The sequence below is a fragment of the Flavobacterium aestuarii genome (assembly GCF_040049115.1).
GTDB classification, from domain to species: domain Bacteria; phylum Bacteroidota; class Bacteroidia; order Flavobacteriales; family Flavobacteriaceae; genus Flavobacterium; species Flavobacterium aestuarii.
Window position 1 is genome coordinate 57,672 of sequence record NZ_JBDLZZ010000005.1, and the last position, 57,671, is coordinate 115,342.

A 57,671-nucleotide genomic window follows, 5' to 3' on the forward strand; every position below is an offset into this window, starting at 1 on the left:
CTCCTTCCATTTTATTCTCAATTGAAAAGGCTTTGAGACGCTCTGGAGTATCCACCTTGGGATCGATGCTTATCAAGACCAGCTTAACATTGTCTTTTACGTTTTCTGGCAGACGCGATTCAATATTCCGCATATCGGCCACCAGGCGAGGACAGGCAGCTTTGCAGGAAGTATAAATCATGACCATGACCAGTACTTTCCCCCTCAGATCTTTCATTTCTATATTCTGACCATTTTGATTGGTCCATTTCGAAGGAAGGTTATAAATAGATAAATCGGAAATAGGTTTTTCGCTGTCGGCAGTTTCTTTTTTATTACAGCTTTCAAAAACAAATAAAAATGTAAAAATGAACAAAAGAGGCAAAATGAATTTCCCTTTAAAGATTCCTTTCTGCACTTGGGTTGAAATTGATTTCATATTGTATAGTTTTGGCTGGAAATCGATGACTGATATCAATCTTTGGCGCATCGAAAACCTAAATTTTTGGTAGTATAATTTGCTTTAATACTTCCTCTAAAAGCATATCGCATAAAAGCGGCATAATTCATCAGATCGGTTGCATTTACTGATCCGCTTCCGCAAAAGAGATTCTTATCGGTGTCTTTATCTTTTCTGGATTCGCCCGAAAGAAAAATACTGTTGAAGTCCGAAGTCCATTCCCAGACCAATCCATGCATATCATAAACTCCCCAGTAATTTTTGAAAGTTTTCCCTACTGGATTTAAATAGGTTTTGGGTTTTTCGTACCAGGACAAAATGTACTTATTGAATTCCTCTTTGGTACGTGCATCAGAGCGTTTTTCATCTGCCATTGCGACAAATTCCCATTCGTCCATTGTTGGCAGGCGCTTGCCTTGGCATTCACAATATTTTTTGGCGGCAAACCAGGAAACATTGGTTACAGGAGCATTGCTCAAATTATCTGTTCCGTAATTAAAATCACTTGCCCATTGGTGCAGATAACTTTTATCGGCAAACAATCCTTTTATTTTTGAACGGCTGTATGCTGGATATTTTTTTACAAAAGCAAGGTATTGTGCATTGGTAACTGGATAAACATCTAGCTGAAATGGTTCAATTTTGACCGGTCTTTTGCTGACAGAACCATAAAGGGGAACAAAAGTTCCCCCATTTATAGCTGCTGTTTTAACCTCTTGAGCATAAAGAGTAATGCTTATGAACAATAAAAAGAAAATTGATATTTTTTTTTGTGTAAACATTGCTGCTCTTTTTGCTTAAGTATTTATTATTTTCTTTGGGCTTTCACCATTGCTACAGTCACCACTTTTTTGTTATTTCCCCAATTTGCATATACGTAAGTTAACACGTCAGCAATCTGTTGATCACTTAAAGCCTGTGGAGGCATTGGAGTGGTGTATTTTTTCCCGTTTACGGTTATTGGAGCATTAGACCCTTTGATTACCTGTTTGATGGCGCGGTTTACATCGGCATTCAAGTAATCTGATTTTGCCAAAGGTGGAAAAGCTCCTGGAACTCCAGCACCTGTCGCTTGATGGCAAGCGATACAGGTTTTTGTGTAAACCCCTTTCCCTTTATTTACATCTTGGCTAAAGCCTTTTAAACCCAATCCCATCATTGCGATGCAAAGAATATACTTTTTCATTATTGTATTAATTAATTATTGATTATTATTTATTGTTTATTATAATTAATGACCTGATGCTGCTTTTGGAGCTGGTTTTGCTCTAACTGCTTTTACCATTGCTGGTGTTACTACAGTCTTGTTATTACCCCAGCTGTTATAAACATAGGTCAAGACATCAGCAACTTCGTCATCTGTTAAATTCTGACTAGTCATTACGTTGTTAAATTTCTTTCCGTTTACGGTAATTTCACCGCTTAACCCATGTAATACGGCACCGATTGCTCTATCAGGATTCGCATTTAGGAAATCTGACTTGGCCAATGGAGGAAACGCATTTGGAACTCCTTGCCCTTCTGATTGGTGACAGGCAAAACAGGTTCTTCCAAATAATTCTTTACCTGATTTAATCTGTTCTGGAACTGTTTTAGCCGCCACTGCTTTCTTGGCACCGCCATTTTCATTTGGCATATTTTGTATTGTTCCTCCCTCAGGCAAATAAATTCCTTCCTGAGTTGTTCCTGAATATACTTTTTTATTTTCTTCCCCTTCAACTTTTAACATTCCCAAAGCTCCTTTGTTGAATGCTCTAAAGATAGAGTGATCCACCAGAATGAATGTTCCAGGAACATCAACTTTGAACTCTACTATAGCAGAACCTCCTGCTGGGATAAGAGTTGTCTGTACATTTTTATTAATTACATCGCCTCCTTCAATATGCACCTTATCAAATATCTCTCCAATTACGTGGAATGAAGATACCAGATTAGGACCGCCGTTACCCATATAAATACGCACTGTTTCGCCTACCTTGGCCGTAATAGCCTTGTCTCCTGCTACAGAACCTACTTTACCATTAAACACCACATAATCTGGCTGTTCCTTGATAGCTTTATTCATATCAAATGGCTGAGAACCTTGCTCTCCATAAGCACCTTTGGTATAAAAATCTCCTTGCATGATGTAATATTCTTTGTCAACTGGAGGCAAACCACCTTCTGGTTCAACCAGAATAAGCCCGTACATACCATTTGCAATGTGCATTCCCACAGGTGCGGTAGCGCAATGGTACACATACAAGCCTGGATTAAGAGTTTTAAAATTAAATACTTTTTCATGTCCAGGGGCTACCAAAGATGATGTTGCACCCCCGCCTGGTCCAGTAACGGCGTGCAAATCAATATTGTGAGGCATTTTGTTATCTGGATGATTTTTCAAATGAAATTCCACTTCATCACCTACTCTTGTTCTAATGAAACTTCCAGGCACTGAACCTCCAAATGTCCAATATGTATATTTTACTCCATCTGCCATTTCGCCTTCCTGTTCCTTGATTTCCATATTAACTACCAAACGCATTGCTGGTCTATCTGCTACAGGTTTTGGCACAAAAGGGGGCGCAGTCAATTCGGCTTCTTTTTGTCCTTCGACTTTTATTTTCTGATAATAATCTGCATTTTTTTCTTCCTCTTTTTTATTGCAGGAAAAAAAACTGACAGCAACAAATGTAAAGGCAATCGCCTTCAATAGCTTGCTAAAATGGAATGGTTTTTTCATAATTTTTTAGTTTTAAAAAGGTATTTCTATATAAAGGATAATATTGTCTTTTATTTATACTGTAAAATTAAAAATCGAATTCCAAAAAAAGGATGACAAATATCATGTTCTTAACTTTTTTTTAAGACATTTATTTGAGGCTGACAATCAGAATTACCAGCAATCCCAAAGTAATTAACAAACTCATTTTCCAGAACGTATGTGCCTTCTTTAACTCCATAAACTGAAATGCAACTAATAGGAATTTAATAGATGACAATAAAACTAGAAATGGCACGGCGAAACCTGACAAAACACTCCATTCAGAGACATAAGCTGTTGCTATGGTGAGTATTATCAACAGAATCAGGACTAAATTTAATAAATTTTTCATTACTAAAAAAATAAATATATTACAGGAAACAACAATAACCAGATCAGATCGCACATATGCCAAAAGGCAGCACAAGCCTCTACATCTTCAACGGCGGTATCCGAATTTTTCTTTCTCATTCCATAATTTGTCCAGGCCAGAATAACTAATCCCATAATTACATGAATCATGTGGAATCCTGTGAGCAGCCAATAAAATGTATAAAACATATTCGTTTCCAATGAAATACCGCTTTCTATTTTATGATAATATTCTACGCTTTTGAGTCCCAGAAATAAAAATCCTCCGAGCATTGCCAGCTTAAAGAATAGTGATGATTTTCGAATATTATTCTCCTTGAATTGATGCACTGCATTGGCCATAAAATAACCGCTTGTCAATAAAAAGACAGTATTTATTGTTCCAAATACCGTGTTCAGTTCCATTCTTGATTCATGAAAAACCGTTGCATTTTCACTCCCGTAATAGACAAAAGCGACTAATGCCATTCCGAAAGTGATGAGTTCCAGAAAAATGATGATCCACATCAGGATTCCTCCTGGCGGATAATAAATGTTTTTGTAGTTTATTTTTAAGGTTTCCATTTGATTTTAGATTTATGATTTTGTGGTAAAACGATAGAGGAATGATAAATGATTTTAGATATTGAAAAAAGAAGTCAATTATTTCAGCTTTTTCTGTTGTAGATAATGGTAAAAAACCAAATCTTTCTGCACCAAAATCAGAAATCTTTTCATTCCCAATCCAATAATCTTTTTTCTCCTTCAATTTTCTTGATGTCGGTAATATCCTGAGACATTTCGATTACGCCTTTGTAATTTTTATTGGCATCTCTTACTGCAAAATAGCGAATGTAAATCAGGCGGTCTTTGTAGTTAATCCAGAACGAAGATTCATTTTGAGTTCCCTTTCTGAATTCATCCAGAATTTTGAGAACCGTTCCCACACTTTTTGGCGGATGGCAAAACTTTACTTCACGCCCGATGATGCCGGCACTTCTTGGAAAAACGCGTTCTTCGCCCCGGTTATAAAAAATAACTTTATCATTTTCGTCCACATACGTCAAGTCCAATGGCATCGTTCTCAAAAGCAGATTAACCTGCTCAACGGTCATATATCCTTCATCATAATGGGAAGTGTTTTCTAATGAAAAAGACAAATCTCTCTGTGTGAAATCCTGACTTGGATGTATGTATTCGACTTTTGGAAAAGCAGGTGGCGTTTCTGCTAGCATCCAGCCAATTTCATCTTCGCCTTTGCGCATTTCTATCCAATCCTCTTCCTTTAATATATCTAATGAGTTTGGAAACAGAACATTTTCTTCAACGCCCAGCAAACGGTAAATTCCATCTGCCAGGAAAGTGGTATTTGTTACTATTTTCTCTGGATTATTCGTTTTGATATAATACTGAATCAATCGAAACTGTTCACGCAGATTATCATGAAACGACCACATTCCCTGCGAAGGTCCCACCCAGCCTTTCTTTTCCAAAAAAGGAAATAACTGATTTTCTTTTCGGGCAAAACGCTTTTCAATCGTGAACAATTGATTGAAAACATTTGTATATTTTGGTAAATCATCAGAAGGGTTTGTGGTTTTTATTTCTTCCAAAAGAGACTCAATTAATTCTTTTTCCTGAAAATAAATCCAAACTGGATGTCCTTCGGGCAATATTGGGGTGTCTGTTATTTCTTTCATTTTAATTACATTTTTAAAACATATAAATCACATAAGTTTTCATACATCAAGCTTTAAAGATTTTATATGGCTTATATGTTTAATTTTATTTTTGATGCTTTATCTTTTCATATAATTTCACTAGCGACTGCAAAAGCTCTACGGGCGTGGTGAGAATCTGATAGTGATTTTGCCCAAACATTTGAGGCAGATAATACTTAGCTTCGGCTTCGATGGCCAATGCATAGGAATTAATGTTCTTGGAATTGAGTTCACGAAGTGCCTGTTTTACATCGTTAATACCGTACTTCCCTTCGTATTTATCATAATCATTTGGTTTTCCATCCGAAATCAGGATAACCCATTTATTCTTAGTGCTTCTTTTATCGAGACGGACTCCGGCGTGACGCAGAGCTGAGCCAATACGGGTGTAACCGCTGGGTTCTATGGCACCGACTTTGTGTCTGGCAGCAATCCAGCTTTCGTCAAAATCCTTAACCGTTAAATAAGTCGAATAATTTCGGGTTTTGGAATAAAAGCTGTCAATAGAAAAATCGATATTGAACTCGTTTAAAATCTCTCCAAAAAGAATGGACACTTCTTTCTCTACATCAATAACACGATTACCCGAAGCGTATCCATCGCTGGAAAGACTGATATCGAGCAGAATCAGAATCGATAGATCTTTTTCTTTTTTTCGATTGGAAACATAAATTTTCTCCGAAGGTGTTCTTCTCGAATGCACATCAACGTACAGATCTGTAAGAGCGTCGATATCAAATTCATCGCCTTGTGTCTGCCTTTGCTGCTGTTGCATTTTGTTGTTGACATTTGTCAGCATTTTGCGCAAGCCCATCAAGGTAGAAGCGTTTTTGGTTATGGTGTTTTTATAATAATTGCTGTCTGTTTTCAGCTGTGTTTTTGGATATACTTTACAAAAATTTTCCTTGTAACTGTTTTTACTGAAATCCCACTCATCATACACATGATGAAAACCTTTTGCATCTACCGAAGCACTTTCGGAAATCGTGGTGTTTTCCATAAAATCAGCCTGATATACGGAATGCGAAGTGTCATCTACCCGAACAGTGTATTTCATATTCAGCTCTTCCAAGGCATCCTGATGCTCTTCCAATTCGTCCGATCCATCAAAATCACGCCAATTGCCGTTGAATTCTTCGGCAGTTTCCACTTTTTCAAAATTGTGGAGCATCACATAATCTTCCTGCTGTTTTTTGTCGAGTTCAACTGTGACAACTTCTTCAACTGCTTGTGCTTTTAATGTTGTTAAAGGCTGGCTTTCATTTGGCTTTTTGGCTGCATCCGAGAAGTTCTGCAATACCTCATCATTGTCAGTTGTTATTTCATTTTTCATCCATTTGCCAAAAATCCACGAAAAATCCGGTTCGCTTTTGGCAGATGATTGATTAATAAAATGATTTTTGGCATTCGCCAAAAACTGCCTGTCGATGGAGAATTCTTCAAATAAAACAGTTAGAATTTCTTCGGATGTTTCCAACGCTTTTTGCTGTGAAAGCTCCAATGATGGTTCTTTGTCTTGGAAATTCCAATTCAGGTTCAAGCGTTGCTGTACACACAGGAACAAAATCCTAAAATGATAAAACCTGAGGTTTTCTTCCAGCGTTGGGAATTCGGCAAACGAAATGGGGAGAAAAAAGTTATTGTTCTTGTAGCCTCCTTCCCTTTCGGCTGGAAATATTTCGATTGGATTTCCAGTCAGGGCACGAGCCATGATGGTCAATCGGGATTTGATCTCGGAGAGCTTAACCGTTCTGGCTTCTATTTCGGGATTAGTTTTTTTTCGGCTTTTTAAATGCTTGAAAAACTTCCCAACTAAATATTCATCTATCTCGAAACCCATTTTTTTATCTTTTTGTGTACGGACAGCTCGCGAGCTGTCCCTACGTAATCATATCATCAAATTGCACAAATCCTTTAATGCTTCCAATGTTTGTAAATCATCTGTCAATGGCTCAACAACTGCAACATGAACAGCCAATCGTTTTGGCAGTCCGCTGTGGATAATTTTGGCTGCATCAACCAGAAGGCGTGTTGAAACCGTTTCGGTTAATCCCAATTCGGTTAAATTTCTAATTTTATTTCCAATGGCTACCAGTTTTCTGGCTGTATCATGATCGATATTCGTTTCGTTGACCAGAATTTCAGCTTCGATTTTCGGTTCTGGATAATCAAAAGAAACAGCAATGAAACGTTGTCTGGTAGAGGGTTTTAGCTCCTTGAAACCTCTTTGATAACCAGGATTGAAAGAGGCTACTAGCATAAAATCGTTGTGCGCTTTTATGGTTTCTCCTAGTTTGTCTATAAAAAGCACGCGTCTATGATCGGTCAGAGAGTGAATTGCTACAATCACATCGGGACGGGCTTCGGCAACCTCATCCAGATAAATGATGGCTCCTTCTTTTACGGCAGTGGTCAAGGGGCCATCCAGCCAAACCGTTTCGGATCCTTTGATGATAAAACGTCCAATCAGATCGGTAGAGGAAGTCTCCTCATGACAGCTGATCGTAATAAGTTTTTTGCCCAACTGATGCGCCATAAACTCCACAAATCGTGATTTTCCTGTTCCTGTCGGGCCTTTGAGCAAAAAAGGAATTTTGTTTTTATAGGAATGCTCAAAGACTTCTACCTCTTTGCCCACAGCGTGGTAATAAGGTATCTCTAATAAAGTATCTGCTAACATATTTTTTATTTTTTTGAAAAAAGCCGAAACGTTAAACAATTGTTTTTGAGGAAATGGAAGCTTAAAACTTCTGTTTAAACGTTCCGGCTGGAAAAAAAGGCAGGTTAGTTATTTTGTTTTTCCTGTATCCTAACAGGTTTTCAAAGAACAAAATGATCCTGAAAACCACCAAACCCGCGTGAGTGATAGAAGCCAATGTCATTAAGTTAAGCTTTATTTCACTCTCGCAAAGACGCAGAGGCGCAAAGTTAAAATCGGATTCCTTTGCGTCTTAGCGTCTCTGCGAGAATTATATTTAGACAAACTTTAATAAGAAATCCTTAACTTAATGACATTGGGATAGAAGCTGGCTACCGAAGTAGCGCGGATAGCCCGACCCACGGAAGAAAGGGGCTCTATAAGCGTTCCTGAATTTTAGCCCCTTTTTTCTGCGGGGTCACGCCCACACGAGCTTTAGCAAACTGACGCAGTAAATGATTATTTGGTTTCTAAAGCTTCATCGGTTGGTCGTCCGTATTTGAAGAAATCGAATATGAACATTCCGATTCCTGTGGCAAACATGGTTGCGCAGATCAGTAATACTACGAAGTGAATACTGATTTCGTTTTGTACGGTCATAAATTCCATTTTCATTTTTCTCTCTAAATACACTTGGGCAACACCAGCAACACCAAAGGCAACGGTCATTCCCAGCATCCCTACATTGGACAGCCAAAAAGCAGTCATTCCTGTTGTGCTTTGGTATCTTTTACGGCCAGTCAGATTAGGCAAAGCATAACTGATAATGGACAAAACAATCATCGCATAAGCTCCCCAGAAAGCATAGTGACCATGCATAGCGGTTACCAAAGTTCCGTGTGTATACAAGTTGGTTTGTGGCAAGGTATGAGCAAAACCCAGCAATCCAGCACCTACGAATGAAACAATTGAAGAACCTATTGTCCAGAATAAAGCGATTTTGTTAGGATGGCTTTTTTCGCCTTTGCGGTACATATTGACAGCGAATAATGCCATTGCCAGGAAAGCTAAAGGCTCCAATGCTGAGAAAATACCACCAACGATTAGCCAGATTTTATTCACTCCAATGTAATAGTAATGGTGTCCTGTTCCTAAAACTCCTGAAAGGAATGTTAGTCCAACGATTACGTACAGCCATTTTTCGATAACTTCCCTGTCAACACCGGTTAATTTGATTAACAAATACGAAAGAATACCTCCCATGATTAGTTCCCAAACACCTTCAACCCATAGGTGAACCACCCACCAGCGGAAGAAGGAATCCATTACCTGGCTGTCAAACCAGATCATTCCAGGCAGATACAATAAGGCGGCAAACAGCAGACCCATTGTCAATACCAAAGCGGTTGTAGTTTTGCGTTTTCCTTTCCATAAAGTTCCTAAAATCAATCCTAAGAACAGCAGTACATTGATAACTACTAAGAAATCCAGCTCTCTCGGAATTTCAAGAAATTTTCTTCCTTCCCAATGGTTGAAGTGAAAACCCACTAAGGCGATAACTCCCACAACTGCCAATGAAATCAGCTGAACGTAAGCCCATTTTACGCTAATCAATTCGCGCTGTGCTTCTTCGGGAATAATATAATAAGCGGCACCCATAAATCCGGTTAACAACCAGACAACCAGTAAATTGGTATGTACTGCCCGGGCAACGTTAAAAGGGATAACATCATGCAATACCTGAATTCCTATACGGTCAAAGCCCATGATAAAGCCATAAACTATTTGCAGTGAGAACAATAGCATGCACAGTGCAAAAAACCAATAGGCAACTTTTTGTGATTTATATTTCATAATATATCTTATTTAATTATTCATCTTTAGATAATGGCGAGACTACACGGTCAAACCCATTCAAATCAATTTTTCCTATCCACTTGAAATAGGCTACCATAGCATCGGCATCTTTTTCGTTCATGTGATAAACCACCATTTTTCGGCCGTTTGGCGCCCAAGGCACAGGTGACATCAATACCGCTTTGACATAGCCTTCGCCCCTGCGGTCGATAACTTTTGTCAGCTCGGGTGCATAATAGCCTCCCTCGCCCATAATAGTATGACAGCCCATACAATTGTTGTGTTCCCAAATTTCTTTTCCTCTTACTACTTGTTTGTCAATCGCCTTGTAATTGGTTTGATCATTTCTGGGCATAAACGAATAAATAGTCAATCCGATAAAGATTAAAAATGTGACTAATGTCCCTCCCAGAAAAAATGCCCGTGCTTGTGATTTTGAAAGCATAATAATCTGTTTTTGTTAGTTAATAATTTTTGAATTCCGAATAAAGGATATTTTTGTCTTTTATTCTTTTGCAAATATAAAAGATATTTTTGTCTTTTATTCAAAAAAAGCATTTTTTTTACTCAAAATATTTTATTTTTTCTGATGAGCTATTATATATAGGTAAAACTTCATAAGCCGAAAAATTTTTAAGTTTTCAACATACGAATGTTCTTAAGTTGTACCTAAAATATGATAAAAATCATGTTCCTAATTTTTAATAAATTGTAAAATTACATAGTCAAAAAAAGGGAACAACACTTTTCTCATTGTTTTCACATTCAATATTTTACATCAATTTTAAAATAATAAATTTAATTTCGGATAAACTTGTCTTTTATTCAAAAAAATCATTATTTTTGTAAAATAATTTTAATCATAAAATACAACAATATGGAAACTTTAGAAAAAATTACAATTGGTGAATATGTAGCAAAAGACTTTAGAACAGCAGCTTTATTTTCAAAATATGGCATTGATTTCTGCTGTAATGGCAACCGAAGCATTGAAGAAGCATGTGAAAAAAAATCTGTAAATTCTGATGATTTATTGAAAGAAATTGAAGCTGTTTTGAATACAAAAGGAGATACTGGTATTGATTATAATTCCTGGCCAATTGATTTATTAGCCGATTATATTGAAAAAACCCATCACCGTTATGTTTCAGAAAAAACGCCAACATTACTTCAGTTTTTAGACAAATTGAGCAGAGTACACGGAGCTAATCATCCTGAGCTGTTACAAATCAACGAGCTTTTCAAAGGGTGTGCGGGAGAATTGGCACAACACATGAAAAAAGAGGAACTTATTTTATTTCCTTTCATAAAAAAAATGGTTCAAGCCACCATTTCTGATGAATTGATTGCGCAGCCACACTTTGGAACTGTAGAAAACCCAATCGCTATGATGATGCACGAACACGATGCCGAAGGAGAACGTTTTAGAAAAATTGCGCAATTAAGCAACGATTATACTCCGCCAGCAGATGCCTGCAATACCTATAAAGTAACTTTTGCAATGCTGCAGGAATTCGAACAGGATTTACACAAACATATTCACTTAGAAAACAATATTCTGTTTCCAAAAGCGACTAAGCTCGAAAAAGATTTTTCGGCACAATCATAATTAATTAATCACTTAAAATCAACAACTATGGGGAACTACGTTATCAAGAGAAATGGGAAATACAAGCCATTTGAAAGTTATAAAATCAAAGATGCTATTGAAAAAAGTTTCAACAGTGTCTCCATAGTCGTTGATGAAAGTATTTTTCAGGACATCATTATTCAGCTTGAAAATGAAGAAGTCTGGGCAGTCGAAGAGATCCAGGACATGATTGAAAAGAAACTTTACGAAAAAAAATACTTTGACGTAATGCGTTCTTTCATGCTCTTTCGCCACACCCGAAAACTGCAGCGTGAACATATTGAAGGATTAAATGACGACACTACCTATGTTGACAGCACACAAACCATCGAAGAATACATCAAGCAGACTGATTGGCGAATCAATGCCAATGCCAATACTTCCTACTCAAATGCAGGATTGGTAAACAATGTTGCAGGAAAAATTATTGCCAACTACTGGCTGGACAAAGTGTACTCTAAAGAGGAAGGCTATGCACACCGCAATGGCGATATTCATATTCATGACCTGGATTGCCTCACGGGTTATTGTGCCGGCTGGAGTCTGCGCGTATTGCTGAACGAAGGTTTCAATGGAGTTCGAGGACGTGTAGAGAGCAAACCGCCATCTCATTTTAGGGAAGCTTTGGGGCAAATGGCTAATTTCCTTGGAATCCTGCAGAGCGAATGGGCAGGAGCGCAGGCTTTTAGTTCGTTTGACACCTATCTGGCTCCGTATGTTTTTAAGGATAATCTAGGTTTTGATGATGTTTTAAAGGCTGTAAGAGGATTTGTGTACAACTTGAATGTTCCAGCGCGCTGGGGACAATCGCCTTTTACCAATATTACTTTGGACTGGATTGTTCCTGATGATTTAAAAACTCAGATTCCGACAAAAAATGACCGTCATTTTTTGGAAGACAGCATCACATCCGATTTATTAATCAGAGCTAAAAAAAGAGGCGTTTCTAAAGTCACAGACTTGAGATATGAGCATTTTCAAAAAGAAATGAACCTCATCAACAAGGCTTATTATACGGTAATGACCGAGGGTGATGCCAATGGACAGCCTTTCACCTTCCCTATTCCAACGGTAAATATCACTGAAGCCTTTGACTGGGATGGAGAAAATACCGATCTGCTTTTTGAAAATACGGCCAAGATTGGTTCTTCGTATTTCCAGAATTTCATCGGAAGCCAATATGTTCTGGACGAAAACGGAAACCAGGTTGAAAACGAGAACGCCTATAAACCGAATGCTGTACGCAGTATGTGCTGCCGTTTGCAGCTCGATTTACGTGAACTGCTTAAACGTGGAAACGGCCTTTTTGGAAGTGCCGAAATGACTGGAAGTATTGGTGTGGTAACTATAAATATGGCACGCTTGGGTTATCTGAACAAAGGAAATAAGGATAAATTATACCAGCAGCTGGATGAGCTTTTATACTTATCCAAATCGACATTGGAGAAAAAAAGAGTATTCGTCCAGGAAATGTATGACCGTGGATTGTATCCGTACACCAAACGATATCTGCAGCATCTGAGAAATCACTTTTCGACTATCGGGGTGAACGGAATGAACGAAATGATACAAAATTTCACCAATAACGAAGACACTATCACTTCGGATACAGGTATCGAATTTGCCGCAGAGATTCTGGAACACATTCGCAACAGGATGAAAGAATTCCAGGAAGAAACCGGTAATCTTTATAATCTGGAAGCAACTCCTGCAGAGGGAACGACTTACCGCTTAGCCAAAGAAGACAAAAAACGCTATGAAGATATTATTCAGGCAGGACAAGGCGAAAATATTTATTATACGAACAGTTCACAGATTCCGGTAGATTTTACTCAGGATCCTTTTGAAGCTCTGTTATTGCAGGATCAGCTGCAATGCAAATATACTGGAGGAACGGTTCTTCACTTGTATATGAGCGAAAAAATCAGTTCATCCGAAGCCTGCAAACAATTTGTCAAGAAAGTGATCAGTAATTTCAGATTGCCTTACATCACGGTCACTCCTGTTTTTAGCGTATGTCCTGTACATGGCTATTTAAACGGAGAACACGAATATTGTCCGAAATGTGATGAAGCCATCATTGAGGAAAAAACGAAATATATTGAAGCTTAAATTGATTTCAAAATGTTTTAAACCGCAAGCTATTCCTCGATTTTGTCATTAACAATATTAGGCGATAAACTGCGAAAACAACATGAAACAGTTTTAAACTCTTAAACCACTATAAAACTATTAAAATATGAAACAGCCAACCAACCCGATTTTAGAACAAAATCAAGAATTGCGCACCAAATGTTTGGTGTACACAAGAGTAATGGGCTACCACAGACCCGTAGAAAGCTTTAACATAGGAAAAAAAGGTGAACACAAACAACGAACTCATTTCACAGAAGGAAAGTGCTGCTAAGCCCATTTATAGTGTAACCCCTTTTACCCTATTGGATTATCCCCATAAATCAGCCTGTATTCTTTGGTTTGCAGGCTGTAATATGCGGTGTTTGTATTGTTATAATCCCGAAATTGTTTTTGGCAAAGGAATCATCTCTTTCCAAAATGTACTTGGGTTCCTGAGAGGAAGAACGCAATTGCTAGACGCCGTTGTATTTAGCGGAGGCGAATGTCTGCTGCACAAAAAATCCATCTCATTTATTGCCGAAGTCAAAAAAATGGGTTTTCTGGTAAAAATTGACACAAATGGCTCACAGCCCAAAGTACTGGAAGAACTTATCCAAAAAGAACTTATTGATTATGTGGCACTCGATTTTAAAGCGATGCCTGCCCAATTTGAAAAGATAACACAATCAAAACTTTTCATACCTTTCGAAAAGTCATTACATTTATTGCTGGAAAGCAAAATCACGTTTGAAGTCCGCACCACCGTACATTCTGATTTATTAAAGAAAAAGGATATTCAGGAAATGGTTTCTTATCTGGAAAACACCGGGTATACAGGAAATTATTATATTCAGCATTTTGTAAATGGATCCGAAACAATAGAAAAATTAGGGCATTCATTTAAAGAATTAGAAAACGGGAACCTTTCTACAGATAAAATAAAAGTGCATTTTAGAGGATAAGTTTATCGCTGCGAATGCACGAATGAATACTTTTGCTTAATGCATTAGAGTATTGCACGAATTTTTATAATTTTAAAAATTATAAAATTAGTAGTCACTTTTCATATTGAATAACATAGTGAGCTTTAACAAAATACTCAAATTCCAAACCTATGAATCATCATCTTTTATTAATCATTCATCTTTTGAGCGCCACAATTTGGGTTGGAGGGCATCTCTTGCTCTGTTTTGCTTATTTGCCAAAAGCACTGAAGGAAAAAAATCAGCATATCATTTTAGATTACGAAAAAAAATATGAGCCTGTTGGAATGTCTGCTTTGGCTTTGCTAATTATTACAGGGATTTTAATGGCATACAAATACGGTGTAACGGCAGAATATTGGTTTCAGTTTGAAACACCTATTGAAAAAACCGTTTCTTCAAAACTGGTTCTGTTATTACTCACATTGGCTTTTGCACTGAGTGCGCAGTTTCGGGTTCTGCCAAAACTGAAAAATGATTCGAGCAAATTGCCCGAAATGACTTTTCATATAATATCAGTTACTATTATTGGGGTTTTGATGGTTATTTTTGGTTCATTTGTGCGTTTCGGTGGTTTTTAAAATTCTAACCATTATGAAAACAAAAATGCTTGCTTTTTTTGCCCCTGATTACACAGATTAAAAACTTACAAAGTTTGCCATTCTGCCGGAATCCTAGCAATTGACAAGATTGTGGAGAAACATTGTCAATGACAATATTAAGTTTATGCAACCATACTTATATGAACTTCTAAGCTTTGTTCGGCCAACAAAAAAACTTAAATGCCTTAAATGGTTAAAAAATATTTTGTCTGAATTATTATGAAAAAATCTTGGATATTAACTTGTTTCATTAACTTTTTTATTGCTTCATTGATGGGCTTGCTGCTCCGTATGATGTATGTTGCGCCTATTGAAGGAATTAATTTTCAGTTTTTGATGCATGGACATTCGCACGTAGCGATGCTGGGCTGGGTCTATTTGATGCTGTACTGCCTGATCATTCATTTTTTTGTATCAAAAGAAGACCAGCAAAAACCCATATACAATCGATTATTCTGGGTAACCCAATTTGCAGTGGCTGGAATGATGATTGATTTTCCAGCGGAGGGATATGCTTTTGCTTCGATCTTATTTTCAACATTGCATATTTTCTGCAGTTATTATTTCGTTCATTTGATCTGGAAAGATGCAAAACCAAGCACCTTCCCCGAAAAAAAAATGCTGCGGACGGCTTTGTTTTTTATGGTTTTTTCGACGCTTGGCGTTTGGTGCCTGGGCCCAGCGGTGGGATTGCTTGGAAAGGCAAGTGCCTTTTACCAGATTGCGATTCAGTTTTTCCTTCATTTTCAATTTAACGGCTGGTTTTTATTTGCGGTGTTAGCTTTGTTTTTTAAGCAGTCTAAAATAAATATTGAAGAGAAAAAATTCCAGTTGTTTTATAATTTATTCGTTACGGCAACGGTATTAACATTGGCTTTGCCTGTGAGCTGGTATTTGTCCAGCCCAGTTTTTCATTGGATAAATGCTGTTGGAATTTCAATTCAGTTAATTTCGTTAGTTCTTTTTGCACAGCTTATCCAAACGCAATTCCAAGGATTCTTTGCAACTCTTTCTTCATTAGAAAAAATAGTTTACCGATTTGCATTGTGCTCATTGGCATTAAAAATCTTTATTCAATTAGCAGTTCTGGTTCCCGAATTAGCCCACGTATCGCATCAGATAAGAGATTTTGTTGTTGGATACATCCATTTAACGATGTTAGGAATTATAACTGGCTTTCTGTTTGCATTTGCGCTGCAGAATGGTTTTTTAAATGTGCAGCATAAAATCCAGAAATGGGGAGTCAAGATTTTTCTATTGGGATTTGTGGCAACCGAACTTCTTTTGTTCCTCCAAGGCACGTGGTTATTCCTGAACAATGTGTCATTTCCTGATTATTATTTCAATTTATTTATTGCCAGCATTCCATTGCCTTTAGGGCTTTTATTACTAACAGGAAGCCTGCTGATTAACAGTAAAAAAACACCAATTTAGACACTCAAAACTATGGTATTTACTACTCAAAATAAAACTAATTTCTTAAATTTGTAAAAAACCGATTATGTTTTCCAAAACCTGCGAATACGGCATTCGTGCCACGATTTTCATAGCCTCAGAATCTTATCAGAACAAAAGAGTTGGGCTAAAAGACATTGCCAAAAAAATTGATTCCCCCGAGGCTTTTACAGCCAAAATCCTTCAGATTCTTTCCAAAGACAACCTCATAAATTCCATAAAAGGAGTTGGTGGCGGTTTCGAGATTCCTAGGGAAACGATGAGAGAAATTAAATTGGCACAAATAGTAAATGCCTTAGAAGGCGACCGTGTTTTTACCGGCTGCGGATTGGGTCTGGCCCATTGCTCCGAAGATCACCCCTGCCCCATGCATGAAAAATTCAAATCCATACGGAGCGAACTGGCCTACATGCTAGAGAATACCAATCTAGAGGAATTAGCTTTAGGAATAAAGACCGGAGATACTTTTTTAAGATATTAAAAAGTAATCTTATATTTACATGATATTTAAATAACTGAATTATCATGTCCCGATCTAATCCCTCTGATTTAAATTCCATTTTAAAAGTAGATTACAAAAACGACAACACCATTTGGCTTACCAATAGTTTAACACTCCGAAAGCTGATTGGTGTTTTGGGGATGGCATTGCCCCTATTATTATTTGGGTTCCTTTATCTTGACAATGGGCTTGAATATCCTCTGGAATCCATCAGCCATTATTATTACACTAGAGTCAGCAGTATTTTTGTAATTATCCTAAGTCTTCTTGCTTTTTTCCTGATTGTTTATAAAGGCAAAGAGCCAGCTGATTTTTACATTTCCTCATCTGCTGGAATTTTTGCATTGCTGGCTGTTTTATTTCCCACAAGTAATATTACGGAAATATGCTGTGATCCTGCCAAAAAGTATGCTGTAACGCTATTGCCTGCAAGCGATTTCCGAATGTATTTTCATTATGCTGTTTCGGGATTATTTTTCCTCTGCTTATCTTATATGTGCTTTTTTCTTTTTACGAAATCAAATAAGACGCCAAGTAAAAGAGGAAGTAAAAAAATTCTGCGAAACAGAATTTACAGGACTTGTGCCATATTGATGTTTTTGGCAATTCTGGTACCATTTGCAGGATTTCTTAAAATCATTCCTCAAGAATGCTTTAAAACATTTCCGCTGACTTTCTGGATGGAAACATTAGCAGTAGAAAGCTTTGGTTTTGCATGGTTGGTAAAAGGCGAAACTTTGTTCAAGGATTATACTGAATAAAATATCGTGACTGCTAAAACAAAAAAAGGCTTGATTTTCATCAAGCCTTTTCATGATTAAACTGCGACCAGTTCGGGGATACAAAGTTCAAGCAGTTCACTCTTATAGTGTTTCAATTGATTCTCGATGTTTTGTTTGCTTTTCTCAAACCAATTATTTGATGCTAATAATGACTGGTAATATTCAATTCCTTCATTCAGATTACTCTTGAAAGCCTTCAGTTTTTTTACCTGAGGTGCTGTTATCTGCTCTGAAAATTCATTGATTTCTTTTTTCAGATAATCCATGTACATTTTCAATTCATTGATAATTACATTTGGACGTTCACCATTCCCAAGTACTGAAGCATTTCCATAAATGTGTTTCACCATATCCGAAAGCGAAACTTCCTTGTCAAAATAAGCCAGATTTGGTCCTGGACAAATCACAACTCCTTGAGACTGACCTTTTATTTTAATGTTGTTTTCCAGATAAGCAGTGTTGGCCAATCCTACACACAGACATGATTTTTCAGTAATACTGTTCTTCTTTTTATCAAAATCCAATTGAGATAATGAATCTTTCACAGCTTCTAATTCTTCCAATTTTAAATCCTGATAACTTTTTGAAGCAGGACACATTCCTTTTGGTCCATACTCTTTACTCAAAGCCAGGAATTTTTTTGGACAAGAGCTTCCAGCTTTATTTTCATTAATACGTTTTTGCTTGAAAAACTCATTCGTTGTACCTTTCACGGCATTGAACGGAATTCCCAATGGTGAAATATGGCTCAGATAAAAATCGTCTTCTTTGGCTTTTTCCAACAATCTTCTTGTGTCTGCATCAACAGAAGTCGCTTCGGGAACCAATAAAAACGGTGAACCCCAGCCCACTGAATCTACTTGGTATTTTTCTAACAAAAATTCATGTTCTTCGGCAGTACCTACACCACCCTGAACGGTAATTTTTAATTCTAAAGGTGTCTCTGGAACAGGCATGCCTTTTATTTCCAAAGCTTTCACCATCAGCTCATGAGCAGATTGAATCAATTGCTCTTTCTTTTGCATGAACTCTTCCAAAATTGGCCCTAATAAATAACCATCAGTAGCAAAGGCGTGACCACCGCAATTCAGACCAGATTCAATACGGTATTCAGAAACCCAAAGTCCTTTTTTGGCCAGGAAATTTCCTTGAATCATTGCCGAACGGAAATCGCTTACTTTCAGGATAATCTTCTTTTGCAGCTTATTATTGGCATCTGGATAAAAAACAGGAAAGTTTTCAAAATACGCATACAATCTCGGGTTCATCCCTGCCGAAAGTACTACTGAAGAAGACAAATTACTATTAGCAAAACCTCGCAGCGAAGCATGTGCATCATTGAATTCTACTGGCAATTGCTCGTCCTTGATAAAATTATCCTTATCAACTTTGGTCATGATATTCACGTCGATTTCACCAGCCGAAAGATTTTCTTCAAGATAATTTTTGATGGTTTCCTTAAAAGCAATTCCGTCATCGATTAAATTTTGAAGCCCTTTTTTGATTTCCGATTTATTAGGCAGCATTGCAATATAATTCTCCAGAGCCTGTTTGCTTTCGGCTAATTCTGCTTTGAATTTTTCGAATTTATCTTTTACGATAGTATCCATCAGATTCAAATAAGAAGTAACACGTTCAGCACGATAATCATGGATTTTTTCGGTAATTTCCTGATATGGGATTTTAAATTTTTCGCTGTAAAAAGCGTTCATTTTTTCGATTAAATCGTCATCTATAATCGATACAACAGATGAGATTCCATATTGCGCCACACGTATCGGACTATCAATTGTATAGGCCAATCCCATCACCGGAATATGGAAAGTATGTAATGGTTTTTTAGTTGTCATATGTGTAAATTGGTTTATTAAACATTTTGCAAATATCACCATACTAATTTGCTTAAAAACTGATAAATGTCATACGAACGTCAAACATATTCCAATAGATTTGCGGGTTGCAAAAACCACAGCGAGAATTTTTTAACAAAAACATTTTTTTTGAACGGTTTAGAAAGCTTGCGGCAACGTGCAGCTTCAAAGTTTTACCTTATATTTGCATAGAATTAATCTCAATTAAAAAAACACCATTAAAGTTTTTAAAAATGAAAAGTCTTAAAGAACGTATATTGGAATTAAAAAAAGAAAAAAATGCGGTAATACTAGCGCATTATTATCAAGAATCCGATATCCAGGATGTAGCTGACTATGTGGGAGACAGCTTGGGATTATCTCAGGAAGCAATGAAAGTAGATGCCGATATTATTCTTTTTGCAGGAGTTCATTTTATGGCTGAAACTGCCAAGATATTAAACCCGACCAAAAAAGTAATCTTACCAGATTTAAAAGCAGGCTGTTCCCTGGCCGAATCGTGTCCTCCAGAGGATTTCAAAAAATTTACCGAGGCACATCCCGATCATATAGTTATCACTTACGTAAACTGTTCTGCCGAAGTTAAGGCATTGACAGACATTGTGGTTACCTCATCCAATGCTGTAAAAATTGTAGAATCTATCCCTAAAGACAAACCAATTATTTTTGCTCCAGATAAAAATTTAGGAAAATATGTAATGGAACAAACGGGCAGAAAAATGCTGCTTTGGGACGGTTCCTGTATTGTTCACGAAGCATTTTCACTAGACAAACTGGTGGCTTTGTACAAACAAAATCCAGATGCTCAAATCATTGCGCACCCAGAATCGGAAACGCATATCCTGAAAACTGCAAACTATATTGGATCTACCGCAGGGATGATTAATTATGTAAAAACCAATCCAAGCAGCAAATTTATTGTAGCTACCGAAGCGGGTATTCTGCATAAAATGAAACAGGAAGTGCCTGACAAGATCCTGATTCCAGCTCCTTCAAACGAAGACAATACTTGTGCCTGCAGTGAATGTGGGTATATGAAAATGAATACTTTGCAAAAAGTGTACGATTGTTTATTGAATGAAACTCCCGAAGTGAATGTTCCCGATAACATTAGAGAAAAAGCATTAATCCCTATCGAACGTATGCTCGAACTATCTTAAGAATGATTACAACCAATTATTTAATTATAGGTTCAGGAGTAGCTGGCTTGACATTTGCTCTTAAAATGGCCAATCGTTTTCCTGACCGGAACATTACCATTGTAACCAAAGCCAATGCTGACGAGTCCAACACCAAATATGCTCAGGGCGGCATTGCCATTGTTACTGACAAAACCGAGGATTCGTATCAGAAACACATCGAAGACACGCTGATCTGCGGTGACGGATTATGTGACGAAGAAGTAGTAAAAATGGTTGTAACCGAAGGCCCTAAACGATTAAAGGAATTAATCGAATGGGGAGCTCAGTTTGATAAAAACACCAAAGGAACTTTTGATTTAGGCAAAGAAGGCGGACATTCTGAAAACAGGGTCGTTCATCACAAAGACCAGACGGGTTACGAAATTCAGCGTGCCATTTTAGAACAGGTAATGCAGAAAGAAAACATTACGGTTCTGGATCATCATTTTGCATTAGAATTAATTACGCAGGATAATCGCTGCGTTGGTGCCTATGCGCTTGACGAAAAAACCAACGAAATACTCACTTACCAATCCGATTTTACTTTACTGGCAACTGGCGGTATCGGGCATTTATACGGACATACTACCAATCCTGTTATAGCAACCGGCGATGGAATCGCAATGGCGTACCGGGCCAATGCTGTGATTCAGGACATGGAATTTATACAATTTCACCCAACGGCTCTGTATGATAAAGGGAGTGGTTCTAAATTTTTAATATCCGAGGCAGTGCGCGGTTTTGGTGCCCGTTTGAGAACCAAAAAGGGTGATTTGTTTATGGAGAATTACGACCCGAGAGGTGATCTGGCTTCGAGAGATATTGTTTCTCAAAGCATTGATCTGGAACTCAAAAAATCGGGTGATGAATGTGTTTATCTGGATTGTACCCATTTGAACATGGAAGGATTCAAAAAACATTTTCCGATGATTTATAACCATTGCAAAAAAATGGGTATCGCCTTGGAAAAAGAATGGATTCCTGTTGTTCCTGCCCAGCATTATCTTTGTGGCGGAATTGTGGTAGACCGTAACGGAAAAACTTCTATAGAAAATTTATTTGCCTGTGGCGAATGTTCCCGAACAGGCTTGCATGGTGCAAACAGGCTGGCTTCAAACTCACTTTTAGAAGCTTTGGTATATTCAGACAAAGTGTACCATTACTTGGCAGAAAATCCATTTATCGCTCCAAAAACAGTTGATAAAATTCCAGTCTGGCCAAACCAGTCTAAGGAGAAAACTGCTCCAGAATATATCGCACAGACAAAAGCAAAACTTCAATTATTGATGCGTCAGAATGCAGGAATTGTACGGTTTGATCTGGATTTACTAAAAGCCAGCGAAACGCTCAGAAACCTGCAGAACGAAATTGATGAAAAAATTAAATCCCATAGTGCCAGCAAAGATTTATACGAACTGAATAATATGACTGATATTGGAAGCCTTATCGTTCAGCAGTCTATTGATCGCAACGGCAATTGCGGGGGGTTTATTAAATATGCTTCGAAAGATATTTAACCAGCATAACTTTTTTGTTCCTAAAAAAGTTATGCTGGAATTTCAAATATTATCAGAGTGATAGGTTTAAAAAAATTACTCATAATTCTTTTCACTGTCTATTTCCTGCTTGATTCTTTTCCTTACATCTATTTTGGCTCCTTTTAAAACATAAATAGTAATTTCGGACTCTCTTGCGTATTTATTCATGCGCTTTGCAGCAACATAAATCGTGTCAAAAAATGGTTTTTCAACTTTCCGTTCTGGGTCTTCGTCATTCTTTTCTTTTATCAAAACCACGTCTTTAATTTCTTTATCCAAAGAAATCCAATTGACATAATCAGCATTGAAGGAATTAGCGGTTACTCTTTTATTTTTAGAATAATAATTGATTGCCCCCGCTTGCCCGTAATTATCGCAGAGAATTATTGTATGCTCCAGATCCGGTAATGTTTCAGCAACCGAATCTACTTTTACTGCCAATTCTTTCCAGCCCAGCATATCGGCAAAATCTTGAGGCAATGAATGATTCTTGCCATCTTCCCAGCGCAGCAATCCAAGATCCTGATATGGTTTTGAGTGAGCCACAATATATTCCGGGCTTTTGTTTGGAAAAAAAGCAGTGTACATTGGAATAAAGAAAAGTATGGGCATCACAATCAAAACTGGCTGTAAATACCTTTTCCAGCCTTCTTTTAATTGATTTTCTAAATAAACAGATCCGAAAGCAATATAGATTGGATAAAGTCCAATAGCATAATAATCTTTGGCTTTGAAATACATAAAAATGGCCAGAGTAAAAACTATAGACCAAAAGAAAAACCTGTATTTTTTAAATGGCTTATAAAATAATAACGATAACAATCCTGAAACTATGACTAATAATGAGCCAATAAAAAACAGCAATTGCGATTTTAAGAAACCCAATCTATCTACATAAACCAGCTGTGTATCGGCTAATTCTTTTAAATGATGAATCACGGGGAAATTATTCCTGTATTGCCACAAAAGATTAGGCAAAATAAGCAATAGCCCGAAGGCAAAAGCCAGATATAATTTTGGCTGTGCAAAAATTTTTCGCTGTTGTGTTACTGCAATTGCTGGAACGAGACCAATAAATAAAAACGCAATATTGTACTTATTAAGGAAACCAAAAACAAAAACGATTGCTGACACATATAGCCATTTTGCGTTTTCGGAATTGATGTATTTGATTAAGATAAAATAAAAAGCCGTCCAGCAAAGCACATCAAAAGAATTGGGCTGATACAAAGTATTTAACCTCAAAAGTGCAGAAAAGAATACGCAGACAGCACCCAAAATTAAAGCAAATAAATTTCCTTTTAGCTCTTCAATGGCTTTCCATACCACGACAATAGTCAAAGCGCCAAACAAAGCTGGAAAAAATTTTACCCAAAAAATCGAGTTTCCCAGCAGTAAAATCAGAGACGAAATCCAGGAAGTAAATGGAGGAACGGACAAATATCCCCACGCCAGATGATGCGCTTGATCTAAATGTAAATATTCGTCCCGCTGCAAGTCATAATCGGAACTGATTAATGAATATTGCAATATAAATTTTAATAAGATGAAGCCGAGTAATAGAAGCGTTTTTTTGGACATTGGGGGATGTGTTTAAGACTTTACTGATTTTATTTACAATTATTCAAACACCTCAAATGTATTTAATATTTACCTAACTATTAACCTGTTATTTAAAAAAGTCTCCATTAATTCCCACGAATACTGGTGAGTATTCAATTATTAATAGGATCAAGCCAAGGAGCCTTTTCTACGGGAAGCCATACCTAAATCATTTTCTAAAAAAAATCCCAGTCGTTAGACTAGGATTGTAATGAACTGATTTTTTTTAATAGCTATTTCTGCTGTGGTTTATTCCCAGATGGCAAATAATACAGCCAGCTGAAACCTATTAAAAACAAAATTAAAGAAGCCACAAAGGCCGGTATTAAAATTTCTTTATTATTATCTAAAGCGTTGTTCAAAGAGGCATACAACAGCCAGATCTGAATGGTGACATTCAAAATCAATATGAATATCAAAGTCGAAAGAATGTTGTTCAGCTTGTTGGGATTCGCTTGATTCTGGCTGGTTCTAAAAGTACTCATAGTATTTTATTTTAGTTTTAAACTGCGTGTTCTTCCTGATGGGAAGCTTTTACATAAACATCATTTTCTTTGAAAAAAACTTCCAGGCTTGGCAATGCTCTTGGTGGCGGTCCGCCCAAAACATCTCCTGTTTTAGCATCAAATGAACCTTCATGACACGGACAATGAATAATTCCGGTGCCTGGTTTGTAAAATACAGAACACGACAAATGGGTGCATTTTTGCTCATACGCTTTGAAGTCACCATTTTCCAGATGAATCAGTATATAAGGTATGGTACTTCCTTCAATTACGAAACCTCTCGTACCGCCCACTGGAACTTCATCTTTTTTGCATACAAAATGCTCTCCCTCAACTTCTTCTTTGGGAAGCAGATAGGCTTTGGCGGCAACGAGTCCGCTGCCTACCATCAGTCCACCCGAAACCAGGGTCAGGAACTTGGCAAAATCACGACGGCTTACATTGGTCGCTTGTTGTTTGAGGACCGGAAAATCTTTCTTCCAGTTTTTATTTAAATTATCTTCTTTTGACATTTTATTATGTTGTAAAAAGTTTTGTTTCAGTTTTTCTTCAGAAGCCATCTGCATTCTAATTATTTATTGTCCCAAGTCTTAATACTTAATACTTGCTACTTAATACCTAATATATAATCAGCTCCGAACTTCCTTTCGGCATCATGATATTGACTTTGGTATTGACAATTTCCTTCCCAAAAATAAAAGTATTAACCGGCGTGCTGTTCGGGCGCATTTCCTCGATTTCGGTTCTTGTACCAAAAAACAAAGCACCACTTGGACAAACCGTCGCACACATTGGTTTTTTGCCAATGCTGGTTCTGTCGTAACACATCGTACATTTCATCATCAGGTCGTAGGATTCTTCTTTTTTCGGCACGCCAAACGGACAGGCCAACACACAGTTTGAACAACCGATACATCTTTCGGTATTGGCGGTATGCACGATTCCGTTTTCGTCCTTGGAAATCGCATCCGCGGGACATACATTGGCACATACCGGATCGTCGCAGTGCATACACACCTGAACAGTGGTTTGCACAGTCGAAGCCCGATCGACATAATTGACGCTGATTAAGGATTCCTGACCGTTGGTTTCACATTCGGCGCAGGCCATTTCACAAGCTTTGCAGCCAATGCAGCGCTGCATATCTACAAAAAATTCCTCGTTTTTATTGAAACTCGTATAATTCATTTTTCCTTTTTATAGATTAAACACTTGCATACGCTTTTGATTCTTTAGATGGAGGCGCAATTTCCTTAAGCGGTTCCAAGTGACAGGCACAAACTTTGAACTCCGGTATTTTGGAAATAGGATCCAACGTTCCTGGCGTTAACTGATTGGCCGACTTTTTACCTGACCAGTGGTAAGGTATAAAAACGGTATCCTCCCGAATGGTCTCAACTATATTCGCAGGGAAAATTCCTTCTCCACGTCGGGTGGAAACTTTTATTAATTCTCTTTGTTTGATTCCGTATTGCTGTGCCAGTTTAGGATGAATTTCCAATAACGGTTCAGGAAATTGATCAACCAACTTACCGATTCTTCGTGTTTGCGTACCACTCAAATATTGAGATACTACACGGCCTGTTGTCAAAATCACGGGATAATCGGCATCTGTCACTTCGCCCGGAAGTTTGTACGGAGCAGGATTAAAATGCGCTTTTCCGTCAGGAGTTTTAAACTTTCTGTCTTCCCATAACCTTGGCGTTCCCGGATGGTCTTCGCTTGGACAAGGCCAAAACATTCCCATATTATCCTCAATTCTTTTATAAGTAATTCCGTAGTAATCTGCCGTTCCGCCTTTAGAAGCTACGCGTAGTTCGTTGAAAATAGCTTCACTGTTTTCAAACGTAAATTTATCTTTCACGCCCAAACGTTTGGCTAATTCCAGAATAATAGAAGTATCGGTTCTAGCCATTCCCGGAGGCGTTACCGCTTGACGGATTCGGATCACTCTTCCCTCTGCAGATGTGGTGGTACCTTCCTCCTCTTCCTGCAGGGAACCTGCCAGCACAATATCGGCATGGCGTGCGGTTTCATTCAGAAAAAAGTCGATACACACGTAATATTCCAGTTTTTCCAATGCCTCGCGAACATAATTGCTGTTCGGTAAAGACACCAGCGGATTGAAACAAATTGAAATCAATCCCTTAATTTCACCGCGGTGAATGGCTTCGATTATTTCGTAGGCCGAAAGACCTTTACCGGGCAAATCTTTCTCATTGATTCCCCAAACTTCCGAAATATACTTACGGTGTTCCGGGTTCTCTATATCCCTGTTTCCAGGCAATTGATCACATTTATGACCGTGTTCCCTTCCGCCCTGACCATTTCCCTGTCCGGTAATGGTTGCATAACCGCAATAAGGCTTTCCTATTCTTCCGGTTGCCAGCACCAAATTGATACAGCCCAAAACATTATCCACCCCTTTCGAATGGTGCTCAATTCCACGGGCGTGAAGCAGGAAACTCGTTTTGGCCCTGCCCCACAATTCGGCTGTTTCGCGTATTTTATTTTTGTCAATTCCGGTCACTTCCTCTGCCCATTCCAAGGTGTAATCCTTAACGGCATCAATCGTTTCCTGAAATCCCGAAGTATGATTATCTATAAAATCATGGTCCAGCATATCGTGATCCACTAGGTATTTCAAAATCGCGCCGTACAAAGCAGAATCGGTTCCAGGACGCACGTCCAAATGAATATCAGCAGTTCGCGCCAGAGGAATCATCCTTGGGTCAACCACAATAATTTTGGCACCTCTGTCACGGGCTTTCCAAATCCAGTGCGTCAGCGTTGGAAAAGTTTCGCTAATATTGGCTCCGGCCACAATAATCACTTCGGCATATTCCAAATCCGAATAATTATTTGATCCCCTGTCTAGTCCGAATGCCTTTTTGTTTCCTGCACCAGCACTCACCATGCACAAACGGCCGTTGTAATCCAGATTCTTGGTTTTTAGAGCCACACGCGCAAATTTACCCACAAGGTAACTTTTCTCGTTTGTCAACGAAACCCCCGACAACATCGAGAACGCGTCATTCCCGTATTTCTCCTGAATCCTTTTAATTTCCGAAACCGTCTTATCCATCGCATCATCCCAAGAAATAGGCGCAAATCCCTGTCCCGGAACATTTTTCAAAGGAGACATCAATCGATCAGGGTGGTTATTCTGCAAATAACGCTGAACCCCTTTTGGACACAGCCTTCCCTCATTAAAAGGAAATTCCATCCAAGGCTCAAACCCCACCACCGTATTATCTTTCACCAGCAATTGAATACCGCACTGCATCCCGCAAAAACAACAATGCGTTTTCACGGCCTCATCCGGCTCGTCTCTTCCCACATATCCGTCCTTGGGCGCATAATTCAGGGTCGGCCCAAAATGCTTTACTATATTCTCCTCTGCTACAGGTAATTTTGCCATTTTATATTTTTATAAATGTATGTTCTCTTTTTCTAAAATCTTAAATCAAAAATCATCATCCTTTGGGCGTGACCCCGCAACAACAAGGGGCTTACTCATCGGAACGTTTATACAGCCCCTTATTGTCGCGGGGTCGGGCTATCCGCGCTACTTCGGTAGCCAGCTTCTATCCCTCACGCGACCGTAAATCAACATCAGGTTTTCAATCAAAAACATTTCGTTCTTTCAACACATTCTCCCTCTCACAACCTGCCTTCTTAAATCTATTCTATCTTTTCTAACTTCTATCCTCTAACCTCTTTTTTCTAACCTCAAACATCATCCAAACAAATTCCCCCCCTGCTGTCTCGCTTTCAAATGCGCCATTGCCAATCGGGATCTTTTGCCCTCTGGACTCAAATCCAAGTGTGATGTTCCGTCTTCGTGGGTAAAATCGAAACCCAATTCTTCAGTAACGGTTTTCAAATCCTGAATGTGCAGTTTGGTGGCAAACTCCTCGCCTGTATGCGGACAAACCGCCATACCCATTTTCATTCCCTGTTTCTTGTAAATATGCGCTCCGATTTGAGCCGGACGCTGAATGATATGAAAAAACTTCCCAAACGGAATCCAAATCAAAAACATAATCACCGTAACCGCATGCAAAACCGCCAGGAAATCAAACGCAAACCCTTTCATGAACTGATACGAGTATGTCAATCCCAATCCTGTAACCGAAATCGCAATCAGCAAAATAAGCGGTAACAAATCTCCTTCAAAAGACTGCGTAGCAATCAGACCCGGATTTGTCAAACGTCTTCTTAAATAATAAAGTGATCCAAAAATAACCAAATACGAAGACCAGTTCAATGCATGAAAAGTCAAAAAAGCGGTAATCGAGTCCAGATTGAAATCCATCACTTTAAACCCAAAAAAATAGGCTTCATATACCGAAATGGAATTCGGAGCCATCGCAAAATTAATCCAACCAAAAGTAAGCGGTATCGTAATCAAAAATGCCGAAGTACAGCCCACGGCAATCATAAAATGCGCCACCCAGCGGTATTTCCCCCTCGGGTAAATAAACTTCTGAAACGCAATATTCTCCACCGATTCTTTGGTAGCAAACCAAAAATGAGAAAACACTTTACCGGTTACCAAATACGTAATCCCGCGTTTAAAATAAATCCAAGTCGGTGGCCGCTGCAGCCAAACGGTATAACGATATACAATCCCAAAGAAAGCAAACACCGTCCCAAATAAGTAAGTTACCAGTGCAGCGTCAAAATTCTGCAGTTTTCTTGACCCATAAAACACTAGGGCAATCATAAAGATCGAAAGCCCAGTTGCAATCAGTAAAGCTTTGGTATTATAGGTTTTGTTCTTCATAAATGTAAAATTTAATACGGTTTAAAACTTCGTAAAATCAGTTAAAAAAGACCGTTTTATTTTTTTGTAAAATTAGCAAAAGAAATACTAAGTAAAAACACCTAAGTATTTTTGAAAACACAAATCAATTAAAATATGTTACAATATCATAAGCCAGCGCAGTATTCCTTTATTTAATATTACGCTGACTTTTATTTATAATTTAAAATAAATTATCTAAAAAACTTAGCTTGGTTTCTCACATCCTTTGCGGTTATAAAACCACCAATTGACAGAAGTAGCTAATATAGTGAAAAGAATCAGACCAATAAAGAACTGATTTACTGTTCCGTTTGCTGTAATGTTATTTCCAATTAGTTTTGAAAAAATAAAAGGTCCAAAAGCTGCAATAGCGGCAGTCCATCCAATCACTCCAGCAGCCTGACGCTGATTCTCTGAAAATATGATAGGAAACTGTCTAAAAGTACCTGCATTTCCAACTCCTGTAAAGAAAAACATAGCTAGTATCACTGCGACAAACATTGGAAACTGATCCATACTCGTTGGCGAAACCAATCCTTGGGTAACCAAAATAACAGCACCTGTCAAAATCCCAATTCCGGTTATAGTTGTCAGTATAGCACCTCCCACTTTATCAGCCACAAAACCAAAACAAACCCTGCTAGCAGAACCAATCAGCGGGCCATAAAAAGCATAAACCAAAGGATCTGGCGCATTTGGAAAATCGCCATACAAAAATTTAATCATCAATGGAAATGCTGCAGACAAACCAGCGAATGTTCCAAAAGTCATTACATAAGTAATTGTACAGTACCATGTATGTTTGTTTTTGAAAATATCCAGCTGCTCTTTTATAGAAGCCTGCATTGGAATGCTTTTCAGAAAGAACCAGCTGATTACGCCCAAAGCCAAAAGAAAACCAATGTACCAGAATGCAGCCGATTGAATGTAGATTTCCTTATGTGTAACCGCCTCATTTTCGGGACTAATTTTGTTTAATATTTTCTCGGCCAATTTAGGGTTTGCATTGGCAATCGCTTTAGATTTCTCATTGAGCGGCAATGCAGAAAAAATCTTGAAATTTTCATTTGATTTCGTTACCGCTGTAACCGAATCTAATACCGGTTTCTTTACAGCCGCCAGAATTTTATTTTGTGATTTGTCATCCAAGGCTGCAAAAACTTCATTTTGTTTTTCAACTGTTGAATCTTTTAAAACATTCTTTGTCTCCTTAACATCTATGCTTGTAAATACCGAAGTAGTCCCGTAAATACTAACACTCAAAATAAGCGGGGTAATAAACTGTGCTAAACTAACTCCAAAATTTCCAATACCCGCTTGGATTCCCAAAGCCGTTCCTTTTAATCTTTTTGGAAAAAACAAACTGGTACTAGGCATAAAGGATGAAAAATCGCCGCCGCCAAAACCACTGGTAATAGCCAAAAGAACAAATACCCAAAACGGAGTATTGGTATCCATCACCGCAAATCCGATACCTACTACCGGAATGAGTTTCAATAAAGTAGCTACGGTCACAACGTGTCTTGTTCCATAAATTGGCAGGATAAATGTGTGGATAATCCTTAAGAAACCTGCAGCCAACCCAGGAATTGCCACCAGCCAAAAAAGCTGGTCTTTAGAAAAAGGGAAACCCAGTCCTGGTAATTTCACCGCTATTACGCTCATCATAAACCATGAGGCAAAAGAAAATATCAATGACAAAGTTGTAATTGTCAATGTTTTCCATGCAATTTTACTTCCAGTATTTTTCCAGAATTCATCGTTTTCTGGTTCCCATTTGTCTAACCACGTTTTCATATCTACTTTGTTTCAGAATTATTTTTTGCCTTTATTGATTTGAAATCAATTCGTTTTATAAAAGACATAAAAGTCCTTTATTTTCATACACAAAATTAGGTATCAGAAAAAAATTAAAATATGACATTTATCAGTTCCAAAAAATATGTTAAATTTTTACTGTTTCTGTAAAAATAGAGCCTTGAAAAACACATTAATGCATTGAGAAAACACTGTTAATTTTGTCAATATTTTTGCTAACACAAATGTACTTACTCTATCAAGCACGCCCAACTAATTTTAATATTTTATACACTCCTGTATTGGGAGCCTTGAATGATGCCTCTTTTTTCGATTGTAGAATCGATATAATGCTGGATTTCGGTTTTTTTAAGTCCCCAGTTTGGGGCAATTAGTAAATCCCAATCGGAAATTCCGAAGAGGCGCTGAATAACAATATCAGGTCGCAGGAGCGGAATTAAATCGCAAAGCAGATCGGTGTATTGTTCCAAAGTGAAGAGCGGGAACGGGTTTCGCTTGTAATGCACACCCATAATCGAGCCTTCGACAATGTGCAGATGATGGAATTTGACGAATTTTATTTGGGGAAATCGGTTAATTTCAGAAATGTAGTTGAGCATCATTTCTCGGGTTTCCCACGGAAATCCAAAAACAGTATGTACACACAAATCGATCGGGCTATCTTTTAACAGCTCCACTGCCGAAACAAACTCAGCGTGGGTACAGCCTCGGTTAATTTTGGACAAGGTCTCGTCATACATTGATTCCATTCCCATTTCGAGATCAACATCAAAACGGTCGCAATAACTTTCTAGTAAAGCCACTTTTTCGGTATCGATACAATCAGGACGAGTCCCTACCGAAAACCCCACAACCTCATCAGGATTGAAAGCCAAAGCCCTATCGTAAATGTTTTTTAGATAATCAACATGGGCATAAGTATTGGTATTCGGCTGAAAATAAACTATGAATTGGTCTGCCTTATATGATTTTTTGGCGCGCTCCATCCCCTGAAGCAATTGTTCTTCAATCGTGGGCGCTTTTCTCGAAATATCGGGCGTAAAAGAATCGACATTGCAATAAGTACAACCACCGTAACCTTTCAGTCCGTCACGGTTGGGACAGCTAAAATTACCATCAACAATTACCTTGAAAACTTTTTTTCCGTTGTATTTCTCACGGAGATGTGTCCCGTAATTGTTATAACCTTTCTTTCCGGATTCTTTTTCTGTGTTCATTTCGCAAAGGTATTCACGATTTCGCGGTGCCGAAATGATTTTTGTCAGGTATTTTGGAGCAGAAAGATTAAGCTTTTACACAAAACCTACTCTCAATATTGTCATTCCGCAGGAATCTCATGCAACACAAGTAACCAATGTGGGATTCCTACGGAATGACAAGTTTGCGGATAATTTGGCGCTTTAAAAAAAGACGTCACCTTTCGCAATTTCTCAGAAAAGACGCTAAGGCACAAAGTATTTTGCTACAAATAAATCCTTTTTCTCTGCGACAATCTGCGAAATCTGCGTGAGAAATAGTGGCACGCAGATTTCGCAGATTTCGCAGATTTTTTAGAAATTCATTAAAAACCTTACTCGATAAACTTTGTGAATCTTTGCGACATTACACTACCCCCCAATCTTAATCATACTTCTATTTTTCGAAAAAAGAAGCGGATCTTGGAATTTAGTATCATTATCCATTCCGCCTCGCATGGCGAATTTAGATTTTATGTTTTGGAAGATCAGTGGTTCTATTGAATCTCCTGCTCGTAAAGTATCAAGCAAAGAGGTTTCAGTATTCGAAAACAGACAGTTTTTCAATTTACCATCGGCGGTTAAACGGATTCGGTTGCAAGTACCGCAAAAAGGATTCGTCACCGAACTAATTACCGAAAAACTTCCTTGGTAGCCTTGAATTTTGTGATTCTTGGAAGTATCATTTGGTCTGTCCTGCAAACGGTTTACATTAGATTCACCATAAAAATCACTCACTTGCGAAAGTATTTCGGCATAGCTTACCAATTTTTCCTTATTCCATCGATTTCCGTCAAAAGGCATAAACTCTATAAACCGAATCTGAATGTCTCGGTCTTTGGTCAACTCAATAAAATCAGCAATTTCGTTATCATTAAATCCTTTTATAACGACAACATTCAGTTTTACCTTGAAACCATTTTTCTCAAGTAAACCGATATTTTCAATCACTTTCTCAAAATAATTACGACGGGTAATTTCGTTGAATTTGTCCTGTTTCAAACTATCGATACTCACGTTCAAAGTGGTAATTCCAGCTTCCTTGAAGGTATCCATGAAATCATGTACCAAAATTCCGTTGGTTGTCAAGGTCAATTCAACACCCAGTTTTCCTAATTGTTCAATAATCACTTTGGCATCCTTTCTTACCAAAGGCTCTCCACCAGTCAGTCTTATTTTGGTCACACCTAGTTTTACAAACGTTTTGGCAATAGTAACAATCTCGTCCGCAGTCATCAGGTGCGCTCTTGGTGTAAGCGCAATCCCCTCGGCAGGCATACAATACGTACATCTCAAATTACAATGCTCCGTAATCGAAATACGCAGATAATTATGCGCTCTACCGTGGTTGTCCTGCATCGGATTGATTTTATTTTCCATGGTCAAAACCATTTAATATTTTGAATAAATGCAAAATTGACGGGAAAACCGCATCCATCGATTCGCTTGCTCCCGCTGTCGATCCCGGTAAAGCCATAATCAACGTACTTCCCTTGAAACCTACCACACTTCGAGACAACATGGCATAAGGTGTCCTGTCCTGTCCGTAGGAGCGAATGGCTTCTTCAATTCCCGGAATGCGACGATCCAATAATGGAATAACCGCTTCCGGAGTAACATCGCGATTGGACAAACCAGTTCCGCCAGTTATGATAACCAAGTCTTTTTTGCTGTCGCAAAATTTGTTTATGGTTTCCTGTATATCGGTTACCTCATCAGGAATCACCGTATAATTGGAAACGCTTAATCCTAATTTTTTAATTTTATCGGTAATTACTTTTCCTGCTCGATCCTCTTTTTTTCCAGAAGCTACTGAGTCCGAACAAACCATAACTGCCACCGATAAATTGAGATCATCCTTGACTCCATAATCGGATTTTCCACCTTTTTTGTGCAATAATTTTATCGTTGAAATTTCAACTTGTTTGTCGATTGGCTTTAGCATATCATACATTGTCAAAGCCACTATTGATGCTCCGTGCATTGCCTCGACCTCCACTCCTGTTCTATAAATAGCTTTAACGGTTACTTTTATCAACACCGAATCTTCGAGCAATTCGTATTCAATTCCGGTGAATTCAATTGGCATCGGGTGACAGTCGGGAATCGAATTTGACGTGTTTTTTACCGCAAATAACCCGGCAGTTCGTGCCACTTCCAATACATCTCCTTTTGGGACTGTTTTATTTACAATAGCCTGCATCGTTTCAGGCGAACCTACTTTTACAATGGCTTGGGCTGTTGCAGTGCGTTGTGTAATTATTTTATGGGTAATATCTACCATTTAGATTTCAGATTGTTGATTAACGATTTTAGATTCTTGATTTACCTACTGTACGTATATTTTTGCCACGGATTACACGGATTTACGCTGAACGTTTTATTTAAATGAACAATGATTTATATCGCTTTTTAAATTCGTGACAATCAGTTTTATCCGTGTAATCGTGGCCTATTTTTTATTTACGTGTTCTTTTTCCAAGTATAACTTTCGTCTTCAAAAATTTCCTTGCCAAAAACTGCTGTTTTTTCTTTTATTTCTTCAACCAAAAACTCCAAAGCTTCATACACTACTTTTCGTCTTGGTGCCGAAACAAAGACAAACAAACAGATTTCGCCAGTCTTTACCAATCCCAAACTGTGGTAAATATGCAGGCAGGTCAAATCATATTTGGCGAAAGCCGATTCCCGAATTTCGTAAAACGTTTGTTCTGCCATTTCTTCGTAGGCGGTGTATTCAATTGCGGATACTGTTTTACCATCAATAACATCGGCACGAACCTGTCCCAGAAAAATATTGTGAGCTCCAATAGTTGTCTTGCTTTGATGTTTTGCAATCGAATTCCCAATGAACTCGGAGGTTATTTGTCCTTGTATAAAGGAGCTTTTTTTTGATTTATCTGTTGACATATTTTTGTTATTGGGCCACGGATGACACGGATTGAGCGGATTTTCGCCGATATTTTTTATTTATCTGTGACGTCTATAGCTTATTTTTATTTTTTGATATTGTAATTAAATTTGTCATTGAATTTTGCCATTGTCATTGCTATTCTATCTGATTTTTAAGCGATTCAATTCCTCTTGCCAAATGAAAAACACCTACAAACCCTGAGTTTTGCAGATAATTCATTGCTTGTTGGCTACGCTGGCCTGTTTGGCAAAACAAAACGATTTCCTGATTTTTATCTAATTTTTTGCTGTATTCTTCCAATTCACTCAAAGGAATCCGAATTACATTTTCTTTCTTCAGCTCAGGCATTTCATCTGATTCACGGACATCGATAATAACCATTCCCAACTGATTGCATTTTTCTAAAAAGGCTTCAGGGCTTAAATTTTCATTTGTTTTTTTGCGATGCAAAAGCAGGCTACCGTTAATAAATCCTTTTTCAATTGCTTTTGGATTTCGGGCAAAATCGATGATTTGAGTCTGAAAATTCAAGGCGTCGTAAATCAACAATTTTCCAGATAATACAGTACCTATTTCCAATATAATTTTTAAAACCTCGGTAGCTTGCAATGTACCAAGCGTATTTGGCAAAACACCCAAAACTCCCGATTCTACACAATTGGGTGCCGCATTCAATCCTTCCTGTTCTGGAAACAAACAGCGGTAACTCGGCCCATTTTTATAATTAAAAACCGAAACCTGTCCTTCAAATTTGTAAATCGAAGCATAGACTACCGGAATCTTTTTAGTTACTGAGATATCATTTATCAAATAACGAGTGGTAATTGTATCGGTACAATCAACAATGATTTGGTAATCATCTACAATTCGGACAGCATTTAGCACCGTGAAAAACTCTGAAAAAGCAGTTACATTAATCTCGGGATTCAACTCCAAAATTGCTTTTTTTGCTGTTTCAGCTTTACTGTTTCCGCAATCTTTTAGAGTATATAATAATTGTCTGTGCAAATTGGTTTCATCCACTACATCCCCATCGACAATCCCAATATTTCCAACCCCAGCCGAAGCTAAATTTTGCAAAACCGGACAGCCCAAACCACCCGCACCAATTACCAGGACACGTGCTTCCTGCAATTTTTGCTGACCCGCTTCTCCGATTTCCGGAAGAATCATCTGTCTGTTATAGCGTTTGGTGTTTATCATTTTAATTTCTTTTTAAAACATATAAGTCATATAAGTTATTCTTTTTTAATCCTAACCATCTTTAGTACTCATTGTTTGATTTGCTTTAAAAATTTAATCTTATTTATCTTTACCTTACAAGAAACACATAAGACCATTTAAGCATTTTTTTACAAACTTTTATGACTTATATGTTTAAAAATCATCCACCTGCAAAAGGCGGTAAAAAGGCAATCACATCCTGATCTTTTATTTTGGTCTGCAGATCACTCATTGTTTGATTGACTGCGATAGTATAAGTCGTGTTTTGTATATTTTGATAACTGTTTTCTATTTTTGATTTCAATGCAGAAACCGAAATAATTTCTTCATCAAAAGTGAATTGCTCCTCTTTCAATTGCGTGATATCAGCGAGTGACCCAAAATATTTTAGCGTAATGGTCATTTGATTAAATTTTGATATTCTTCTTTTGTATTTATATTCTGCACCTGACTGCTCCATTTTTCGGGAATTTCAAGAGTGCGGTGTTTTACATCTTCTATTGCCTGCCGCAGTTTCAATTTGTTTCCGGCTATCTGTTCTCCGAAAACAATTTTCATCGAGCGGTCGTAAACCCCAATCAGCGGACTGGTTTTGTCTCCGATTTTTGTTTGCGTCACCATATATGTTTCATTATGGTTGTCAATTAGCCATTGCAACAATTCAGTAGTTACGAACGGTACATCAACACTCAACACCAGATTCACTTTGGTTTTGGATTCTTTCAGACCTGTGTAAAGTCCGCCCACTGGGCCTTTGTTTTCAATAATGTCTTCGACTCTGGAAAAACCTAATTTATCGTATTCTTTGTTGGCTGATACAATTAAAATATTTGAACCCACAACCGGCTGTAAAGCATCGCAGATATGTTGAATGAATGTTTTTCCGTTCCAATCCAATAGACCTTTGTCGGTTCCCATTCGCTGGCTTTTTCCTCCGGCCAAAAGTATTGCTGTGATATTGTTTTCCATAAATTAATTATAACGAATGTTTCTTGAGTTCGGCATCCAAAAATTCCCAACAGGCCACATTGATTTTTTCAAAAGACGCGATAAGCAATTTCCCGTAAGGAGTAATAACAGTTCCTCCGCCTTTATTTCCGCCTACTTGGGTTGCAATTAAGGGTTCTTTGGAAGCTTTATTCGAAGCGTCGATTAATTTCCACGCCTTTTGATACGAAATATTCATTTCCTTAGCCGCTTTGTTGAGTGAACCCGTTGCTTCAATCTGCTTTAGCAAATGAATACGCCCTTCGCTAATGAGGATTCCCTCATCGGTTTCTATCCAGATTTTGCTTTTGATTTTCAATGCAGACTATTTTCGTTATACTTTTACAAATATAACGAAATGATTATTTCCAAAAAATAAAAAAATGGTTAAGAGCCGGTTTTTTTGTTATAAAAAAAGATACTCCAAAAATTTGGCACGCAGATTTACGCAGACATACGCAGATTTCTTTTTTGGATGATGGCACAATATCCCCTTAGCCCAATTACATAAAATTAAACTTTAATTCTTGCACGCAAAGACGCAAGGTCGCAAAGTTCAAAACGGATTTCTTTGCGTCTTAGCGCCTTTGCGAGCCCATATTCACGCAAAGAATAGAAAACTAATTATGAAAATAAAATGCTGATTTTTAGCCCTGATCGCAGTGAAAATCCTCCCTGCCCAGGGTTTGGGCAGGGAGATTACTTCGTCAGTTCGCTTCGCTCGTGTGTAACGGAGAGCGGGAGAAAACTTCCTGAAAAGGACTAATCTTTCTGCTCCTAAAAATAATATTCAAAATCTTTTGCAAAACAGCAGGATAATTACTGCAAAAATGCGTTGTGAAAAATAAAAAATAACTATATTCGCTTTCCATTAACCGACCATAACCCTTTAAAAATGAACACCAAACAAGCCACTAGTATTAAAGAAGTTATCCAGTGTCTGGATGAGATTATTGAAAAATCAAAAATAGAGCAATGTGCCATAGGCTTATTTTCCACTTTATACAGAGAAGTTACGATGCAGATAAAAAACGGTATCGAAACGGGGTTGTTCGAAAATCCGGAACGGATGGAAAAACTGGATGTTATTTTTGCGAATCGCTACCTGAAGGCGTATTACCAATTTAAGGCAAAAGAAAAATGTTCGGAATGCTGGGAGTTTTCATTTACCAAAGGTGAGGAATACTGGCCGATTGTGGTTCAGCATTTACTGCTTGGAATTAATGCGCATGTGAATCTGGATCTGGGAATTGCCTGTGCACAGGTGAGCACACCTGAAAGCATTTTTGACCTGCATTCGGATTATAATAAAATCAACGAAATTTTAAGCAATCTGGTCAATGGTGTTGAAAAGTGCTTGGTGGAAATCTGGCCAACACTTACGTATATATTAAAATTATCCGGCAAAACAGACAATTTCTTTATTGATTTTAGCATGAAAACTGCGAGAGACGGCGCATGGAAATATGCCACAGAATTTGTCCTGCTTCCAGAAGATCAATGGAAAGCTTCGATACAGGAAAGAGATCGAAAAGTCACTAAAATAGCGCGATTGGTTTCGAATCCTGGATTCTTCGTAAGCAGTATTTTCAAATTTATTCGAATGTTTGAAAGAGGAACGGTGGCTCAAAAAATTATTGAATTAAGCAAAGTGGAATACAATCCGGTTACTGAAACTGTTGTAACTCCTGAATGTGCCGTACAGCCGATTTAACCACAAAAAACACAAAGCTTTATGTGAAAATTTTGCACGCAGATTTCGCAGATTATGCAGATTTTAATCCGTGTAAAATCCGTTTTATCCGTTTTATCCGTATCTGATTTAACCGCAAAGCGCACAAAGAAAAAAAACGCAAAGTTCGCAAAACGTTGCGTTCATAGCGTAAAACTTTGCGAACCTTGCGGTTAATTATCTAAATTATCAAATTATCTAAGCCGTCTCCTTCTCAAATCGAGCTATAACTTCCTGATAATAATTATAAGTTGTTTTGGCAATTGACTCCCAGCTGAATTTCTCCAAAACCCTTTCACGGCCAGCTTTACCCATAGCATCCGCCAATTCTTTGTGATTCAATAGTAAATTTACTTTGTGCGCAAAAGCTTTTTGAAATTCTGTTGGATTCAGCGGATTGAAATTCGTCCTCGAAACACTTTCAAGCGGAATCAAATATCCGGTTTCGCCTTCGACAATAATCTCTGGAATTCCGCCTACGTGACTGCCCACAACGGGAGTTTCGCAAGACATCGCTTCCAAGTTGATGATTCCGAAAGGCTCATACAACGACGGACAGGCAAAAACCCGCGCGTGACTGTACAACACTTTGACTTTTTCACGGGGAAGCATTTCCGAAATCAGGATTACCCCTTTTCGCTTAGCTTTTAACTGATCGATAAGGTTGGAAGTTTCAATGGCTATTTCTTCGGTATCGGGAGCGCCTGCACAAAGTACAATTTGGCAATCCTCATTAAAATATTGGCAGGCTTCAATCAATTGCGAAATCCCTTTTTGACGGGTAATTCGCCCCACAAAAAGCACAAACGGAATATTCGGATCAATTCCATATTCTTCCAATAACTCTTCATCAAAAGTAGGTTCGTAAAATTCGGGATCAATTCCGTTATGGATTACGGTCACTTTTTCAGGATCGACACCATAAGCTTCGACCACATCGACTTTCATCTGTTCACTTACAGCAATCACTCCATCAGCCGATTTATAGGCGTTGGCCTCAATCCATCGCGACATAAAATAACCGTTTCCGAGTTGTTCCACTTTCCATGGACGGTGTGTCTCCAAACTATGCGTAGTCAAAATCAACGGCACCTGAAGCAACTCTCTCGTAAAAACACCCGCCAAATGTGTGTACCAAGTATGGCAATGCACGATATCCGCCTTTGGAGTTGCCTGTGCCATTTCGACATTTCGGCTTAGGTTATGAAACATTTTGATGTGTTCGTTTTCCGGATCCACCATTTTAGTCAGACAGGAATTGATCCCTTCCACGTGCATGGAATCGTTGTCTTCTTTTTGGTCACCAAAACATCGAACTTCAACCTGACCCAATTTGGCCAATTCGTGGCTTAAGAAATCAATATGTACTCCTGCTCCCCCATAAATATTTGGCGGAAATTCGTTGGTATAAAGTGCTATCTTCATATGCATTATTTTATGATTCGTAGTTGTTCGATATGAATGGACATCCTTTTAGCACAAAACACAAGTATAAATTAAACCAACTATTTAATCTCACCCCCAACCACTCTCCAAAAGAGAGGGGAACCTGTTGTACTAATTTATATTTATATTTCGCATAACATGACTATCCGCAAAGCATACTAAATATTTTTTTGCCACTGATTACACAGATTCTCACAGATTTTACATGCATTTTTTAGAAATCTGTGTTAATCTTTATAATCTGTGCCCAATTTTATCGATTTGGTATTAGTCACGGATAATCATATCGCATAAAACATTAAAATGCCCAAAATATCAATTTAGTAAAAATACGAAACCGCAATTTAATTCGTACGTAAACCAAGCATTATTTTAAAACTATTTTTATGTTAAGATTACAAAAAAGCTTAAACTTTCTGCAAAAGACATCAGAATATGCCATTGATAATTACCATATTTTAACTAGATTAGCACAATAATCCAAATATCACCCATTAACCAAAACCGTTACAGCATGCAACAAAACAACCCCACTTTCAATATTTTCAATTTCGAAAAAATTGCCGACATCATTATCCGCCTCGGTGTATTGTTTTTACTGATTGGCTGGTGTTATGACATCCTGAAACCCTTTGTTTTGATCATAGTCTGGGCCGTGGTAATTGCCATAGCTTTCAGTCCAATTTATGAAAGAGTAGTCAAATTATTTAAAGGCAAAAAAGTATTGGCTACGATATTTGTGGCGTTAATTCTGCTTACTATTTTAGTTGTGCCTAGCGTACTCATCACACAATCTTTATACGAAGAGGTCAATAATTTTGCCCAATATTACCAAACCAATGAGCATTTGATTCCGCCTCCTAGTGAAACCACCAAAAATTGGCCAACAATAACAAAACCGATAGTCGAAATATGGGCATCGGCCTCCGAAGATCTTTCCAAAGTAGCACTCAAATACTCCGAACAGTTAAAAACAGTCGGCTCATGGCTATTGCTTTCCTTAGCGGGAATAGGTAAAGGCATCCTGCAATTCATCGTGTCAATTATCATTGCCATGGGACTACTATTATACACCGAATCGTTAACCAAAGTATCCAAAAACATTTTCATCAAACTTATCGGAAACAATGGCGAACATTATGCAGAAGTCACCGTAATCACCATCCGCAACGTCGTAAAAGGATTCTTGGGCGTAGCCTTAATCCAAGCGCTGATGATAGGGGTTGGGTTCTTCCTTGCTGGCGTTCCCTTTGCCGGAATTTTTACCATTATTTGTCTTTTCCTTGCCATTATACAAGTAGGAATTGGACCCATTGCCATTCCGGTAGTCATTTATATGTACTCAGTTACCGATGCCACAACGGCAACAATACTGGCGGTTTGGGTTGGAATTACTTTAGTTTCCGACAATATCCTAAAACCAATTTTCCTTGGAAGAGGCAATCCACCGGCACCAATGTTGGTAATATTCCTTGGCGCCATCGGCGGGTTCATTTACAATGGTTTCATTGGTTTATTCCTTGGAGCGGTAATCCTGACTTTAGGTTATAAATTTTTTCTTTCATGGATAGATATGGAAGACGATGAGCCAACAATAGAAGAAGCACCTATAGAGGCAGAAGAATAGGTTTTATAATTTCAATTTATTGTGCTAAAACTCATTTGGGCGTGACCACGTTGAGAAAATGGGCTTACTTAGCTATGCGCATATACAGCCCCTTTCCTCAACGCGGTCGGGCTGTACGCGTTACAAGGTAACTTGCTTCCATCCCTCACGCGGGGAACTTCTTTATTAAGAACTTAGCTATTCAAAAATCAACATAAAAATGACAAAACACAACATTGAATCAGTAATCAAACAATTTCGAAATGATTCTCAACCAGAACAGAGATATACCTCTTTTGATTACTGTTACAATTATTTTCGCCTTAATGAAAACTTAACTCAAGACATTGAAAAAAGTTGTCTTATTCTAGGATTTTATTTAGCAAGTTGGGGAATGTTTAGAGGATCAAGCTTTTTATTACAAAAAAGTTCCAAACATTTTGAACCTACAATTAAATATATTGCATCATTAGATAAATCCATTTGGGAAATAGATGTTGATAATTACAATGACGAAAATATTGAAACAATAATTTCCGTATACAAAAACATCAAAAAACATTTAATTCCAAACAACAATACTGATTTAACTTTAGTTACAAAAGTATTACTAGGAGTCTTCGGATTTATACCTGCCTTTGATCAATACTTTTGTAATACATTCCGAGAAATTTTTAAAGAATCTAAATGTGGCTTTCGATCTGTAAACAGTCAATCCTTGAATTGTATAAAACAATTTTATATCGATAATAAAGAAATGATCGACAAACTATCAGATGAAATTTACACAAAAGATTTCACTACTGGAAACTCTACAATTTTTAAATACCCTAAAGCAAAAATTATCGATATGTATGGCTTTACTGTGAGGTAAACATTCACCCCGCTAGTCTAAGAAACATCACGCTCGTACACGCAAAAATTGACAAATAATTATAACCAAAAGCGGGCACAAGCGTGACGCTTGTGTTAGCTGAGGAATACCTTGATCAATGAAATACCTCTCAAAGAATTAAGAATCTGAAATTTACAGACAAATTACAAGATTTAAAATTGGATTAGCGTTATATTTGTAAATAGGTTTTAAAATCAGCAATTATGCAACCAACTAATTTACAAAAAGATAAACTTGATTTGATTGATAAAATCCTCCATACCGAAAATCAAAGCACATTGGATTTTTTAAAAGATTGTTTAAACGATGAACCTTTACAATATCAACTAAGCGAAGAACAAAAAAATATTGTAAGGGAAAATACCGAAAATTATTTATCCGGAAAAGACAAAGGGAAATCTTGGAAAGAAGTTAAAGCCAAATTACTTTCGAAACGAAATGGGTAAATTAAAAGAAGTCCTTTCAATTCAGGCAGAAAACGAATTGGAAGACGCATTACATTAGTATGATTTAATTTCAACAAAAATTGGAGATAACTTTCTAAAGCAAATCGATGCCTGCATTGAATCCATTTTGCTGAATCCTGAAACTTACAAATTAGAATTTGACGTTTACCGCCAAGCTGTGGTTAAAAAATTTCCTTTTGTCATTATTTACACAAAAATTGATTCTACAATTTTCATTTCAGCCATTTTCCACACTGGCAGAAATCCTAAAAAGAAGTTTAGATAATTCCAAATCGACCTGCTTTGTCATTCCGTAGGAATCTCACGTTGGTTATTTACCTTGTGTGAGATTCCTACGGAATGACAAACTTGATGATAATCTTATACTTAAAAATAAAAACTTTATAGTCTTTTCGAACACTCATAGTGTAATACTCATGCTATCTGACAGCTTACAAGAATAGAAATACAGAGTGTGATTGCTTCGTCTCTCCAATGACTTAAAGAAACATCAATTTAACTGTTCAATAACTCCAAAATCTTGTCCGTGTTTACTTCGCTGTAATCGTTGATATAGAAGTTGCATGGAGGCAGTTGCTCTTTAGTGTGTGAGCTCAAAACGCCTACGACTTTCATTCCGGCATTGAGACCGGCAGTAACACCCGAAAAAGAATCTTCGAACACAACACAGTCGGATGGAGCAACTCCAACACGTTCAGCCGATTTTAGATACACTTCTGGATTGGGTTTGTGACTGCTTACATCTTCACTTGCCATCATCGAATCCATTTTGTCTTCAATCTTTAAGGCATTTACAATCAAATCGAGATTGGCACGCGGAGCCGATGTTGCAACGGCGGTTTTAAATCCACGGGATTTTAGTTCGTCCAAAAAGGGTAAATAATGCGGAATGGTCTCAACTTTGTCTTTGTAAATTTCACGAAACATCGATTCTTTTTCGTCTTCTAAGTTTTTCAGTTCGTCGCCGGTAATCGGGCGCTTGAAGAAATGCGACATGATATAACCATTGTGTTTTCCGTACATATGATCTTCAAACTCCTGCTGGGAGTGAGGTATTTGATACTTATCAAAAAATGCTTCAAAAGCTTTGCCATGATCGGGATTGGTGTGACAGATTACACCGTCCATATCAAAAATTACACATTGCTGTTTCATTATAGTTTTGTCGTTTTAAGGGACTGCAAAGATACAATCGTTTTATATTTCTGGAAACTGAAATCTGAAACAAAATTAACACCTTAAATCTCTGAAGTAATTTTTATATATTACTGAATATTCATACATTTACTAAATGTAAGGATTGTTAAAATTCAGATATTGAATTATTTGAGACCAATAAAATTTTAAAATCACCCAATTTCATAACAAAAAAGGTTAACTATGGACAGCAAAACATCGAATTTTTCATTTACAATTATTGCTATTATTTTGGGAGTAGTAATTTATAAGCAATTTGATTTTGATACTTTTAAATTTAAAAATACCGCATTGGCAATTATTTACATTGTGGCATTCCTATTTTCGGTTTATATTCTTTTAAAGAACAAACAGAAGTCCAAATAAAAACAGGAAGGTTCTTTCTGATTACTGCCTCGCGTGAGGGGTTGAAGTGGAGCTCTCCCGATTTTTTCATCGGGAAGCGGGAACGGAAAACCCTACCCGTAGTTGCGAGGAGGAACGACGAAGCAATCTAAAGGGTCACGCCCAAATTATTTTAAGTTCTGAAATTAGCATAGCTGAATAAACTGCTAAAATAGAAATCTATTTGCATCATTTGCTTAAACAAATAAAATCTTATCTTTGGGGTATAAAATTGAAGTTATGGATACGACAGCTCAAATAAAAAATAATTTAATTTCTAGAATAAAAGATTCTAAAGATTTGACATTTTTAAAAGCTCTTCAAACTATCTTCGATTCTTCGGAACAATCTTTGTATGAAACTTCTTTGGAGCAGGAAAACCAAATTCAGCAAGGAAGACAAGAAATTGCCGATGGAAAATTCTCTTCAAACACTCAAGTTGTATCTGAAATGCGGGCATGGCTAAAAGAGAAATAGTCTGGTCTAACCTAGCTAAGCTGGAATTAAAAAATACTCTTGAATTTTATTTCGAACGAAACGGTAATGCAAATTATAGTTTACAACTCCTTGACGAAATAGAAGATTTAACAAATACTCTTTCACAAAGTCATTTTATTGGTAGATTATGTAAAAATAAATTCACAAGAGTTATACCGATGAAAAAATATTTGATCTTTTATGAAGTTAATCTCGAAAGAATTGAAATAGTTTCGTTTTGGAACAATCTTCAAAATCCAGAAAATAGAAAAGTAAAATAAAACATATTTTCTATTCCAAGCCTCTAGATTTTTATCAAAGTGTTTTTTGTTTTTCCATAACCCAACCAAAAAAAATATGGCAACAGAACTGAAGGAAATGTTCAATACAGAATTCTACGAACATTTGGCAATTCAATTTAATAGAGCGGATGCAGGTTTTAACATTCAGCAATTTGTAGAAGCAGTTACAAATGGATTAGAAAAAAGATCACTGAATGAACGATTGCGATTTACTACGATAACACTCAAAAATCATCTCCCAGCCGATTTTAAAGAAGCTGTAAAACTATTAAACGCTGTAATTCCAAACAGTCCCAGAGGTTATACATCGCTCATTTTTCCTGATTATATTGGGCAGTTTGGTGTTCACGATTTTGAAACTTCGATGGAAGCATTGGCATATTACACACAGTTTGGTTCTTCGGAATTTGCCATTCGGGAATTCCTGAAACACGATTTTGATAAAACTCTCGCAGTGATGAAACTGTGGGCCGAATCACCTAATCATCATGTTCGAAGACTTGCTTCCGAAGGTTGCCGACCCCGTTTGCCTTGGGCAATGGCAATTCCTGAACTCAAAAAAAATCCAGAACCTATTTTGCCGATATTACATATTCTAAAAGCGGATCCATCCGAATATGTAAGGCGAAGCGTAGCCAATAACCTGAACGACATTGCGAAAGATAATTCACATATAGTCATTGAAATTGCCAGCAGATGGAAAGGACACACAAAAGAAACCGATGCGATAGTCAAACACGCCTGCCGAACGCTTTTGAAACAAGGAAATACTGAAATTCTAAAACATTTTGGACTCGACAGTTCAAAAGTAGCAGTTGCCAATTTCAAGATAAACACACCAAAAGTTGCTATTGGCAACCATTTGGAGTTTTCATTTTCTATTCAGAATAACGACGAAAAACCACAAACCATACGACTGGAATATGCTGTTTATTATCTTCGACAGAACGGACAGCTTTCAAAGAAAGTTTTTAAAATAAGTGAACGGATTTTTGAAGCAAATCAATCTTCGCTCATTAATCGGAAACAGAGTTTTAAACTGATTACTACCCGAAAATTCTACGCAGGACAGCAGAAACTTTCTATCATTATAAACGGTGAAGAAAAAGAGAGTATTGCATTTGAATTGATTGAGTAAAAAAACGAAAGCATAAAAATGGACAGAAAAACAAATATTGTTATTTTGGGTGCCGGTGTCGGCGGATTGACCACCGCAATAGCTTTGCGCCAAAAAGGATTTGAAAACATAGCCATTTTTGAGCAAAGAGAAACAGCAACTACAATTGGTGCAGGTATTGTTCTATGGGCAAATGCAAGTAAAATTCTCGATAAACTAGATTTATTAACAGAAGTCCAAAAAATTGGAGGCCAAATAAAACAAATGGAACGCTGGACTGATAAAGAAGAATTCTTAGGCTCCATTAATGTTTCTACAATTGACACAACAATTGGTTCAACCAGTTATTCAATAAGCAGAAAAGAACTGCAGGAAATTTTATTAAAAAAAGCAAACTATCTAAAAATCCCCGTTTTCTATAATCACAAAGCCCTGCAACTATCTTGCAAAAACAATAAAGCAACTGTTTTATTTGATAACGGCACTGAAATAAAAGCAGCTATTGTAATTGGCGGAGACGGAAGAATGAATTCGGTTGCGAGAGAGTATGTCAATGGAGATAATAAACCTGTTTATCAGAATTTTGTAAACTGGATAGGAATAGTCGAAAGCGAGAAACCTATTTTCTCAAATGCTGAAATTGTCTTGGATTTTTGGGGATGCGGAGAACGTTTTGGAATCGTTCCGATAACCGAATTCAAAGGATATTGGGCCGGCGGTAAATCACTGCCTCTTAATTCATCTTTTAAAACCAAAAACAACAAAGAGGAATTATTAAAATTATTCGCCTCATGGTCACCAAAAATTCAAAAAACCTTACAGTTAAGCAAAGAAGAAAACATCAAGTATATTGAGGTATTCGACCACAACCCTATTTCAAATTGGCACAAAAATAACGTCTGTCTGATTGGGGATTCCGCACATGCCGCGTTACCTACATCCGGACAAGGCGCGTGCCAAGCGATAGAAGATGCATGGGAATTAGCATCCGTTTTGGAAGAAGCAAAAACACACGATGAAGCATTTGCAAAATTCCAAAAGAACAGATTCGATAAAACAACAGCCATCACAATAGCCGGAAGAGAATTAGCAAAATCATTATTTAATGAAGATCCTGTATTCTGTAATTACAGAAATGAAAATGCAAAAAAGACAGATTATAATCTTGCAGCAAAGAACATTGCTCAATTATGGGCTCTGAAATAAAAAAACAGTAAAAATGAATTATTCCTTTAGAAAAGCCACTGCTTCTGAAATCCCTGCAATCTGGGATATTTTACAACAAGCCATAACCCGCAGAAAAGAAGATGGCAGTGAACAATGGCAGGATGGTTATCCCAATCCGGAAGTAGTAAAAAAAGATATCAATGCAGGTCACGGATTTGTACTAACCGAAGAAGAAAACATAATTGGCTATACAGCAATACTGATAAACGACGAACCCGAATATGCTAAAATTATAGGCAAATGGTTAACCAATGATGACTTTGTCGTATTTCACCGTGTAGCAATTTCTGAAAATTATCTGGGCAAAGGCTTAGCAAAAAAAATGCTGGAGTGCATAGAAGATTTTGCCATAACTAATAACATCTACAGCGTCAAATCAGACACCAATTTTGATAATGCCGCTATGCTGAAAATCTTTGAAAAATCGGGTTACAAATATTGTGGCAAAGTATATTTTAGAGGAGGCGAAAGAAGAGCTTTTGAAAAAGTGCTCCCTAAAACTAACTAAATTTCAAAACAGCTTATAACAAATATACCTCAACGGTATCCCCCTTTTTCAATTCATAATTTCCATCGGGAACATACACCAATCCATTGGAAACAGAAAAAGAATTGAGCATTGATGAAGCCTGATGGCTCAAAATTGCTGCTTCTCCATTAACAATATTCGCTTTCAAAAATTGGGAGCGTGTATTTTTTACTTCGTAATCATGAGCAATTGGCAATAAAACCGCCTGCTGATAATTAGCTTCGGCACCAGATAAAATCGCTAGTGTAGGCAGAACATATACATAAAAACATGTCAGGCAGGCCGCAGGATTTCCCGGTAATGCAAAAACCATTTTATCATTCAGTTTTCCCGAGAATAAAGGCTTTCCTGGCTTTTGATTTACTTTATAAAATAAGGTTTCTACTTTAAGCTCCTTCAAAGCGCGGGCCACAAAATCATAGTCACCAACCGATATTCCTCCAGAAACTAATATCACATCGTTAGCAGTTAAAGCTTCCTGGAGTTTATTTTTAGTATTTACAAAATCGTCATTTACTTCATATAAAGTTACCGCATCAAAATACGCATCACGCAGTGCCGACTGCAGCATAAGACCGTTGCTTTCATAAACTTTTCCATATTCAAGCGGTATTCCTGGCTTGGACAGCTCATTGCCTGTAACTACAATTCCGACTTTAGGTTTTTGATAAACACTGACTTTTGTAAAACCAAGTCCTGCCAAAAAACCAATTGCTGCCGCATTCAGAATCTTTCCTTTTTCGAGTGCCAGATCTCCTGCCGAAATCTGTTCCCCAATTGGTCTTACATTGGTTTCGGGATCTACCAATTCATCCAGTAACAATTGTGTCCCGTCGACAGAAACCTTTTCAATCTGAATAACAGCTTGCGCCGAATCAGGTACAGCTGCACCCGTAAAAATCTTCACGGCCTGCCCCGGAAGCAGTTCAACCTTATGGGAATCTCCCGCTTTTACTTCGCCTATAATTTCATAAACCAAGGCATCATGCAGACACAAAGCGAATCCATCCATCGCCGACTGGCGGAAAGGAGGCATATTGATTGGCGAAAAAAGTGATTCAGCCAAAATATGTTTTCTCGCTTCAAAAAGCGGATACGCTGCTTTTGGCAAAACTGGCAAATTATCTTGTAATATCGAAAAAGCTTCCTGTACAGAAATCATGTGCTGTGAATTATATTGATTTTCAAAAATACGATTCGGAAATGATTTTATGATGCTATTATATCTAAAAGTTAACAAACAGCTGCTCTTTCTTTTGTTAGAAATTTTATAATACCTCAAACAAAAACATTTCAAGCATAGCTCCTTTTTTTGAAATAAAAGGTAAAGCATTAAACCTTTGACCGTTATATTTGTCTTATCCATATAACTTAAATACAAATAGAATATGAAAACACTAATAATTGCCTTAGTATTTGGGATTGGAGTATCTGGATTTGCGCAGGTAAGCACACCGCAGCCTGGTGACTCCTACCGGGAAAAAACAACTCCGGAACAGCGTCAGCAGAAACATTTGGCTTACTTAACCAAAGAATTAAATCTGGATGCCAAACAGCAGGAAGCTGTCGGTAAAATTTTAGCAGAAAAAAGCGCCAAAGCACAAGACCTCAAAGCTCAAAGAGACACCAAAAAAGACAGCGGAGAAAAAATGACTTCAGAAGAAAGAACCGCTTTAAAAAATAAAATGCAGGCCGAAAAAGCAGATACAGAAGCCAAAATGAAAGCTATTTTATCTGCCGATCAATATCAAAAATGGCTTACAATAAGAGAAGAAAACAAAGGGAAAATGAAAGAAAAATTAAGAGAGAGAAGAGGAATCTAAACCTTTAAGATCTTTTTAAAAATCCACTAATCAGCAATTGCCATTTAGCGGATTAGCGGATTTTCCTTTTCAATTAATCTTAAAACCTGAGTTTTGTTTGTTTTTGGAGCAGAAAGATTAGTTCTTCTCAAGAAGTTCCCTCCCGCTCTCCGTTGCAATCTTGCGGGCTTCCCGATAGTTATCGGGACCAGCCCACAAGGATTTCCACTACGATCGGGGCTAAAAATCAGCAGTACTGCTTTTTTGAAATTATCCAAAAAACTTTCATCTAAAGAGAAATCTGCACAAATCTGTAAAATCTGCGTGCCAACTTACCATATTTTTAACCCTTGTAAATATCTCTTTTCTGAATAGCGTAATTTGATGTTAACAAATCCGAGCGATCAAATTATAATTTAATTACCCTATTTGTATTATTAGAATCAATAACAACTTTCCAGTCGTTCTTTTTTATATAGTCTTTTGAAACATATATTATTTTTTCTATATCATAGTCATCATTTGGTTTTTCGATACGCTTTTTGAGAATAGTTTCCTTATCAAAAACTAAAAATACCAAGGTGTCATTTTCAAAACTAAGCTCCCAATTTCCATTTTTAATAAATCTTTTAAAATTATTAGAGGGAATTGCACCTTCATAGGAATAAAAATAATCTATATCTTTTTTATTTCCGGTATAAATTGACGTGTCAGAAACCCAGAGTCTAGTACAGACAACTAAAGATTTGTTTGTTCTATTTACAACCGTTAATCTATCATCCCACATATCACAGCTAAAAAAGAAAAAAGAGAATAGTATAATAATATATTTTTTCATTATTCGAATTTCTATTGTTCTATTTTGTCATTCCGTAGGAATCTAAATAAAGTGAGCAATCAATTTAAGATTCCTACGGAATGACAATATTGTGTAAAAATCAGCTGAATATCAATTGAACTATTTTAAAACGTTTTGGAAACCTTATCTATCGCATTAATAGTAAAATCTAAATCTTCATACGTCAATGCATCAGTGATGAACCAAGTTTCATAAGCAGATGGTGCAATATAAACACCTTCGGTTACCAATCCGTGGAAGAATTTCTTGAAAGTCTCATTATCACCAGCACCCGCCGATTTAAAATCAGTCACCGGATTCGCATCAAAATGAACCGAAATCATAGAACCCGTTCTATTGATTGTGAAAACAACATTATTCGCTTTCAAGACTCTCTCGATTCCTGCGCCCAAATAAGCTGTTTTTTCTTCCAGTCTTTTGAAAATTTCACGATCATTGTCCAAAGCCTGTAACATTGCCAATCCAGCAGCCATCGCCAGTGGATTCCCCGACAAAGTTCCCGCTTGGTAAACTGGTCCCAATGGAGCAAGATAATTCATAATTTCCTCACGCGCTGCAAAAGCACCCACAGGCAGTCCGCCACCGATAACTTTTCCGAAACAAACGATGTCGGCATTGATATTTAATAATTCCTGCGCACCGCCTCTTGCCAATCTGAAACCGGTCATTACCTCATCAAAAATCAGCAGAATTCCGTTTGCCGTACACAGTTCGCGCAAAGCTTCCAGAAAACCTTTCACCGGCGGAATACATCCCATATTTCCGGCAACTGGTTCGATAATAATGGCAGCGATTTCATTTTTATTGGCTTCAATTAATGTCTTTACGTTTTCCAGATCATTGTATTGGGCAAGCAGCGTGTCTTTGGCAGTTCCCGCAGTAACACCAGGACTGTTTGGTGTTCCAAAAGTCACCGCACCGCTTCCCGCCTGAATCAAAAAGGAATCGGAATGACCGTGATAACAGCCGGCAAATTTTATGATTTTGTCTCTTTTGGTAAATCCGCGCGCCAAACGCACTGCGCTCATACAAGCCTCAGTTCCCGAATTCACAAAACGGATTTTATCGATATTCGGCACCATCGAAACCGCAAGTGATGCGATTTGGGTTTCCAGTTCGGTCGGCATCCCAAAAGAAGTACCGAGCTTCGCTTTTTCAGTCACCGCTTCCACCACTGGTTCGTATGCGTGCCCCAAAATCATTGGTCCCCAGGAATTGATATAATCGATTAAACGGTTTCCGTCTTCGTCATACAAATAAGCACCTTTGGCGCTTTTTACAAATATTGGTGTTCCTCCCACGGCTCTAAAAGCCCTAACTGGCGAATTTACTCCTCCTGGAATTACTTTTTCTGCTTCAGCAAAAAGCTGACTGCTTCTTTGATAGATCATTTTTTATTTACGATTTATGATATTCGATATACGAAATATGATTTTTGATTTTAAATTTTTCTGAATACTAAAAACTGAACACTGCCAACTTACTTTACTATCAGCTTCTGTCCTATCGAAAGCGTATTATCTGTTAAATTATTTTTCTGCTTTAATTCTTCAACTGTTAAATTGAATTTTTTGGAAACCGAATAAAAGGTATCTCCTTTTTGAATCTCATAAAGATTAGCTTGGTCTGAACCAAAATCATCCTGCACTAATACTTTAGTCTCTGCATTTTTAGTTTCTTTTCCCAAAACCTTAGAATCATACTGATGCAGATTATAGGTTTCAATGTAGTTTATTAATTTTTCAGGATACTTCGGATCAGTAGCATATCCGGCATCTTTCAGGCCTTTTGCCCACGCTTTGTAATCACCTTTCGGCAATTTAAACAAATTAGCATATCTAGTTTTACCTGTTAAAACCATCGCGTGGTCTTTATACGATTCGGAAGCCTGCTTGTATTTTCTGAAACATTCGTTGGCAGAATCATCATCTTTATACACTTTGTCGCCCGTCCAATCATGGCATTTAATTCCGAAATGGTTATTGGCATTTACCGCCAAATCACTTTGTCCTGCACCAGATTCCAAAATTCCCTGCGCCAGAATAATACTGGCGGGAATGCCATAAGTTTTCATATTGCCCATAGCAACACTGTTGTATTGGGCTACGTACCCATTTACTAATTCAGCATTCGATTTGGTTTTGGATGCAGAGCCACTACTTCCGTTTTGAATTGGCTTAGAATACTTCCAGCCCACCGGTTTTTTAGTAGTCTGGATTTTTGATTTTGAAGAACCACATCCAATCAAGGACATAATCACAAAGAGTAAAATTATTTTTTTAAACATATTTTGATTTTATGATTTAGGATGTTTCGATATTGTCATTGATTTTGCCATTGTTATTGAAATTGAATTAATGTACTGTTTTTCTTTTTCAAAAGTGTGTTCATTCCCTGAATTCCCTGTAATCCTCCAGTGTGAATCAATAAAATTTTAGAATTATCAGGAAAAAAGTTCTTATGAATTAAATCAATAACGCCAAAAACCATCTTTCCAGTATAAACAGGATCCAATGGAACTCCAGTTTGTCGGTAAAACTGATTGACAAACTGGATCAATTCTTCATTTACCTTTCCGTATCCGCCAAAATGATAATCGGTTATTAAATCCCAATTTTCATTGTGGGCAAATTTACGAATTTCATCTTTTAAAAAGTCGCCTTTTAGCGCTGGAAATCCCAAAACTTTTTGGTGTGGCAATGCGCTGTTGATAATCCCCGAAATGGTTCCGCCTGTCCCCACCGCCAAGCAGACGTAATCAAACGTGGCATCCTCTTCGGTTAGAATTTCTTCACAGCCTTTTATCGCATATCCGTTGGTTCCGCCCTCTGGCACAAGGTAAAATGAACCGAATTTCTGTTTCAAACCGTCTATAAATTCAGGTTCGGTTTTGTGCCGGTAAGCTTCTCTGGTTACAAATTCGAACTGCATTCCGCATTCCTGTGCGAATTTTAGGGTTGGGTTTTCAGCAATTTTATCTCCCAATTCATCCCCGCGAATTATCCCAATGGTCTTAAAACCCTGCTCTTTTCCAGCATACGCCACCGCTGCTATATGATTGGAATAGGCTCCGCCAAAAGTGAGAAGTGTTTCCTGATTCTCAGTTTTTGCCTGTAGCAGATTGTACTTCATCTTTCGGAATTTATTCCCCGAGATAAAAGGATGAAGCAAGTCTTCCCGCTTGATTTCGAGGGTGATTCCGTTATATGTTATTTTTTGGTTCAAAATCTATGGTTATTTTGTTGTACTTAAAAATTGGCACGCAGATTTCGCAGATTTATGCAGATTCTTAATTTGAATTTTTTAAACTTTTAAATACTTCAAAAAACTAAAAATTCTTCTTGTTTTTAGATAATCCAAATCGAGTTCATTACTGTAAGCTTCCCTTTCAAAACTAATGTTTCTATAAGCTAAATTGGTGTTTCTGTACTGCAGCAAACGTACCGCATATTCGACAAAATACCAAAGAAAAAAAGGCAGAACAAGCAGTTCCAATTGCTGTCGGATATGTATTCTTTCATGGTTTACCAATATTTTATTTTTAGAATCAAAGCGATATTTTATAATCACAAACGGGAAGACCGTGAGACCGCGATATCCTTTTGGGATTAAATATTTGGCAACGATCACATACATTGATTATAAAATTTATAGATTTGTAGAGGCAATTTAGCCAAATTCAAAGAAAAACACAATTGCCCTTTGGCAGATTTCAGCATAAAAACAAAATGGCAGAACAAAGTAATGAAAATAAATTAACTGAGGGCGAAGATTTTTATTATACACCTGAAGGCTACAAATGCTTCACCGAAAAATACCATCTCAAAAGAGGCTATTGCTGTAAAAGCGGCTGTCGTCATTGTCCGTATGGATTTGATAAGAAAACTGGAGAGATTAGAAAATAGAATAAAGAGAATAGAATATAGACTGCAGAAGGCAGAATTTAGATTTCAGTATTAAATATAGAATCAAAATGAATCAATTGCCTCCTGCTTTAGCTGGAGAAATGAAAATAAGAAGACAATCAATCTGGCTTTAGCCAAAAGATATATTTGGCTAAAGCCAATTTGATTTATAATTTATTATTCCTCCAGCTAAAGCAGGAGGCAATTCATAAACGAAATGGACATCCTTTCTTTAAAATATAAAATTAAAATTCATAAGTCCTACCATAGGTCAGATATACGGTATCCTTAGTTTGTCATTTTAATTATAAAATGATTATTCAATTTTTAGATTATTCGATTGTTCAAAAAATCTAATAATCTAATAATCCAGCAATCTAAAATCTAAAAAAAAATGACTTTTCAAGAACAGATACAACAAGGAATTCCTTCTATATTACCACAGCCAAAACCGTATGAGGCAGATATTAACCACGCGCCGAAACGGAAAGAAATCTTAAGCGAAGACGAGAAAAAACTGGCGCTCCGTAATGCTTTACGCTATTTTGAGCCGAAACATCATGCCGAATTAATTCCTGAATTTCGACACGAACTGGAAACGTACGGACGTATTTATATGTACCGTCTGCGTCCCGATTATAGAATGTATGCAAGGCCAATTTCGGAATATCCTGGGAAAAGTGAACAGGCGAAAGCTATTATGCTGATGATTCAGAACAATCTGGATTATGCGGTGGCACAGCATCCGCACGAATTGATTACGTATGGCGGAAACGGTGCGGTTTTTTCGAATTGGGCGCAATATTTACTGACGATGAAATACCTGTCGGAAATGACCGATCAGCAGACTTTGACAATGTATTCCGGTCATCCGATGGGGTTGTTTCCTTCGCATAAAGAAGCTCCAAGAGTCGTGGTTACTAACGGAATGGTGATTCCAAATTATTCTCAACCTGATGATTGGGAACGAATGAATGCTTTGGGGGTTTCGCAATACGGACAAATGACTGCGGGAAGTTATATGTACATAGGCCCGCAGGGAATTGTGCACGGAACGACGATCACGGTTTTGAATGGTTTCAGAAAAATAAAACGTGCTCCAAAAGGCGGATTATTCGTGACTTCAGGGCTAGGCGGCATGAGCGGTGCTCAGCCGAAAGCGGGAAATATTGCGGGCTGTATAACGGTTTGTGCCGAGGTAAATCCGAAAATTACACACATTCGCCACAGTCAGGGATGGATTAATGAAGTGGTTGAGAATCTTGACGAATTGGTGCAAAGAGTAGCTTTGGCAAAAGCCAATAACGAAACGGTTTCAATCGCCTACCTCGGAAATGTGGTAGACGTTTGGGAACGATTTGATGAAGAAAACCTGTATATTGATTTGGGTTCCGATCAGACTTCGCTTCATAATCCGTGGGCGGGTGGTTATTATCCGGTTGGAATTTCATTTGAAGAAGCTAATGAAATGATGGCAAACAATCCTGATTTATTCAAGGAAAAAGTGCAGGAAACTTTGCGCCGTCATGCAAAGGCCATTAACAAACATACTGCCAAAGGAACTTACTTTTTTGATTACGGAAATGCTTTTCTACTAGAAGCTTCCCGCGCTGGTGCTGATATTATGGCCGAAAATAATATTGATTTCAAATATCCAAGTTATGTTCAGGATATAATGGGACCAATGTGTTTTGACTATGGTTTTGGACCGTTTCGCTGGGTCTGCGCTTCTGGAAAACCGGAAGATTTGGCCAAGACTGATGCGATTGCCTGTCAGGTTTTGGAAGAAATGGCCAAAACTGCTCCAGTAGAAATTCAGCAGCAAATGCAGGATAATATTCAGTGGATAAAAGGTGCGCAGGAAAATAAACTGGTTGTAGGTTCACAAGCCCGAATCCTTTATGCTGATGCTGAAGGCCGTGTAAAAATTGCCGAAGCTTTCAATCAGGCGATTGCCAAGGGAGAAATCGGATCAGTTGTTTTAGGCCGTGATCATCACGATGTTTCGGGAACTGATTCGCCTTACCGCGAAACTTCCAATATTTATGACGGTTCACGATTCACAGCTGATATGGCCATTCACAATGTAATTGGCGACAGTTTCCGCGGTGCAACCTGGGTTTCCATACACAACGGAGGCGGCGTGGGCTGGGGCGAAGTAATCAACGGCGGTTTCGGGATGGTGCTAGACGGTACTCCAGAGGCTTCACGCCGCTTGGCTT

58 protein-coding genes and 1 pseudogene (2 of these 59 cut by a window edge) are annotated in these 57,671 nt (G+C 37.6%); 24 read left to right on the plus strand and 35 right to left on the minus strand.

What is annotated here, in order from left to right; all coding sequences use genetic code 11:
• From ABEG11_RS06685 to ABEG11_RS06735, 11 genes and pseudogenes are all read right to left on the minus strand, one after another.
• Positions 1-418, minus strand: partial view of an SCO family protein gene (locus ABEG11_RS06685; RefSeq protein WP_348823408.1) — the 5' portion only. It extends 221 nt beyond the left edge of the window; 418 of the gene's 639 nt are visible here — the first part of the coding sequence; its start codon is at positions 416-418; its stop codon lies beyond the left edge, outside the window.
• A gap of 35 nt (positions 419-453) precedes the next feature.
• The gene (locus ABEG11_RS06690; RefSeq protein WP_348823409.1) at positions 454-1,221 is read right to left on the minus strand and encodes a formylglycine-generating enzyme family protein; all 768 of its coding nucleotides are present in this window, start codon (positions 1,219-1,221) and stop codon (positions 454-456) included.
• A gap of 26 nt (positions 1,222-1,247) precedes the next feature.
• Positions 1,248-1,580 (minus strand): annotated as a pseudogene (locus ABEG11_RS06695) (c-type cytochrome); the annotation flags it as partial.
• A gap of 90 nt (positions 1,581-1,670) precedes the next feature.
• The gene (gene nirK / locus ABEG11_RS06700) at positions 1,671-3,161 is read right to left on the minus strand and encodes a copper-containing nitrite reductase (protein ID WP_348823410.1); all 1,491 of its coding nucleotides are present in this window, start codon (positions 3,159-3,161) and stop codon (positions 1,671-1,673) included.
• 130 nt (positions 3,162-3,291) lie between these two features.
• Complete coding sequence (locus ABEG11_RS06705; protein WP_348823411.1) at positions 3,292-3,534, minus strand: cytochrome C oxidase subunit IV family protein; 243 nt, start codon at positions 3,532-3,534, stop codon at positions 3,292-3,294.
• Positions 3,535-3,536: 2 nt separating this feature from the next.
• Positions 3,537-4,118: a cytochrome c oxidase subunit 3 gene (locus ABEG11_RS06710; protein ID WP_348823412.1), complete on the minus strand. Its 582-nt coding sequence runs from the start codon at positions 4,116-4,118 to the stop codon at positions 3,537-3,539.
• Between the two features lie 149 nt (positions 4,119-4,267).
• Positions 4,268-5,233, minus strand: coding sequence for a DUF438 domain-containing protein (locus ABEG11_RS06715; protein WP_348823413.1), 966 nt, complete (start codon positions 5,231-5,233; stop codon positions 4,268-4,270).
• 85 nt (positions 5,234-5,318) lie between these two features.
• Entirely contained in the window at positions 5,319-7,094 is a 1,776-nt protein-coding gene (locus ABEG11_RS06720; protein ID WP_348823414.1) for a nitric oxide reductase activation protein NorD, read from the minus strand.
• Between the two features lie 48 nt (positions 7,095-7,142).
• A complete protein-coding gene (locus ABEG11_RS06725) occupies positions 7,143-7,934 on the minus strand; it encodes a CbbQ/NirQ/NorQ/GpvN family protein (RefSeq protein ID WP_348823415.1) in 792 nt (263 codons plus the stop codon).
• 477 nt (positions 7,935-8,411) lie between these two features.
• Entirely contained in the window at positions 8,412-9,746 is a 1,335-nt protein-coding gene (locus ABEG11_RS06730) for a cbb3-type cytochrome c oxidase subunit I (protein ID WP_348823416.1), read from the minus strand.
• Positions 9,747-9,762: 16 nt separating this feature from the next.
• Positions 9,763-10,194, minus strand: coding sequence for a c-type cytochrome (locus ABEG11_RS06735; RefSeq protein WP_348823417.1), 432 nt, complete (start codon positions 10,192-10,194; stop codon positions 9,763-9,765).
• Between the two features lie 432 nt (positions 10,195-10,626).
• Here ABEG11_RS06735 and ric point away from each other — a divergent pair, with 432 nt between their 5' ends.
• The 8 genes from ric to ABEG11_RS06775 all read left to right on the plus strand — a co-directional run bounded on the left by ric (position 10,627) and on the right by ABEG11_RS06775 (position 17,797).
• A complete protein-coding gene (gene ric / locus ABEG11_RS06740) occupies positions 10,627-11,358 on the plus strand; it encodes an iron-sulfur cluster repair di-iron protein (protein ID WP_348823418.1) in 732 nt (243 codons plus the stop codon).
• 27 nt (positions 11,359-11,385) lie between these two features.
• Entirely contained in the window at positions 11,386-13,491 is a 2,106-nt protein-coding gene (locus tag ABEG11_RS06745; RefSeq protein ID WP_348823419.1) for a ribonucleoside triphosphate reductase, read from the plus strand.
• A gap of 127 nt (positions 13,492-13,618) precedes the next feature.
• Positions 13,619-13,786: an anaerobic ribonucleoside-triphosphate reductase gene (gene nrdD / locus ABEG11_RS06750; protein ID WP_348823420.1), complete on the plus strand. Its 168-nt coding sequence runs from the start codon at positions 13,619-13,621 to the stop codon at positions 13,784-13,786.
• Entirely contained in the window at positions 13,740-14,456 is a 717-nt protein-coding gene (locus ABEG11_RS06755) for an anaerobic ribonucleoside-triphosphate reductase activating protein (protein ID WP_348823421.1), read from the plus strand. Before nrdD ends, ABEG11_RS06755 begins: the two co-directional genes overlap by 47 nt.
• Positions 14,457-14,608: 152 nt before the next feature.
• Positions 14,609-15,058, plus strand: coding sequence for a CopD family protein (locus ABEG11_RS06760; protein ID WP_348823422.1), 450 nt, complete (start codon positions 14,609-14,611; stop codon positions 15,056-15,058).
• A 240-nt stretch (positions 15,059-15,298) separates the two neighbouring features.
• On the plus strand, positions 15,299-16,513 hold the full coding sequence (locus ABEG11_RS06765) for a hypothetical protein (RefSeq protein ID WP_348823423.1): 1,215 nt from the start codon (positions 15,299-15,301) through the stop codon (positions 16,511-16,513).
• A 67-nt stretch (positions 16,514-16,580) separates the two neighbouring features.
• The gene (locus ABEG11_RS06770) at positions 16,581-17,015 is read left to right on the plus strand and encodes an RrF2 family transcriptional regulator (RefSeq protein ID WP_348823424.1); all 435 of its coding nucleotides are present in this window, start codon (positions 16,581-16,583) and stop codon (positions 17,013-17,015) included.
• 44 nt (positions 17,016-17,059) lie between these two features.
• Positions 17,060-17,797 (plus strand): hypothetical protein, encoded by a 738-nt coding sequence (locus ABEG11_RS06775; protein ID WP_348823425.1) that lies wholly within the window; start codon positions 17,060-17,062, stop codon positions 17,795-17,797.
• A gap of 56 nt (positions 17,798-17,853) precedes the next feature.
• On the opposite strand, the gene ABEG11_RS06780 is transcribed toward ABEG11_RS06775, so the two are convergent.
• On the minus strand, positions 17,854-19,668 hold the full coding sequence (locus ABEG11_RS06780; protein ID WP_348823426.1) for a hypothetical protein: 1,815 nt from the start codon (positions 19,666-19,668) through the stop codon (positions 17,854-17,856).
• A 254-nt stretch (positions 19,669-19,922) separates the two neighbouring features.
• On the opposite strand from ABEG11_RS06780, the gene nadA reads away from it, so the two are divergent.
• Both nadA and nadB read left to right on the plus strand, forming a co-directional pair.
• On the plus strand, positions 19,923-20,849 hold the full coding sequence (gene nadA, locus ABEG11_RS06785) for a quinolinate synthase NadA (RefSeq protein ID WP_492764710.1): 927 nt from the start codon (positions 19,923-19,925) through the stop codon (positions 20,847-20,849).
• A gap of 2 nt (positions 20,850-20,851) precedes the next feature.
• Positions 20,852-22,387 (plus strand): L-aspartate oxidase, encoded by a 1,536-nt coding sequence (nadB, locus tag ABEG11_RS06790; protein ID WP_348823427.1) that lies wholly within the window; start codon positions 20,852-20,854, stop codon positions 22,385-22,387.
• 75 nt (positions 22,388-22,462) lie between these two features.
• Here the strand turns inward: nadB and ABEG11_RS06795 are convergent, their stop codons facing one another.
• From ABEG11_RS06795 to ABEG11_RS06865, 15 genes are all read right to left on the minus strand, one after another.
• Complete coding sequence (locus ABEG11_RS06795; RefSeq protein ID WP_348823428.1) at positions 22,463-23,989, minus strand: ArnT family glycosyltransferase; 1,527 nt, start codon at positions 23,987-23,989, stop codon at positions 22,463-22,465.
• A gap of 254 nt (positions 23,990-24,243) precedes the next feature.
• Positions 24,244-24,495, minus strand: a complete 252-nt coding sequence (locus ABEG11_RS06800) for a DUF6755 family protein (RefSeq protein ID WP_348823429.1) — start codon at positions 24,493-24,495, stop codon at positions 24,244-24,246.
• Between the two features lie 17 nt (positions 24,496-24,512).
• Entirely contained in the window at positions 24,513-25,028 is a 516-nt protein-coding gene (locus ABEG11_RS06805) for a Rieske (2Fe-2S) protein (protein WP_348823430.1), read from the minus strand.
• 106 nt (positions 25,029-25,134) lie between these two features.
• The gene (locus ABEG11_RS06810; protein ID WP_194640809.1) at positions 25,135-25,704 is read right to left on the minus strand and encodes a 4Fe-4S dicluster domain-containing protein; all 570 of its coding nucleotides are present in this window, start codon (positions 25,702-25,704) and stop codon (positions 25,135-25,137) included.
• Between the two features lie 16 nt (positions 25,705-25,720).
• Positions 25,721-27,937 (minus strand): molybdopterin oxidoreductase family protein, encoded by a 2,217-nt coding sequence (locus ABEG11_RS06815; protein ID WP_348823431.1) that lies wholly within the window; start codon positions 27,935-27,937, stop codon positions 25,721-25,723.
• A gap of 318 nt (positions 27,938-28,255) precedes the next feature.
• A complete protein-coding gene (locus ABEG11_RS06820; protein ID WP_281636030.1) occupies positions 28,256-29,305 on the minus strand; it encodes an MFS transporter in 1,050 nt (349 codons plus the stop codon).
• Between the two features lie 225 nt (positions 29,306-29,530).
• A complete protein-coding gene (locus ABEG11_RS06825) occupies positions 29,531-31,123 on the minus strand; it encodes an MFS transporter (protein ID WP_348823432.1) in 1,593 nt (530 codons plus the stop codon).
• 287 nt (positions 31,124-31,410) lie between these two features.
• The gene (gene mnmL / locus ABEG11_RS06830) at positions 31,411-32,361 is read right to left on the minus strand and encodes a tRNA modification radical SAM protein MnmL/YtqA (RefSeq protein WP_348823433.1); all 951 of its coding nucleotides are present in this window, start codon (positions 32,359-32,361) and stop codon (positions 31,411-31,413) included.
• Between the two features lie 390 nt (positions 32,362-32,751).
• A complete protein-coding gene (gene moaA, locus ABEG11_RS06835; RefSeq protein ID WP_348823434.1) occupies positions 32,752-33,759 on the minus strand; it encodes a GTP 3',8-cyclase MoaA in 1,008 nt (335 codons plus the stop codon).
• Positions 33,749-34,663, minus strand: coding sequence for a bifunctional molybdenum cofactor biosynthesis protein MoaC/MoaB (gene moaCB / locus ABEG11_RS06840; protein ID WP_348823435.1), 915 nt, complete (start codon positions 34,661-34,663; stop codon positions 33,749-33,751). The genes moaA and moaCB overlap by 11 nt, the downstream gene beginning before the upstream one ends.
• Positions 34,664-34,842: 179 nt before the next feature.
• The gene (locus ABEG11_RS06845) at positions 34,843-35,289 is read right to left on the minus strand and encodes a molybdenum cofactor biosynthesis protein MoaE (RefSeq protein WP_348823436.1); all 447 of its coding nucleotides are present in this window, start codon (positions 35,287-35,289) and stop codon (positions 34,843-34,845) included.
• A 139-nt stretch (positions 35,290-35,428) separates the two neighbouring features.
• Positions 35,429-36,496, minus strand: a complete 1,068-nt coding sequence (locus ABEG11_RS06850; RefSeq protein ID WP_348823437.1) for a ThiF family adenylyltransferase — start codon at positions 36,494-36,496, stop codon at positions 35,429-35,431.
• A gap of 181 nt (positions 36,497-36,677) precedes the next feature.
• The gene (locus ABEG11_RS06855) at positions 36,678-36,920 is read right to left on the minus strand and encodes a MoaD/ThiS family protein (protein ID WP_348823438.1); all 243 of its coding nucleotides are present in this window, start codon (positions 36,918-36,920) and stop codon (positions 36,678-36,680) included.
• Positions 36,917-37,486 carry a molybdenum cofactor guanylyltransferase gene (mobA, locus tag ABEG11_RS06860; RefSeq protein ID WP_348823439.1) on the minus strand — a complete coding sequence of 190 codons (570 nt, stop codon included), beginning with the start codon at positions 37,484-37,486 and terminating at the stop codon, positions 36,917-36,919. The genes ABEG11_RS06855 and mobA overlap by 4 nt, the downstream gene beginning before the upstream one ends.
• A gap of 7 nt (positions 37,487-37,493) precedes the next feature.
• On the minus strand, positions 37,494-37,823 hold the full coding sequence (locus tag ABEG11_RS06865) for a winged helix-turn-helix domain-containing protein (RefSeq protein WP_348823440.1): 330 nt from the start codon (positions 37,821-37,823) through the stop codon (positions 37,494-37,496).
• A 576-nt stretch (positions 37,824-38,399) separates the two neighbouring features.
• Between ABEG11_RS06865 and ABEG11_RS06870 the strand changes: the two genes are divergently transcribed.
• Positions 38,400-39,218: a DUF5995 family protein gene (locus ABEG11_RS06870; RefSeq protein WP_348823441.1), complete on the plus strand. Its 819-nt coding sequence runs from the start codon at positions 38,400-38,402 to the stop codon at positions 39,216-39,218.
• A gap of 216 nt (positions 39,219-39,434) precedes the next feature.
• On the opposite strand, the gene glgA is transcribed toward ABEG11_RS06870, so the two are convergent.
• A complete protein-coding gene (glgA, locus tag ABEG11_RS06875; RefSeq protein ID WP_348823442.1) occupies positions 39,435-40,661 on the minus strand; it encodes a glycogen synthase in 1,227 nt (408 codons plus the stop codon).
• A 535-nt stretch (positions 40,662-41,196) separates the two neighbouring features.
• On the opposite strand from glgA, the gene ABEG11_RS06880 reads away from it, so the two are divergent.
• The 4 genes from ABEG11_RS06880 (at position 41,197) to ABEG11_RS19095 (ending at position 43,915) form a co-directional block, all read left to right on the plus strand.
• Positions 41,197-42,309 carry an AI-2E family transporter gene (locus ABEG11_RS06880; protein WP_348823443.1) on the plus strand — a complete coding sequence of 371 codons (1,113 nt, stop codon included), beginning with the start codon at positions 41,197-41,199 and terminating at the stop codon, positions 42,307-42,309.
• Positions 42,310-42,508: 199 nt separating this feature from the next.
• The gene (locus tag ABEG11_RS06885; protein ID WP_348823444.1) at positions 42,509-43,162 is read left to right on the plus strand and encodes a hypothetical protein; all 654 of its coding nucleotides are present in this window, start codon (positions 42,509-42,511) and stop codon (positions 43,160-43,162) included.
• Between the two features lie 224 nt (positions 43,163-43,386).
• Positions 43,387-43,629 (plus strand): hypothetical protein, encoded by a 243-nt coding sequence (locus tag ABEG11_RS06890; protein WP_348823445.1) that lies wholly within the window; start codon positions 43,387-43,389, stop codon positions 43,627-43,629.
• A 79-nt stretch (positions 43,630-43,708) separates the two neighbouring features.
• Positions 43,709-43,915, plus strand: a complete 207-nt coding sequence (locus ABEG11_RS19095; RefSeq protein WP_435302835.1) for a type II toxin-antitoxin system RelE/ParE family toxin — start codon at positions 43,709-43,711, stop codon at positions 43,913-43,915.
• A 230-nt stretch (positions 43,916-44,145) separates the two neighbouring features.
• On the opposite strand, the gene ABEG11_RS06895 is transcribed toward ABEG11_RS19095, so the two are convergent.
• Positions 44,146-44,805 carry an HAD family hydrolase gene (locus tag ABEG11_RS06895; protein WP_348823446.1) on the minus strand — a complete coding sequence of 220 codons (660 nt, stop codon included), beginning with the start codon at positions 44,803-44,805 and terminating at the stop codon, positions 44,146-44,148.
• A gap of 225 nt (positions 44,806-45,030) precedes the next feature.
• Here ABEG11_RS06895 and ABEG11_RS06900 point away from each other — a divergent pair, with 225 nt between their 5' ends.
• The 6 genes from ABEG11_RS06900 to ABEG11_RS06925 all read left to right on the plus strand — a co-directional run bounded on the left by ABEG11_RS06900 (position 45,031) and on the right by ABEG11_RS06925 (position 48,862).
• Positions 45,031-45,213 carry a hypothetical protein gene (locus ABEG11_RS06900; protein WP_348823447.1) on the plus strand — a complete coding sequence of 61 codons (183 nt, stop codon included), beginning with the start codon at positions 45,031-45,033 and terminating at the stop codon, positions 45,211-45,213.
• Positions 45,214-45,471: 258 nt separating this feature from the next.
• Positions 45,472-45,708: a hypothetical protein gene (locus tag ABEG11_RS06905; RefSeq protein WP_348823448.1), complete on the plus strand. Its 237-nt coding sequence runs from the start codon at positions 45,472-45,474 to the stop codon at positions 45,706-45,708.
• A complete protein-coding gene (locus ABEG11_RS06910) occupies positions 45,690-45,989 on the plus strand; it encodes a type II toxin-antitoxin system RelE/ParE family toxin (RefSeq protein ID WP_348823449.1) in 300 nt (99 codons plus the stop codon). Before ABEG11_RS06905 ends, ABEG11_RS06910 begins: the two co-directional genes overlap by 19 nt.
• Positions 45,990-46,065: 76 nt before the next feature.
• The gene (locus ABEG11_RS06915) at positions 46,066-47,148 is read left to right on the plus strand and encodes a DNA alkylation repair protein (protein ID WP_348823450.1); all 1,083 of its coding nucleotides are present in this window, start codon (positions 46,066-46,068) and stop codon (positions 47,146-47,148) included.
• An 18-nt stretch (positions 47,149-47,166) separates the two neighbouring features.
• Positions 47,167-48,333: an FAD-dependent monooxygenase gene (locus ABEG11_RS06920; protein ID WP_348823451.1), complete on the plus strand. Its 1,167-nt coding sequence runs from the start codon at positions 47,167-47,169 to the stop codon at positions 48,331-48,333.
• A gap of 13 nt (positions 48,334-48,346) precedes the next feature.
• Positions 48,347-48,862 carry a GNAT family N-acetyltransferase gene (locus ABEG11_RS06925; protein ID WP_348823452.1) on the plus strand — a complete coding sequence of 172 codons (516 nt, stop codon included), beginning with the start codon at positions 48,347-48,349 and terminating at the stop codon, positions 48,860-48,862.
• A gap of 13 nt (positions 48,863-48,875) precedes the next feature.
• Here the strand turns inward: ABEG11_RS06925 and ABEG11_RS06930 are convergent, their stop codons facing one another.
• Entirely contained in the window at positions 48,876-50,045 is a 1,170-nt protein-coding gene (locus ABEG11_RS06930) for a molybdopterin molybdotransferase MoeA (protein ID WP_348823453.1), read from the minus strand.
• Between the two features lie 226 nt (positions 50,046-50,271).
• Between ABEG11_RS06930 and ABEG11_RS06935 the strand changes: the two genes are divergently transcribed.
• Complete coding sequence (locus tag ABEG11_RS06935) at positions 50,272-50,706, plus strand: DUF4890 domain-containing protein (RefSeq protein ID WP_348823454.1); 435 nt, start codon at positions 50,272-50,274, stop codon at positions 50,704-50,706.
• A 388-nt stretch (positions 50,707-51,094) separates the two neighbouring features.
• Here the strand turns inward: ABEG11_RS06935 and ABEG11_RS06940 are convergent, their stop codons facing one another.
• From ABEG11_RS06940 to ABEG11_RS06960, 5 genes are all read right to left on the minus strand, one after another.
• Positions 51,095-51,523 (minus strand): hypothetical protein, encoded by a 429-nt coding sequence (locus tag ABEG11_RS06940; protein WP_348823455.1) that lies wholly within the window; start codon positions 51,521-51,523, stop codon positions 51,095-51,097.
• Between the two features lie 125 nt (positions 51,524-51,648).
• Positions 51,649-52,935: a glutamate-1-semialdehyde 2,1-aminomutase gene (gene hemL, locus ABEG11_RS06945; protein WP_348823456.1), complete on the minus strand. Its 1,287-nt coding sequence runs from the start codon at positions 52,933-52,935 to the stop codon at positions 51,649-51,651.
• A gap of 89 nt (positions 52,936-53,024) precedes the next feature.
• Positions 53,025-53,831, minus strand: a complete 807-nt coding sequence (locus ABEG11_RS06950) for a glucosaminidase domain-containing protein (RefSeq protein WP_348823457.1) — start codon at positions 53,829-53,831, stop codon at positions 53,025-53,027.
• A gap of 53 nt (positions 53,832-53,884) precedes the next feature.
• Positions 53,885-54,769 (minus strand): 1-aminocyclopropane-1-carboxylate deaminase/D-cysteine desulfhydrase, encoded by an 885-nt coding sequence (locus ABEG11_RS06955; protein WP_348823458.1) that lies wholly within the window; start codon positions 54,767-54,769, stop codon positions 53,885-53,887.
• Positions 54,770-54,847: 78 nt separating this feature from the next.
• Positions 54,848-55,180, minus strand: coding sequence for a hypothetical protein (locus tag ABEG11_RS06960; protein WP_348823459.1), 333 nt, complete (start codon positions 55,178-55,180; stop codon positions 54,848-54,850).
• Positions 55,181-55,272: 92 nt separating this feature from the next.
• On the opposite strand from ABEG11_RS06960, the gene ABEG11_RS06965 reads away from it, so the two are divergent.
• Together ABEG11_RS06965 and hutU are read left to right on the plus strand one after the other, a co-directional pair.
• Positions 55,273-55,449, plus strand: a complete 177-nt coding sequence (locus tag ABEG11_RS06965; RefSeq protein ID WP_348823460.1) for a C1orf53 family protein — start codon at positions 55,273-55,275, stop codon at positions 55,447-55,449.
• 394 nt (positions 55,450-55,843) lie between these two features.
• Positions 55,844-57,671 carry the 5' portion of a urocanate hydratase gene (hutU, locus tag ABEG11_RS06970; RefSeq protein WP_348823461.1) on the plus strand. Its footprint extends 152 nt past the window's final position, so 1,828 of the gene's 1,980 nt are visible here — the first part of the coding sequence; the start codon lies at positions 55,844-55,846; its stop codon lies beyond the right edge, outside the window.

Coding starts and splice junctions, on each gene's coding strand:
- ABEG11_RS06690 (WP_348823409.1), bottom strand. CDS start 1,221: ATGTTTACACAAAAAAAAATATCAATTTTCTTTTTATTGTTCATAAGC.
- nirK (WP_348823410.1), bottom strand. CDS start 3,161: ATGAAAAAACCATTCCATTTTAGCAAGCTATTGAAGGCGATTGCCTTT.
- ABEG11_RS06705 (WP_348823411.1), bottom strand. CDS start 3,534: ATGAAAAATTTATTAAATTTAGTCCTGATTCTGTTGATAATACTCACC.
- ABEG11_RS06710 (WP_348823412.1), bottom strand. CDS start 4,118: ATGGAAACCTTAAAAATAAACTACAAAAACATTTATTATCCGCCAGGA.
- ABEG11_RS06715 (WP_348823413.1), bottom strand. CDS start 5,233: ATGAAAGAAATAACAGACACCCCAATATTGCCCGAAGGACATCCAGTT.
- ABEG11_RS06720 (WP_348823414.1), bottom strand. CDS start 7,094: ATGGGTTTCGAGATAGATGAATATTTAGTTGGGAAGTTTTTCAAGCAT.
- ABEG11_RS06725 (WP_348823415.1), bottom strand. CDS start 7,934: ATGTTAGCAGATACTTTATTAGAGATACCTTATTACCACGCTGTGGGC.
- ABEG11_RS06730 (WP_348823416.1), bottom strand. CDS start 9,746: ATGAAATATAAATCACAAAAAGTTGCCTATTGGTTTTTTGCACTGTGC.
- ABEG11_RS06735 (WP_348823417.1), bottom strand. CDS start 10,194: ATGCTTTCAAAATCACAAGCACGGGCATTTTTTCTGGGAGGGACATTA.
- ric (WP_348823418.1), top strand. CDS start 10,627: ATGGAAACTTTAGAAAAAATTACAATTGGTGAATATGTAGCAAAAGAC.
- ABEG11_RS06745 (WP_348823419.1), top strand. CDS start 11,386: ATGGGGAACTACGTTATCAAGAGAAATGGGAAATACAAGCCATTTGAA.
- nrdD (WP_348823420.1), top strand. CDS start 13,619: ATGAAACAGCCAACCAACCCGATTTTAGAACAAAATCAAGAATTGCGC.
- ABEG11_RS06760 (WP_348823422.1), top strand. CDS start 14,609: ATGAATCATCATCTTTTATTAATCATTCATCTTTTGAGCGCCACAATT.
- ABEG11_RS06765 (WP_348823423.1), top strand. CDS start 15,299: ATGAAAAAATCTTGGATATTAACTTGTTTCATTAACTTTTTTATTGCT.
- ABEG11_RS06770 (WP_348823424.1), top strand. CDS start 16,581: ATGTTTTCCAAAACCTGCGAATACGGCATTCGTGCCACGATTTTCATA.
- ABEG11_RS06775 (WP_348823425.1), top strand. CDS start 17,060: ATGTCCCGATCTAATCCCTCTGATTTAAATTCCATTTTAAAAGTAGAT.
- ABEG11_RS06780 (WP_348823426.1), bottom strand. CDS start 19,668: ATGACAACTAAAAAACCATTACATACTTTCCATATTCCGGTGATGGGA.
- nadA (WP_492764710.1), top strand. CDS start 19,923: ATGAAAAGTCTTAAAGAACGTATATTGGAATTAAAAAAAGAAAAAAAT.
- nadB (WP_348823427.1), top strand. CDS start 20,852: ATGATTACAACCAATTATTTAATTATAGGTTCAGGAGTAGCTGGCTTG.
- ABEG11_RS06795 (WP_348823428.1), bottom strand. CDS start 23,989: ATGTCCAAAAAAACGCTTCTATTACTCGGCTTCATCTTATTAAAATTT.
- ABEG11_RS06800 (WP_348823429.1), bottom strand. CDS start 24,495: ATGAGTACTTTTAGAACCAGCCAGAATCAAGCGAATCCCAACAAGCTG.
- ABEG11_RS06805 (WP_348823430.1), bottom strand. CDS start 25,028: ATGTCAAAAGAAGATAATTTAAATAAAAACTGGAAGAAAGATTTTCCG.
- ABEG11_RS06810 (WP_194640809.1), bottom strand. CDS start 25,704: ATGAATTATACGAGTTTCAATAAAAACGAGGAATTTTTTGTAGATATG.
- ABEG11_RS06815 (WP_348823431.1), bottom strand. CDS start 27,937: ATGGCAAAATTACCTGTAGCAGAGGAGAATATAGTAAAGCATTTTGGG.
- ABEG11_RS06820 (WP_281636030.1), bottom strand. CDS start 29,305: ATGAAGAACAAAACCTATAATACCAAAGCTTTACTGATTGCAACTGGG.
- ABEG11_RS06825 (WP_348823432.1), bottom strand. CDS start 31,123: ATGAAAACGTGGTTAGACAAATGGGAACCAGAAAACGATGAATTCTGG.
- mnmL (WP_348823433.1), bottom strand. CDS start 32,361: ATGAACACAGAAAAAGAATCCGGAAAGAAAGGTTATAACAATTACGGG.
- moaA (WP_348823434.1), bottom strand. CDS start 33,759: ATGGAAAATAAAATCAATCCGATGCAGGACAACCACGGTAGAGCGCAT.
- moaCB (WP_348823435.1), bottom strand. CDS start 34,663: ATGGTAGATATTACCCATAAAATAATTACACAACGCACTGCAACAGCC.
- ABEG11_RS06845 (WP_348823436.1), bottom strand. CDS start 35,289: ATGTCAACAGATAAATCAAAAAAAAGCTCCTTTATACAAGGACAAATA.
- ABEG11_RS06850 (WP_348823437.1), bottom strand. CDS start 36,496: ATGATAAACACCAAACGCTATAACAGACAGATGATTCTTCCGGAAATC.
- ABEG11_RS06855 (WP_348823438.1), bottom strand. CDS start 36,920: ATGACCATTACGCTAAAATATTTTGGGTCACTCGCTGATATCACGCAA.
- mobA (WP_348823439.1), bottom strand. CDS start 37,486: ATGGAAAACAATATCACAGCAATACTTTTGGCCGGAGGAAAAAGCCAG.
- ABEG11_RS06870 (WP_348823441.1), top strand. CDS start 38,400: ATGAACACCAAACAAGCCACTAGTATTAAAGAAGTTATCCAGTGTCTG.
- glgA (WP_348823442.1), bottom strand. CDS start 40,661: ATGAAGATAGCACTTTATACCAACGAATTTCCGCCAAATATTTATGGG.
- ABEG11_RS06880 (WP_348823443.1), top strand. CDS start 41,197: ATGCAACAAAACAACCCCACTTTCAATATTTTCAATTTCGAAAAAATT.
- ABEG11_RS06885 (WP_348823444.1), top strand. CDS start 42,509: ATGACAAAACACAACATTGAATCAGTAATCAAACAATTTCGAAATGAT.
- ABEG11_RS06890 (WP_348823445.1), top strand. CDS start 43,387: ATGCAACCAACTAATTTACAAAAAGATAAACTTGATTTGATTGATAAA.
- ABEG11_RS06895 (WP_348823446.1), bottom strand. CDS start 44,805: ATGAAACAGCAATGTGTAATTTTTGATATGGACGGTGTAATCTGTCAC.
- ABEG11_RS06900 (WP_348823447.1), top strand. CDS start 45,031: ATGGACAGCAAAACATCGAATTTTTCATTTACAATTATTGCTATTATT.
- ABEG11_RS06905 (WP_348823448.1), top strand. CDS start 45,472: ATGGATACGACAGCTCAAATAAAAAATAATTTAATTTCTAGAATAAAA.
- ABEG11_RS06910 (WP_348823449.1), top strand. CDS start 45,690: ATGGCTAAAAGAGAAATAGTCTGGTCTAACCTAGCTAAGCTGGAATTA.
- ABEG11_RS06915 (WP_348823450.1), top strand. CDS start 46,066: ATGGCAACAGAACTGAAGGAAATGTTCAATACAGAATTCTACGAACAT.
- ABEG11_RS06920 (WP_348823451.1), top strand. CDS start 47,167: ATGGACAGAAAAACAAATATTGTTATTTTGGGTGCCGGTGTCGGCGGA.
- ABEG11_RS06925 (WP_348823452.1), top strand. CDS start 48,347: ATGAATTATTCCTTTAGAAAAGCCACTGCTTCTGAAATCCCTGCAATC.
- ABEG11_RS06930 (WP_348823453.1), bottom strand. CDS start 50,045: ATGATTTCTGTACAGGAAGCTTTTTCGATATTACAAGATAATTTGCCA.
- ABEG11_RS06935 (WP_348823454.1), top strand. CDS start 50,272: ATGAAAACACTAATAATTGCCTTAGTATTTGGGATTGGAGTATCTGGA.
- ABEG11_RS06940 (WP_348823455.1), bottom strand. CDS start 51,523: ATGAAAAAATATATTATTATACTATTCTCTTTTTTCTTTTTTAGCTGT.
- hemL (WP_348823456.1), bottom strand. CDS start 52,935: ATGATCTATCAAAGAAGCAGTCAGCTTTTTGCTGAAGCAGAAAAAGTA.
- ABEG11_RS06950 (WP_348823457.1), bottom strand. CDS start 53,831: ATGTTTAAAAAAATAATTTTACTCTTTGTGATTATGTCCTTGATTGGA.
- ABEG11_RS06960 (WP_348823459.1), bottom strand. CDS start 55,180: ATGTATGTGATCGTTGCCAAATATTTAATCCCAAAAGGATATCGCGGT.
- ABEG11_RS06965 (WP_348823460.1), top strand. CDS start 55,273: ATGGCAGAACAAAGTAATGAAAATAAATTAACTGAGGGCGAAGATTTT.